Origin of the sequence: Propionispora vibrioides (assembly GCF_900110485.1) — a bacterium.
Lineage (GTDB): Bacteria > Bacillota > Negativicutes > Propionisporales > Propionisporaceae > Propionispora > Propionispora vibrioides.
In genome coordinates this window covers 173,015-230,685 of record NZ_FODY01000001.1, presented here as the reverse complement: position 1 = coordinate 230,685, position 57,671 = coordinate 173,015, and the positions used below count along the sequence as shown (strand labels likewise).

Sequence of the window (57,671 nt, the reverse complement as noted above, 5' to 3'; positions counted from 1 at the left end):
AAAACCAGACAATCCTTGGCGTTGGCCCGGCGGCAACGACCAAAGCGGTGCAGCCCCTTACCGGCCAAATTAAAAATTGCTATCATCCCAAGGATGTCCATACATATATGAAAAATCTTACAACCTACCTTGCGGAGCGAAATGCGGTTATTGCAGGGTTGTTTGAATAACGAGGAGGAATTTTTTACATGTTGACAACAGGTCCGCGCGGAACAAAGGATATATTACCGGATTCCAGCGGGTATTGGCAATATATCGAAAAAACAGCGCGTGATGTATGCCGTTCTTTTGCGTATCAGGAAATCCGTACGCCGGTTTTTGAGCATACGGAACTTTTTCTTCGCGGGATTGGTGAAACTACGGATATCGTGGAAAAGGAAATGTACACCTTTACTGACCGGGGGGGACGGAGCCTGACCTTACGTCCCGAGAATACGGCAGCGACAGTCCGTTCTTTTCTGGAAAACAAGCTGTATGCCGGGCCTTTGCCGGCTAAGTTGTTTTATATGGGGCCCATGTTTAGGTATGACCGGCCGCAGGCAGGTCGTTACCGCCAGTTTCATCAGTTTGGCATAGAGGCGTTGGGGGCCAAGGGACCGGCGGTGGATGCGGAAATTATCATCCTGGCCGTAACCTTCTTTCAACGGCTGGGTCTCAATGATTTAAAACTGTATATTAACTCGGTAGGTTGTCCGGAATGCCGTCCTGTCTATCGTAAAAGACTGCAGGACTTTTTAGCGGATAAATTGCCGGAATTGTGTTCCGACTGTCAGTCGCGGTTTGACCGTAATCCGATGCGAATACTGGATTGTAAGAAGGAGACTTGCACTAACCTGTCGGCCGGTGCGCCGGAAGTGATTGATTGCTTATGCGATGAATGCCGGGAACATTTTTCTCAGCTAAAAGTGCTGCTTACCGCAGCCGGTATTGATTATCAATTAAATCCGAGACTGGTGCGGGGTCTTGACTATTATACAAAAACCGCCTTTGAGATTCAGTATGCGCCGCTGGGAGCACAGAGCGCCGTATGTGGCGGTGGCCGTTATGACGGTCTGGTTGCCGAGTGCGGCGGACAGCCGACGCCGGGCATTGGCCTGGCTATTGGCCTGGAACGGGTTATGCTGGCTTTGGAAAAGCAAAAACTATTACCCGATACAACCGGCGATATCGATGTTTTTGTAGCCCCCATGGGCAAAGACATGCAAAGTTATGCCTTTCGCCTGTTGTGCGACTTGCGGCAGACCGGTCTCCGGGCCGATATGGACTATATGGACAGAAGCATCAAGGCACAACTGAAACATGCTAATAAGTATCCGGCCCGATATGTTGCGATTGTTGGCGAAGCAGAAATGGCTGATGGCAAGGTAATGTTAAAGAACATGCACAGCGGCGAGCAGGAATTGGTTGCTGTGGCTGACGTTACAGGCAAGATTCAAAGAGAGACGGAGGAATAGTGAAATGGATACGATGGTAGGACTGAAAAGGACTCATTCCTGTAATGATTTGAATAAGGCGATGAATGGCGAAACGGTTGTATTGTGTGGCTGGGTTGCCCGCCGGCGTGACCATGGCGGTTTAATTTTCATTGATTTAAGAGACCGTTCCGGTATTGTGCAAATTGTATTCTCTTCGGATGTATATGCCGATATTTTCAAAAAGGCGGAAACGGTGCGCAGCGAATACGTACTTTGTGTAAAGGGGAAAGTGGGCTTGCGGTCGGCGGAAACAGTTAACGTCAACGTGGCTACCGGTGAAATCGAGATATATGGAGAGGAACTGCGGATTTTAAATGCCGCTAAGACACCTCCCTTCTATATTCAGGACAATGTGGATGTTGATGAGTTATTGCGCCTCAAGTACCGGTATTTGGACTTGCGCCGTCCGGAAATGCAACGTAACTTGATGCTCCGTCATCATGTCACCAAAGCCATGCGCGACTTTTTCGATCATAATGGTTTTGTGGAAATTGAAACACCGATGCTGATGAAAAGCTCGCCGGAAGGTGCCCGCGACTATTTGGTGCCCAGCCGGGTGAATCCTGGAAAGTTTTTTGCCTTGCCGCAATCTCCGCAGATTTTCAAACAAATTTTGATGGTGGCCGGTATGGAGCGGTATTTCCAGATTGTCCGCTGCTTCCGTGACGAAGATTTGCGGGCTGACCGTCAGCCTGAATTTACCCAGCTGGATATTGAAATGTCCTTCCTGGACCGCGAGGAAATTCTGGTCATGATGGAAAACATGATTGCCTATTTGTTCAAGGAAACCATGAATATGGACATCCCGACACCCTTTTTGCGGTTGAGCTATGAAGATGCGATGGCCCGGTATGGTTCCGATAAACCGGATCTCCGGTTTGGCATGGAACTGATGGATATTTCTGACGCGGTACGCGGTTCGGACTTCAAAGTGTTTGAGACTGTCCTGGCTAACGGCGGTCAGGTAAAGGCAATCAATGTTAAAGGTTATTCCCAAATACCCAGACGTGAATTGGACGGTCTGGTTGAATATGTGAATATCTATGGTGCCAAAGGGCTGGCTTGGATTTGTTACACGGCGGAAGGAATTAAATCGCCGATCACCAAGTTCTTTAGTGAAGAGAAAGTCCAGCAGATATTGTCTGCCACCAACGCTCAGGAAGGTGATTTGCTTCTGATTATTGCCGATAAGCCGGCAGTAGTAGCAGCCGCTTTGGGCCAACTGCGTCTGGAAATGGCGCGGCGGCTTAATTTGATTGACCCCGATGCGTTGGCGTTCCTGTGGGTTGTCGATTTCCCCATGTTTGAGTATGATGAGGAAGAAAAACGCTGGACTGCTATGCATCACCCGTTTACCGCTCCCCGCGATGAGGATGCTGCTCTGATCGACACCAATCCGGGGCAGATGAAAGCAAAAGCCTATGATATGATCTTGAACGGCACCGAAATTGGCGGCGGCAGTATCCGGATATACAACCGCGATTTACAAGAAAAGGTGTTTAAAGCAATCGGACTGAGCAAAGAAGAAGCTATGGAAAAATTCGGTTACCTGCTGGAAGCCTTTGAATATGGTACGCCTCCTCATGGCGGTATCGCCTTTGGTTTGGACCGGATGATCATGTTGATGGCCAAGCGTTCTTCGATTCGCGATGTCATTGCCTTCCCCAAAACGCAAAGCGCCACCGACGTAATGACCCAGGCGCCTTCGGAGGTATCGCCGGCGCAGCTTAAGGAACTGTCGATTAAGACGGATATTGTACTTAAGAAACCGGTCAGCAAATAAATGAGACTTGTTTCAGGAGGGATTTTGACACCCCCTGAAGCTTAGTCGGAAGTACCCGGGAAGTTAGTTGCTCGACTGTGCCTATGAGGGTATAACGCCCGCTTGCAGAGGACGGTAATCTTAGCACCGCTTGGCTGCCGGATAAACCGCCTGGAATAATGTTCCACGACGGAAAACTTGCAATTGGCGAAATTTTTTGATAATATAAAAGCATAAACATTGCCTTTCTCACCCTGCTATGTACGTGGGTGCCAATGTTTTGAGCCAACACCGTAAATAAGGGAACCTGACTCTGTTTATCGCATGCATGCCTTTCGCGAGGACACATAAAGTAAGCAGGAGGGTGCCCACCTGCTTAGGGCAGGTTCAAAACAGCGGCGATATACGGCATGGTGGGGAAGAAGGCAAGAAAAAGCAACCTAAGCGTCGGCAAGAGGCTTAGGTTTTTTCTATTTGACAGGATAAATAACGATTTGGAGAGAATGTTAACTTATATGAGAGATGCTCTCGCCTATCCCGGGGCTGGCCGGAAAAACAGCGTGGGATACGGTGGTATTGCCGGGAGCAAGGGGAGAAAGGAGTACAACCGGAAATGGATTTGTTTTCATACAGCCTGCAGCAGGAAACAGGGAGGAAGAATGAACCGTTGGCCGCGCGTATGCGGCCTCGGAGCCTGGAGGAGTTTGTCGGACAGGATAAGGTGGTCGGCCAGGGGAGTTTTCTACGAAAAATGATCGAATCCGATAATATTCCTTCGATGATTTTATTCGGTCCGCCAGGTACGGGAAAAACAACACTGGCCAATGTCATTGCCAATCAGACAGGCAGCCATTACGAACAGTTAAATGCCGTGGCGGCGGGGATTGCCGATGTCCGTAAAGTAACGGAAGGGGCTAAGGAGCGCCTTATTTTGCACAGGCAGCGCACGTTACTGTTTATTGACGAAATCCATCGGTTTAATAAGGGCCAGCAAGATGTGTTGCTGCCTTTTGTGGAGGATGGACGGGTTATTTTGATCGGTGCGACAACCGAGAATCCCTATTTTGAAGTGAATTCCCCGCTCTTATCCCGCATGCGGGTGGTACGGTTACAGCCTCTTAATAAAGAAGCCGTCCTGCGGATTATCAGGCAGGCAACGGCTGATGCAGAGCGGGGACTGGGCCAGCTGGCAATCGAATATGATGAGCTGGCCCTGGCGACGATAGCCGATATTTCCGGCGGTGATGCCCGGGTGGCTCTGAATATATTGGAGCAAGCCGTCGGTTTATTGGAAGTGTCGCAAGAAAAACGGCTGACTGTGGACTTTGTACATGCTGTGGCCGGTGAAAAAATACAAATATACGATAAAAATGGCGATAACCATTATGATGTAGCTTCGGCGTTGATTAAAAGCATGCGCGGTTCCGATCCTGATGCGGCGCTGCATTATCTGGCCCGGATGCTGGCGGCTGGTGAAGATGTAAAATTTATTGCCCGCAGAATTGTGATCTGTGCTGCAGAAGACGTCGGAAATGCCGATCCTCAGGCGCTCAGTCTGGCGATGGCGGCGGCGCAGGCCGTGCAGTTTATTGGCCTGCCGGAGGCGCGGATTCCTTTGGCACAGGCTGTCACCTACATTGCGGCGGCGCCTAAGAGCAACGCGGCGTATCTGGGCATCAACGATGCTCTGCAGGATGTAAAACAAAGGGATTGCGGCACTGTGCCGCTGCATTTGCGCGACAGCAGCTATAAAGGAGCTAAAGCTTTTGGCCACGGGAAAGAGTACCGGTATCCGCACGATTATCCAGGGCATTATGTTGAACAGCAGTATTTGCCCGATGCGTTGGCAGGCACTGTTTATTACCGGCCCGGTGATCAGGGCTATGAAGCGGTTGTCCGGGAGCGGCTTGCTAAGCGACAGAATCAAGATAAGAATAATGGCAAAGAAAAAGGGTAGCCCGCTATATTGAGCAGGCTGCCCGTTTCTTTACCGCAGAGGATTATCTTTTGTTTGTTTTTTTTGACTCCTGAATCGGTGTGCCGTATTTGCCCACCCAAATAAATAGGCAGATTCCGGCTAGAATCACTGCTAAACTGGTAAGCTGTGCCGATTTTAACCCCAATAGTAAGGTGCCGTAATCACCACGCAAATATTCCAGGAAAAAACGGGCCGTGGAATAAAGCACCGCATACAGGATGAATACCTGACCCTTGGCGTGATTGGTCGTACGGAAAAGCAGCAGCAGCACAAAGATAACGATATCCAACTGACTTTCCCATATTTCGGCCGGCCATAAGGGCTGTGTGCCATATACCTGATGAGCCAGTGTGGTAGAGGGATAGAGAATGCCGAAGTTGCCGCCTGTAGGATGTCCGAAGGCATCGCCGTTCAACAGATTGGCGGCCCGGCCCAGCGCCTGACCGAGGATAATGGCCGGAGCGGCGACGATGTCGGCAAAAGCCCAGGTGTCAATCTGATGACGCTTGGTATAAAGGTACCCGACTATGGCACCAAGAAAAACGCCGCCTTGGATAGCCATGCCTCCCTGCCAGACGAATGGAATTTCCAGCAAATGATTGTGATAGTACCCCCAGTCAAAGAAAAACACATCCCATAAGCGAGCGCCGATAATGCCGGCGATGCCGCAATAAATTCCCATATCAGGAACGTGCTGATGCCAACGTCCGTCCTGCTTGGCAAAATAGTAAGCTGTACCGGTTGCCAATATGATGCTAAGACTCAGGATCAGACCATAGGCCCGGATGGGAAAATCGCCGATAAAAAACAAATACTGATGCATAGAATCCTCCTTGTTAATGCAGACAGGGGCGGTACAGACGTGACCTGTACAACAAAATCTGTATTCATTATAGGTGATTTATCTGTAATGTGCAATTATTTGCCAATTTATGCTGTTCAGGAGAAGCCGGACGGTAGAGGGAATCGCATAGACAAAAGAAAAAAGAAATGCTATTCTTTAATCATTCGAGTAAGAATAGCATTTCAGGAGAACATCATGACAGAAAAAGATACGCAAGCCAAACTGATTGAGTCTGCCACTTCCTTGTTTGCCCAAAGGGGTTATGCTGCCGTATCCATCCGGGAGCTGGCTGATGCCGCCCAGGTAAACAGTGCGCTCATATCCTATCATTTCGGCAGTAAGGAAGGCTTGTACCTGGCGGTCTTGGAAAATCAGTTCCGGCCGATTACCGGTCTGCTGCAACAGGCTGCTCAAACAACGATGAGCCCGGAAGAGCGGATTGTGTACTACGCCAAGGGCGTGTATGATATACACAAAAGCAGGCCTTTTCTGATCCGCTTTTTACACAGTGAACTGACAAACCCCACAACCGGTCTGGACAGTGTCGTAAAGCGCTATATTGGACAAATTTACCCCTTTTTATATCAAGCCTTTGCCGAAGGAGTGGCGTCCCGCCAGTTTAATGCGGCGCTGAATCCAGGTTATGCCGTACTGTCATTGGTGGGAATTATGAATTTCTACTTTATTGCTAAACCGATAGCCCGGGAGTTTTTGACGGTTGATAATGAGCATGATAAGAATTACCTGCTGCAGGCTGTGCAAATCTATTTACATGGCATCAAGGATAACAATTATAATTCCTGAGACCATTTTTCCAATTGTAGCAACAGCTCGCCGCGGGTGGAATCAACTTCGGCGCCTCGCCATTCCTGCCCTGTGTCGCTGTCGAACCAGACATCTTTACTGGTAAAAGCTGCTGTGGGAATCAGTTTTTCCCTGGCTGCATTCAATATGCCGTCCAGCATGCTTTGTTTGATAGTTTTACGGGCAAGCCGGTTGCCGGTTTTTTCCGTCGTTTGTACGTCAATGCCGTCAGCGGTGGTCCGCAATTCGATCAGGCTCAGCAATTTTCCCTGCTGGCCGGAAGTATGAATGGCCTGTTTGGCGGCGTCGGCAGCTGCCTGCCGGGTAATATCATCATCATGGACGGTGATTCTTACATTGCCGATGATCAGTTTATACATGATAAGCCTCCTTAACCATAGCTGGATGGTTAAATTTATGAACTGTCATCGCTAAATATGAGTATATAGAGAAGACTAATTTTGGAGGTAAATTAAGAATTTGTAGTCAACTATTAGAAAACACTGTATGGGCAGCGGTTTTTTCGCTATACTTCGTTAAGTTTCCTTGTCATAACCTCATTATGTCCACTAAAATTGCCTTGTCTGGCGAAAAAATCGCTCGCCGCTCCAGCATTTCTATGACTAAATACAAGTTCTAAAATTTGACTTTATATAAGAACTACTATATAATGTAATCTGATAATCCGTGGATGCAGAGTAGTAGGTGAGATGACCGGTACAGAAAGTTGGCGGACGATGCAAGCCAAACCGGGAAGGCGCCGAACTCGCTGCAGAGGAGCAGCCGTGAAATGTAATGGCTGACGCAGGATCGGCGTTAGCGATCTAGGAGAGGACGGCAATTCGCCGTCAATCAGGGTGGTATCGCGGGAATGTCTCGTCCCTGGCTTTTATAGCCAGGGACGTTTTTGGTTCTTGGGCACCGAAAGGATTGTTTTATACATTAGGGAGGTTATTAAGTAATGGACGAAAAATATCTTCCGTCTGAAATCGAAGCAAAGTGGCAAAAAGAATGGCTGGCAACGAATGCATTCAGTACGGAAATCAACCGTCAGCGGCCGGAATATTATGTTTTGGAAATGTTTCCGTATCCTTCGGGAAATTTACATATGGGACATGTGCGCAATTACTCTATTGGCGATGTGGTGGCCCGGTTTAAAGTGATGCAAGGCTATAATGTGCTCCATCCCATGGGATGGGATGCCTTTGGCATGCCGGCGGAAAATGCGGCGATCAAGCATGGCGTACAGCCTTCCAAGTGGACTTGGAACAATATTGCCAACATGCGGCGCCAACAGCAGGAACTGGGGCTTTCCTATGACTGGAACCGTGAGGTGGCCACCTGCCACCCGGAATATTATCGCTGGACCCAGTGGCTATTCCTGTTGTTTTACAAGCGTGGCCTGGCGTATAAGAAAAAGGCAACGGTTAACTGGTGTAACGACTGCAATACCGTATTGGCTAACGAACAGGTCATTGACGGACATTGCTGGCGTTGCGATGCCGTTGTGGTCAAGAAAGAGCTGGAACAGTGGTTCCTTAAGATAACCGATTACGCCGAACGGCTGCTGGAGGATTTGAAGGATCTTAAAGGCTGGCCGGAGCGGGTCAAAACGATGCAGGATAACTGGATCGGCCGCAGCGAAGGGGCTGAATTCAGTTTCCCTGTCCCTGAATATGAGGAGAAAATTGCCGTCTATACAACCCGGCAGGATACGGTTTTCGGTGTATCCTATCTGGTGTTGGCGGCGGAACATCCCCTGGTAGATAAATTTATCACCGGCAAACCGAATGAAACAGCTATTCGTGACTTTATCAAACGGGTGCGCAATCTAAGTGAAATCAGCCGTACTTCCAGTGAGATGGAAAAAGAAGGGATGTTTACCGGTGTTTATGCCGTTAATCCGTTCAATGGCGCTCAAGTGCCGATCTGGATTGCCAATTATGTATTGGTCGAATATGGTACCGGTGCGGTCATGGGAGTACCAGCCCATGATGAACGGGATTGGCAGTTTGCTACCAAATATAATTTGGCAAAACAGCTGGTTATCCAGCCGCAGGGCCAGGAGTTAACTATTGAAACTATGACAGGTGCTTACGACGGTACCGGTACTATGGTTAATTCCGGACAGTTTACCGGGCTGGATAATGAGCAGGGCAAGACGGAAATCGCCAAATGGCTGGAAGTGCATGGCCTAGGGAAAAAACGGGTGAACTACCGTTTGCGTGACTGGCTGATTTCCCGGCAAAGATATTGGGGAGCGCCGATTCCGATTATTTATTGCCCGCAGTGCGGCACCGTGCCGGTGCCGGAGAAGGATTTGCCTGTCATGCTGCCTGACGAGGTCCGGTTTGATACAGGATCGGTGTCGCCGCTGGCTACCACTGAGTCCTTTGTACATTGTTCCTGCCCGGTATGTGGCGGTGAGGCCAGACGTGAAACCGATACGATGGATACCTTTATTTGTTCTTCCTGGTATTATATGCGTTATACCGATCCGCGCAATACTATGACGCCTTTTGACCCGTCGAAGGTGAATTACTGGATGCCTGTTGATCAGTATATCGGCGGCATTGAACATGCCATTTTGCACTTACTTTACTCGCGCTTCTTTACCAAAGTACTGAAAGATGCCGGACTTACCAACTTCGATGAACCGTTTAAAAATTTACTGACCCAGGGTATGGTTATCAAAGACGGTGCCAAGATGTCTAAATCCAAAGGCAATGTGGTTTCGCCGGAGGAAATTATCAGCAAGTACGGCGCCGATACGGCCCGCCTGTTCATCTTGTTTGCGGCTCCGCCGGAACGCGATCTGGAGTGGAGCGAGCAGGGGGTGGAAGGAGCCTATCGCTTCCTCGGCCGGTTCTGGCGCATTATCCATTACTATCATTCCTTCCTTACCGCAGAGGTAGCAGAAGTGGCTGCTGCGTCCTTGTCCAAGGAAGAGCAGCATGTAAGACGGATTTTGCATTTAACCATTAAAAAGGTAACGGAGGATGTGGGTGAACGTTTCACTTTCAATACTGCTATCAGTGCCATAATGGAACTGGTCAATGCCATGTATGTATTGAAAGATCAGAATGTTGCCGTCCAGCCGGCTTTTGCCCGGGAACTGGTCGCCGCCCTGGTTCGTTTGCTGGCTCCTTTCGCGCCGCACATTACGGAAGAATTATGGCATGCCATTGCGGGCAGCGAGGCCGGCAGCGTTCACAAGGAAAGCTGGCCTGCCTTTGATCCGGAAGCGGTTAAGCTGGATGAAGTGGAAATTGTTTTACAGGTTAACGGGAAAGTAAGAGATAAAATTGTCGTTCCCGTAGGTCTTGACAATAAAGCATTGCAGGATAAAGCCATGGAACAGCAGAAAGTTCAGGAATTGATTGCAGGCAAGCAAGTTGTAAAAGTAATATGCGTACCGCAAAAGCTGGTCAATATTGTAGTGAAATAAATGGAGACTCGTTTCCAGAAGGGATTTTTCCCAACAGGGAAGCTTAGTCGGTATTATTCAGGGGCTTAGCCATCGGATAAAAAAGTACAGCCGTTCTACCTGCTGGTAGGACGGCTGCTTTTTTTGGTGCATTTGGAGGATTTTGGATATATTTGGCGAATTCGGTGAACCAGATATTCTTTTGCGGAGGGGAACGGATGGATGTTCACCAGAGAACGGATTATCGTAATTATGCTTGTTGCCGCCATTTTGTTAACAGCCAGTTTCTACAGTTTCTGGCAAAAGCAGGCGGTTAGCGAGCGGATTTCCGTCCAGTCGGAGGAACAGCGGAAAAGCGCCGATGCGGTAAATCCGACCAAGGTCAATACGGCTAAAACGGCGGAGGACTGTGTTGTTTACATCAGCGGTGCGGTTAATCGGCCGGGGGTATTCCACATACCGGTTAACAGCCGGGTGGTGGATGTGGTGCAGGTGGCTGGTGGATTGACGTCAGCCGCTGATCAGATCAAAATTAACCTGGCGGAAAAAATCAGGGACGGAATGCATATCCATGTGCCGGATAAAAACAGTGCGGCAGTGGCCGGTGGTGGCGGAACGGTAACCCATAGCAGCGATGGGCAGGAAAAAGTAAATATTAACAGCGCCGGCAAGGAAGAACTGGATAAACTTCCCGGAATTGGTCCCGCCATGGCGGAGCGGATTGTGGAGTACCGGGAAACTGCGGGAATGTTTAAGGACATTGCCGACTTAAAGAATGTCCCGGGTATCGGTGAAGCCAAATTTAACCGGCTGGCCGATAAAATAACCATTTAATTGGTGTATGCCGATGTCTGTGATAGTAAGCAATCTTCTAGTGGTGGTGGCCGCGGCCTTTGCAGTCGGTATTTGGTGGGCCGGTTTATGCGCGGTTTATTTGCCGCTGCTTTATTGCCTGGGGCTGATTGCGGCGGGAGCTGTGTTTTGTTTTGCCCGGCGGCGCGATGAGGCGGGCTGGTTGGTTTTTGCTCTGGTGGCGCTCTTTTTTTTCGCCGGTGCTATCCGCTATCTGCAGGCAGTCAGTATTCCCTCCAGTGATGTCAGCCTGTTTGCCGGTCAGGATGTAATTCTTAGCGGTCAGGTTGTTGAAAAGCAGGAGCTTACGGCGAACGGGGAAGAAACTAAGTTCAGATATATAGTGGAAGCCTGGGGACTGACAAAACCGGATAACGAAAAAAAAAGTGCGATACCGGTAACCGGCAAGGTCAGTCTGAGCGTCTCAGCGAACAAAGTACCCGCGGCGATTGACTGTGGTGACAGAATTAGTGCTGCGGGGACGATTGTCGAGCTTCATGGGTATAATAATCCCGGCGCGATCAACACCGTGGCCGCCTTGCAACGGGAGGGGATCAGGGCGCGGTTGCTGCCGGCCGGTCCCTTAAGACTTATTGAGTTGTCCGGAGGGGGCATTTCCTGGCAAGCCTGGCGGGATAACTGGCGCCGTCAGGTTGTTGTTGCTATGGAAAAGGTTATGCCTGCGCCGGAGGCGGCTATTCTGTCCGGTATGATCTTCGGTGGCTATCGGGGAATCAGCCGGGAGGTTATCACCGATTTTCAGACAACCGGACTGATTCATATTCTATCGGTGTCAGGAACTCATGTCGCGTTGGTTGGTGTGGCGATGCTCTGGCTGGGAAGACGGTTTAAACTCCGACCGGGTTTAATCGCCGTCATAACGGCCATCGCGGTTACCGGGTATGCTGTTATCGCCGGGTTGACTGCGCCGGTGCTGCGTTCACTGATTATGGGACTGACCGGCCTGGCGGCTGTCGTCTGGCAACGGGAAAAAGATGTAGCCGCCGCTTTTGGACTGTCCCTGCTGCTTATGCTGGCCTTGCAGCCGGAACTGATCTATGATATCAGTTTTCAGCTTTCTTTTGCTTGCACAGCCGGGCTTATTTTGTTTTATGCCAAGACAGTGCATTTGCTGCAACGTTTGCCGAAACGGCTAGCACAGGTTGTTGCCGCGACTTTTGCCGTTCAATTGGCAGCGCTGCCCTTGACGGCCTGGTATTTCAGCAATTACTCCCTTAGTTCCTTTACCGCTAATTTTATTGTTGTGCCAATGGTGGAGGGGATTGTTATAGCGGGGCTAGTTGGTGTGTTGCTTGTGAGCTGGGCTCCGGCGCTTGCCGGACTCGTGTTTGCAGGCTGCAGCCTTTGCCTGGGTGCGGTGCTTCAGGCTACAGCCTGGCTGGCGGCACTTCCCGCCGCTAGCATCTATTTTCCTCCCCTGGATGGGGCTGTTTGTGTCGTCTACTATCTGCTTTTATTTTGGCTATATGGTTACTTTCCCCAACCGGTTATGTTACCATTAGAGATATGGCGGCGATGGCCGGGCCGGGTTCAGGTCTTCAGCATTGTGGCAGCACTGGTTTGGGCTGCTTGTCTGGTTTACCCCAGACCGGTGATTATTCATTTTATTGATGTTGGTCAAGGCGATGCTGCTGTGATTACGACACCTCATGGCCGGGCGGTGATGGTGGATACGGGCGGGTCCATGGGCAGTACTTCTTTCGACCTGGGCGAGCAGGTTGTTTATCCTTACCTGAGACATTACGGGATAACGGAACTGGACTATCTTTTTTTGACTCACGGACATCAGGATCATGCCGGCGGAGCGGCTGCCATATTGAATCATATTCCGGTCAAGTGTGTATTAATGGCCCGGGAGGCGGAGTATACACAGGCAGAAAAGGCTGTGTTATATCATAGAAACAGGCAAGCAGTGATCCCGCAATATCAAGGGCAACAGATTGAACTGGACGGAGTGACCTTTACGGTAGTGTATGCTCCGGCGGGCAGCCGGAGCGCCAGTGAGGGGAATGAAACGTCCACGGTCATACGGGTGGCGTTCGGTGACCAGAGCATACTGTTTACCGGTGATTTGGAAGCTCCCGGCGAAGCGGAAATACTGGCTGAGAAACTGCCGATTAAAAGTAATTTGCTGAAAGTGGGGCATCATGGCTCACGCACGTCATCTACGGCTGCCTTTTTGCAGGCTGTGGCGCCGCAGGTTGCCGTAATATCCGTCGGTTATCACAATTCTTTCGGCCATCCCCATGCGGAAACGCTGGCACGGCTGGCTGCCGGCAAGACCAGGGTATATCGTACCGACCGGTCCGGTGCCGTACGGGTTGTTACTGATGGACAAACGATGACGGTTAATCCCTACCTTTATGATGAATAAGGAGTCGAGGACAACTATGAACTATAGCCAACTGGAAGAGCGGATCAGACAGGGGGAGGTAAGCCCTGTATATCTGTTATACGGTGAGGAGCATTATATTATCCAGCAACTGGAGCATGCCATTATTGATCAATTGCTGACGCCTGATGAACGGGACTGCAATTTGACCGTGCTGGATGGCGATCCTAAACCCGAGGAGTTAATTGGTCTCTTGGAAACAGTACCGTTCCTGGGCGGAAAGCAGGTTATTGTCATCCATAATACGGCTTTTTTCCGGGCGGCAAAACAGGACAATGCTGAGGTGGACGAATCTGGGAAAAGCGATAAGAGCAGTGGGCGATTGCTGAAGGTGCTCGCCGATATGCCGGACTATACTTGTCTTGTCTTAACGACAATTGAGAAAGTGGATAAGCGAAGGAAGCTGTTTAAACAGATTGAAAAATGCGGAATTGCTTTTGAAGCTATTTCCTTTAAATCCTGGGATACCAAAAATATTTCCCAGTGGGTACAGGCGCAGCTTGGCAAAAGACAAAAAAAAATAGCTGCCAATGCGATGGAAGCCGTGTTAGCTATGGTGGGGAGTATGCCCCGGATTTCTTTGGTTTTTTTGGAAGCGGAGCTGGAAAAGCTATCGCTTTACACCGGCAACCGAACGATAATTACATTGCAGGATTTGGAAGCGGTGCTGGCGTCCGTTCCGGAACTGTCAGTTTTTGCCCTGCTGGAGGCAATCGGGCAAAAGCAGGTTGCCAAGGCCCTGCCATTACTGGGCAGACAACTAGCTTCCGGTGAGCATCCGGCTAAGTTGATTGGCCTGCTGGCCCGGGAGATACGTTTGCTCTGGCGAATCAAGGAAATGGTTGCAACCGGTTTGCCGGCCCGTGAAATAGGAACCCGGACCGGACTAGTCAACTATATTTGTGAGAAAAAGATAAAACAAAGCCAGCAGTTCGGCATCGCGCAATTACGCCAGGCGCTGTTATCACTCGCCCAGGCCGACACTGATTTTAAATCAAGTCAAGCCAATGAGGCTGTTCTGGAAGAAATCGTCATTCGTCTATGTCATAATACTACTATCCCATCAAAACCATGACATCTTTGCGGCCTTTTTTGCCTACCGCTGTACTGCCGTCCTTGGAGTGAACCAAAAATTCTCGAAGATCTTATCACATTTTCAAGAAAATAGTATAAAAAGAAAAACAAAAAAACCCTGTCCATCTTGAATGGATAGGGTTTTTATAACTTATTGAGCCATAGCGTTGACTTTGCGGGCTAAGCGGGATTTTTTACGGGCTGCTGCATTTTTATGGATAACGCCTTTAGAAACAGCTTTATCAATAGTGCTGCTAGCATTGGTCAGGAAGGCTTTCGCCTCATCCGCTTTGCCGGTATGTACAGCTTCAGCTACTTTGCGGAAAGCGCTTTTTACAGTGGATTTAGCTGCAAAGTTTTTTGCGCGTCTTTCGGCATCAGTTTTTACACTACGTTCAGATGATTTAATATTTGGCAAGTGTTTCACCTCCTTTGACCATTTTACCTCCAATATTTTAGCATGAATTATCAGTAAAAGCAAGTGAGAATTCTGCGGTATAGGAAAATATGTTCCAGATCATAATAGGGGTAATTGTTGTTGGTTGAGAGAAAACAAAGCTTAGGAGTGATTGATAGATGGAATACGGACACCGGAATTTGCGGACTGATTTGGCTTTGGAAGCGCAGGAAATGCTGACGCAAGAAGTGGAAGAGAAAATTCCCGGTTTGACGGTGAAAACAGCCAATGACGAGGATGTGGTCATCACCCGTGTGACAATCAGTACGCCGCAGGCGGCTCAGATGATGGGCAAGGTTGAAGGCGAATATGTTACGGTGGAAGCGCAGGGATTGCGTTATAAAAACACATTGTTACAGGAAAAGGTTATGCAAATGCTGGCTAAAGAACTTGCTGCGTTGCTGCCGTTGTCGCAAAACGCCACAGTGCTGGTGGTTGGTTTGGGAAACTGGCAAATTACACCGGATGCCCTGGGCCCACGGGCGGTAGAAAAGATTGTTGTCACGCGGCATTTGCAGGATATGCTATCACCTGAGCTGAAAGGCGGCGTCCGTTCCGTCTGTGCGATTGCGCCGGGCGTATTGGGGGTTACCGGCATGGAAACGGCGGAAATTGTTCACGGCATCGTTAGCCGGATCAAACCGGATGCGGTTATTGCGATTGATGCGCTGGCCGCTGCTGCCAGCCACCGGGTGGTTACCACGGTGCAGCTTTCCAATACGGGTATTCATCCCGGTTCAGGCGTAGGTAATAAGCGGTTTGGCTTAACCCAAGAGTCCCTGCAGGTGCCGGTTATCGCCATTGGTGTGCCGACCGTTGTTCATGCCTCCACCATAGCCATGGATACCATTAATGCCATGCAGGAACAGGCGGCCTTTGCCAGATATTTAAAGAGTATGGAGCGGCTTTCCGAGGCCGACCGTCACACCATCGTAAAGCAGGTATTGCCTAATTCCCTGGGCGACCTTATGGTTACGCCGAAGGAAGTGGACCGTCAGATTGCCGATATCTCTGCGGTAGTGGCCGGAGGAATTAATCAGGCCATGCATCCAAATATTGATTACGCCAATATTCACCGTTACTTGCATTAACTGCCATTATTAAGAATCGGTTGATGTAATAAACCTGTCGCTTTGGTGAGAGATTTTTTCATCTGGCAAGAAAATAAGAATGCAGGAATAGTTGGGTTGCTCAAGGATTTGCTGACGCAGCCAGGTGAAAAAGAGATTCGTAAGGACGCGCATTGTGAATTAAATTTAGTGGTTTCTTAAGTCATATTGAATAGCTGCCGGACATATATATAGGACGTGCTGATAGTTAAGGCTATACGGCACTCTTGTAATGATTGATGACAACCATAGAAAAACCAGGTAACTTCCAGGTGATCCCTACCTAAGTTGCCGGTAGGAGGCAATGATGTTATCAAGGCGGCAGCGGCATCGTACGACGAATAAGCGGCAAATGAAGAAGTCCTATTTTTGGGTCGGCGCAGTTATTTTGCTATTGTGTACGTTGGCAGTAGTACAGGCTTTCAGCCAGGATACGGCTGTGCCTGTAGCAGTAAACAAATTCTACCCTATCGAGCAGGAGACATTTACCGCCTGGCCGCAATGGCAGGAGATCTTGTTTTACGGTGTGCCGGGACTGGAATTGGCGGCAAAGCAACAGAACGGAACAAGTCAGTTTACCCCGGCTAGCCTATTATCCAACTTTTTCATGATGTTAACGTCTGTTGATTTACGCGATATGCGCTCGGTGATCAATTCGGAAATACCTGTCGTGGCAAGCATCAAAAGTTCAAAACCGATGACTGGCGGGGAGCGAGTGGCGCTCTTTTCCAAGGCCGCAGGGAAGACAGAACTGGATAAAAGCAAGCCTTTAGTGGGTATCTATCATACTCACACGGCGGAGTCTTATATCCCCACCTCGGGGGTGGACCATAAGCCGGGCGGACAGACCGGCGATATCATCCAGGTAGGACAGGCATTAGTCAAGCAAATGGAAAAATACAATATTGCCGCCGTCCAAAGCACCACTATTCATGATTATCCCAGTTTTATGAAAGCCTATGGACCTTCGGAAATTACGGCAAAAAAAATGCTGGAGGATAATCCGTCCATACAAATGATTTTTGATATACACCGGGACGCGCAAAAACGGGAATACACAACAGCCATGATCAACGGACAGCCGGCTGCCCGGATTATGATCCTGGTGGCGCAGGGGCAACCGGGTCTGGAGCAGCCCCATTGGCAGGAAAATCACGCTTTTGCCAAACTGATTGATGCTAAGCTGAACCAGCATTACCCCGGATTATCGCGGGGGATCCAGTTAGTCGAGTGGCGCTATAATCAGCATCTCCATCCTCACGCCTTGTTGTTGGAGGTTGGCTGTCAGGAGAACAGTGTGGAAGAGGCTGCACGCAGTATGGAAATGCTGGGTGATGTGCTGGCCGAGATTATTGCGGAAAATAAATTTCAGTAAAATGAGCAATTAGCTTGAGGTGATAACTTGAACGATACTCGTCTGGCGGAAACAACAGTTGTTTTGCGAGGACTGCTGGTATTGGTGCTGTTGATCGTTGCTGGTGTCAATGCGGCGGAGCTGCAGATGAATGGGCTCACCCGGCGCCATGAAACCGTGCAGGCGTTTAATGTCAGGCAGCAGGACCAGGGTTATTACGCTTTTTATTTATTTGGCTCTTCGTATCTGGTTCAATCCGATTACCCGCTGGCCGTGCTCAGCAACACCGATACAGAGATCGTTGTTACGGCCGGGACACGACAATGGGAAATTCCCATCCGTTTATGTATCGATGCGGCACCGGAGTTTGCCCTGCTTGATTTATGGTCCAGGCAGTTTAGCGAGGAAGCGGTGCGCACCAAGGTTCAATTGCACGCATATGTACAGGCGGCAAGCCAGACCTTATTTGAGCTGATCAGGAAGCAAAGGTAACACTTGCGGTATGAAGGCGGCAGATGATATAATTTTAAAAGTATTTACATCAGAGGAGAGGCGCCTTCATGAATTCAGCTAATATTAGAAATTTCTCGATAATTGCCCATATTGATCATGGAAAGTCAACTTTGGCTGACCGGATTTTAGAATATACCGGTGCGCTTTCTGCCCGTGAAATGGAAGACCAGGTATTAGACCAAATGGAACTGGAACGGGAACGGGGCATCACTATTAAAGCGCAGGCGGTGAGGCTGTCGTATACGGCCAAAAATGGTGAAACCTATATGCTCAACTTGATCGACACCCCGGGGCATGTCGATTTTACTTATGAAGTATCCCGCAGCCTGGCTGCCTGCGAGGGAGCGTTGCTTGTAATTGACGCGGCGCAGGGGATTGAGGCTCAGACGTTGGCTAACGTCTATCTGGCCTTGGACCACAATCTGGAAATTGTTCCTGTTATTAATAAGATTGACTTGCCCAGCGCCGAACCGGAACGGGTCAAACAGGAAGTGGAGGATGTAATTGGTCTGGATGCTTCGGAGGCTGTACTGGCAAGTGCCAAAACCGGTATTGGCATTGAAGAAGTGCTGGAGGCGATCGTGGCGAAGATCCCTGCCCCGAAGGGCGATAGGGAAGCCCCTTTGAGCGCGCTTATTTTTGACTCTCATTTTGATCCGTATAAGGGAGTCATCGCCTATGTCCGGGTGATGGATGGTACGGTTAAGCCGGGCATGAAGATCAAAATGATGGCGACGGACAAAAGCTTTGAAGTCACCGAAGTGGGAATTTTCCGGCCCTTTCTTGCCAATGTGGATGTGCTGGAACCCGGACAGGTGGGCTTTGTTGCCGCCAGTATTAAAAATGTTAAGGATGCCCGGGTCGGGGATACGGTTACAGAGGCGGAGCGTCCGGTAAAGTCACCCCTGCCAGGCTATCGGAAAATCACACCCATGGTATATTGCGGCTTATATCCGGTGGACAGTGCCGATTACGACAATTTACGGGATGCGTTGGAAAAACTTCAGCTAAATGATGCGGCGCTGGTATTTGAGCCGGAAACCTCCATTGCCTTGGGCTTTGGTTTTCGTTGCGGTTTCTTAGGTCTCTTGCATATGGATGTGATTCAGGAACGGTTGGAACGGGAATATAATTTGACCTTAATCACTACAGCACCCAGCGTTATTTTCCGAGTGACCAAAACGGACGGTGAAGTTTATGAAATAGACAATCCGTCGCATTTGCCCACCCCCCAGGAGATTGATCATATTGACGAGCCTTATGTTAAGGCAACAGTGATTGTTCCCAATGATCACGTGGGTGCGGTCATGGAGCTTTCACAGGAAAAACGCGGCGAGTTTAAAGATATGAAATATTTGGACGTTGCCCGTGTGATGCTGACTTATCATTTGCCGCTCAGCGAAATTATTTATGATTATTTTGACCGCTTGAAATCTTCTACCAGAGGCTATGCTTCGCTGGATTACGAACTGATCGGCTATCAGACCTCCCAGTTGGTCAAACTGGATATCCTGTTGAACGGTGAGCCGGTGGACGCCCTGTCGATCATCGTGCACCGGGACAAGGCGGCTTACCGCGGCAGACAACTGGCGGAAAAGTTAAAAGAAATCATTCCGAAGCAAATGTTTGAAATCCCGATTCAAGCGGCTATCGGCAACAAAGTGATTGCCCGGGAAACCGTCCGGGCCATGCGAAAAGATGTGCTGGCGAAATGCTATGGCGGGGATATTTCGCGTAAACGAAAACTGCTGGAAAAGCAAAAGGAAGGCAAAAAACGCATGAAACAGGTAGGCAGTGTGGAAGTTCCCCAGGAAGCCTTTATGGCAATTCTTAAGATGGACTAGCGCCGATGAAACTGGGCATTTACGTTCATATACCTTTCTGCCGCCAGAAATGTTTGTATTGTGATTTTCCGTCCTTTACCACTGATAGTCAGCTATATTCCACTTATATTACCGCTTTGTGCCGGGAAGCCACTGGCCGGAGCGGTATTTTCTCCCATGCCGTGGTTGATACCGTTTTTATCGGCGGCGGCACGCCAACCCTGTTGTCGCAGGACCTGCTAAACCAGATTCTTAGCTGCTTAAGGGAAAACTATCGACTGAGCGACGAAGTGGAAATTACGATAGAAGCCAATCCGGGGACGGTGGACAGGGCTAAGCTGCAGACCTTGCAGGCACAGGGTGTCAACCGGATCAGTTTTGGCGTACAGACTTTTGCGGAGCGCTTATTGCCTCAAATCGGCAGGATTCATTCAGCGGCAGAGGCAGCTCGGGCCGTAGAACTGGCACAGGCTGCGGGATTTGACAATATCAATGTTGATCTGATGTACGGCTTGCCGGAACAGACAGTGCAGGATTTACAGGAAAGCATCGACCGTGCTATCGGTATGGGCGTCCGGCATCTTTCGGTATATGGGTTGAAAATCGAAGAGGGGACGCCCTTTGCTTCGCTACATGAGCAGGGGCGGCTCGCTTTGCCCGAGGAAGAGATCGAAGAGGCCATGTATGAGCTGGCTGTGCATTATTTACCGGCTCGAGGCTTTAGACGGTATGAAATATCCAATTATGCCCCGGCGGGCTGGGAATGCCGTCACAATTTAAAATACTGGCATTACCAGCCTTATCTGGGATTAGGCCTGGCGGCCCATTCTTTTTTTGACGGTCAGAGGCTGGCGAATACCGTTGACCTGCAGCGATATATCGACTTCTTTTCCGGTACTGGTGGAGAAAAGCAGGAATTTCCTGTAGCGGTTGTGGAAAAACTGGATAGAGAGACGGCCATGGCTGAATTTGCCTTTTTAGCGCTGCGAACCAGTAACGGCGTACATATCCTTGAGTTTAATACTTGCTTTGCGGCAGATTTCTTTAGTCAATATAATAAGGTTATCACTGCGCTCCGCCGGCAGGAACTGATCGAGGTAACAGAAAAAAACGTACGCCTGACAGAACTGGGGATGAAGTACGGAAATGTGGTTTTTGGCGCTTTTTTACCGGATACTTAGTAGGGGCTTGTTTGTAAATTATCCGAAACGCTCTGACGGTGTTTTTGTGCCGTACTTCGTTACCATGTTTTGAAGTAGGGGCCACTATTCCTGTAACATGTTGTCTTATTTGGCGCAAAAATCACGCACCTAAGATCATTTCGTTAATTTACAAACAAACCCCAGTTGCTATCTTGACAGTTGGCGTAAGGAGTGGTATTTTTTTAATAGATATTAGCACTCTATGAGACTGAGTGCTAACAATGGGGGTGGAGTTATGTTAGATGAGCGTAAACGTAAAATTTTGCAGGCAATCATTGATGATTATATTTCCACCGCTGAACCTATTGGCTCACGAACAATTGCTCGCAAATATGGCTTGGGAATAAGTCCGGCCACTATCCGGAATGAAATGGCCGATCTTGAGCTATTAGGCTACATTGAACAGCCCCATACCTCAGCAGGGCGAATCCCATCGGCTAAGGGATACCGCTTTTATGTAGATTGTTTAATTGAACCGCAGACCATATCGGAACGTGAGATTAGTTTGATTGATAACTGGTATCATGCTAAGGTGCAGCGTATTGAAGAAGTATTTCAGGAAACGGCGAAGATTCTTTCCCGGATGACCCGAAATATTTCCATGGTATTGGCGCCGCAGCTTTCGCAATATGTCTTTAAATATATTCAGTTTCTGCCGCTGGACGAACGTCGCGTGATTTTGGTGGTAGTAACCGATACCGGCTTTGTGGAAAACAAGATTATGAATACGCCGCCGGGAACCTCATTAAAGGATTTGCAAAGAATTGCCGAAGGCATTAACAGTCGTCTGGCAGGATTGCCTTTTGACCGGATTCAGACTTCACTGCTGACTCAAATCAAACAGGAGCTTTTGCCGAGCGAAGAATTTTTGGATACGGCTTTGCTTATGATCAAACAAGCACTCTTTGCCGAGAAAAATGAAAAGGTGTATCTGGGTGGCACTACGCAAATGCTGAATCAGCCGGAGTTTCGTAACCTTGACAAAATCAAAGGTCTGTTGACCATGCTGGAAGAAGAGCGTTTGCTCTGCGATATCTTGCAAAAGAAAGAAGACGACGGTGTTATCATTACTATTGGTCAGGAAAATAAGTATACCGGAATGCAGGATTGCAGTGTTGTGCAGGCCACTTATCGCCTGGACGGTCAGATTGTCGGTACCGTGGCTGTCTTAGGACCGACACGGATGGAATATCGAAAGATTATCAGCATTCTTGATTTTATGCACAGCCATTTAGGTGAAATATTGAAGAAATACAAGGTGTAATTTGTATGATACTGGTCTGTCGTAGACCAGTATGATGGCGGCTGTTCCGCCATATACATAGGAGGACGAACGATGAATGTAAAGCAGGCCGGGAGTGGTTCAGACGTTGATGAACGGTTGACCGCCCTGGTAACTAACTCCAACGCCGTCCGGGCTGTTACGGCGGCTGTCGAGGGAACCATAGGTCCCAAGGGGCTGGATACCATGCTGGTGGACCGGGCAGGCGGTGTGATCATTACCAATGACGGTGTCACCATTTTGGATAAAATGGATGTTAATCATCCGGCGGCTAAAATGCTGATTAATATTGCCAAGGCTCAGCAGGAAGAAGTGGGCGATGGAACGACAACGGCTACGCTGATTGCCGGCGCTTTGGTGGCCGAAGGAGTAAATCAGGTCCTGCGGGGTGTGCCTGTAGCCCGGATTATTGAGGGAATCCGATTTGGCGTCCAATATGCGGTTGAACAATTGGCGCAGCGAAGCTTACCGATAGAAAAACTGGAACAGCCGATTTTGCATAATATTGCCATGGTTGCCGGCCGCGAATACGAAGATATTGCGCGACTGGTAGTTCAGGCGGCCCGTTTAATCGGTTCGCCCAAGCTACAGGATAAACATTTTAGACTGTCGGAAATTATTACGGCAAAGGTTGGAGCCGACAATGAAGTGTTTATGGGGGTTGTCATTGACAAAGAACGGATGAATAAAGAAATGCCGCAAGCCATGGACAATGCGAGAATCCTGATTATTGATGATGCCCTTGAACCGGAAAATATCGGTGACGAGGCTTTGGGGACCGAGGCGGGATTTAGGCGGTACCTTGATTTGCAGAATGAATTTCGTGCCAATATATTAAAAATTGTCGAGCAAAATATTAATGTAGTTCTAGTTGATCGTGGTGTTCACGCCGATGCTGAAGAAATACTGACCGACGCAGGGGTTTTGGTGGTGCAGCGGATTGCGGCAAAAGAACTGCGTCGGGCGGCCGATCATACCGGAGCTAAAATGATTAAGCGGACCGGTTTGAAAAAAGAAGCGGGTGAGCTTGTTAAATATATTGGATATGCCGAGAAGGTTTATGAAGATGAAAAACTGGAGCAGCTACGCGTTGTTGGCGGCCAGGGGAAACCGATGGCAACAATTTTGGTCGGCGCATCAACCCAGGAGGTTGCGGGAGAAAGGGAGCGAATTGCCAAGGATGCGGCCTCCAGTGTGCAGGCGGCAATAATCGGTGGGTATGTTCCCGGCGGTGGTGCGATTGAAGTGGCTGTAGCCCGCGCTGTGGAACAGGCGCGTACCCGGGTCAAGGGGATGGCTGTTTATGGTGTGGATTGTGTAGTAAATGCACTGAAGCACCCACTGGCCCAAATTGTGGAGAATGCCGGCTATAATCCACTGGAAAAGGTGGAGGAAGTAGTGGCCGCGCAGGCCGGAACCAGCCAGAACTGCCTGGCTGTTGATTGTGAAACAGGCCTGATTGCCGATATGCTGTCATTAGGTGTTGTAGACCCCGTGCCCGTAAAGATTCATGCCGTTAAGGCGGCCGGTGAAGTGGCTATAGCTATTTTGCGGATTGATACCATTATCAAGAAGCGGGAGGATAACGCCGCCTCTAAAGATCAGGGACCATCCGATTTTTGAGTAGGCTACTATATAGGTGAGGTGAAATCATACATGTCGGAAAATAAGGAAGCCAATAGCTGCGAGCAGGAACTGGTTTTGGATGCAGAAGAAAAGGAAGCTGCCGTTGACGGTGCTGAAGCTGCCGGGGCTGGCGCAGCCAGTGAAACGGAAGTGGAGCGCCTTTTGGCTCTGGTGGAAGAAAAGAATCAATTGGTCAATGAACAAATCGATCGTTTTAAACGTTTGCAGGCGGATTTTGAAAATTTTAAGCGCCGAACCCGTCAGGAGAAAGAGGAATTATCCAATATTGTTGCCCAGAATATACTGGTAGAGATTCTACCGGTCATCGATAACTTCGAGCGGGCCCTGCAAAGTGCTGCCGCGCAGGATGCGGCAAGCGTACTGGCTGGTGTTCAAATGATTTACCGTCAGTTTGCCGGTGTAATGGATAAAGTTGGATTGACTGCTATTGAGGCGGTTGGCAAGCCATTCGACCCGCAGCAGCATGAAGCAGTTATGCGGGTAGAAGATCCGGAGCAGCCGGACGGGACAATTGCCGAGGAATTGCAAAAAGGTTACAGCGTCCGGGGCAAAGTGATTCGTCCCAGCATGGTAAAAGTGGTAAGCAATTAAAAATTTTTACATACAAAACTTAGGAGGTATTTGCAATGGGAAAAGTTATTGGAATAGACCTTGGTACTACAAACTCAGTGGTTGCCGTGATGGAAGGCGGCGAACCGGTGGTTATCGCTAATGCGGAAGGCAGCCGGATTACTCCCTCGGTTGTCGGCTTTTCGAAAACCGGAGAGCGTTTGGTCGGTCAGTTGGCAAAACGTCAGGCCGTATCCAACCCTGATCGCACGATTAGCTCCATTAAACGCCACATGGGAACGGCGCATAAAGTCCGTATTGACGATAAAGATTATACTCCCCAGGAAATCTCGGCCATGGTGCTGCAAAAACTTAAAGGGGATGCCGAGGCGTATCTGGGAGAAACGGTAACGCAGGCTGTTATTACCGTGCCGGCTTATTTTAGCGACAGCCAGCGCCAGGCTACGAAAGATGCCGGAACCATTGCCGGTTTGGAAGTGCTCCGGATTATCAACGAACCGACGGCGGCGGCATTAGCTTATGGGCTAGACAAAGGCGAAGATCACACGATTTTGGTATTCGACTTGGGCGGCGGTACTTTTGACGTGTCCATACTCGAATTAGGCGACGGTGTGTTTGAGGTAAAGGCTACTAACGGTAATAACCGTTTAGGCGGCGATGACTTTGATGAACGAATCATGAACTGGCTGGTTAGTGAATTCAAGAAAGAATCCGGTGTGGATTTATCGCAGGACCGGATGGCTGCCCAGCGGCTCAGAGAAGCTGCAGAAAAAGCAAAAATTGAACTTTCCGGCGTGTTGACGACCAATATCAATCTGCCGTTTATTACAGCGGACCAAACCGGCCCTAAACATCTGGACATCAATTTAACTAGAGCTAAATTTGATGAATTAACTGCCGATCTGGTGGAAGCTACCATGGGACCAACCCGTCAGGCTATGTCTGATGCCGGTTTGCAGCCGAGCGATATTAATAAGGTCATTTTGGTAGGCGGCTCCAGCCGTATCCCGGCTGTGCAGGAAGCGATCAAACGCTTTTTGGGCAAAGAACCACACCGTGGTGTAAACCCTGACGAGTGTGTGGCTGTTGGCGCCGCTATCCAGGCCGGTGTCTTAGTCGGTGATGTAAAAGACGTCCTGCTCCTCGATGTTACGCCGCTGTCTTTGGGCATTGAGACGCTAGGCGGTGTGTTTACTAAAATTATTGACCGCAATACTACTATTCCGACCAGAAAAAGTCAGGTCTTCTCTACGGCAGCCGACAATCAGCCTTCTGTAGACATTCATGTGCTACAGGGTGAGCGGGAAATGGCCGCATACAATAAAACACTGGGCCGTTTTGAACTCTCAGATATTCCGCCGGCACCGCGTGGGGTGCCTCGCATTGAAGTTGCTTTTGATATTGACGCCAACGGTATTGTCCATGTTTCGGCGAAAGATATGGGAACCGGTAAGGAACAGAAAATCACGATCACTGCTTCCGGCGGTATGAGCAAGGACGATATTGAACGCATGGTCAACGAGGCTGAAGCGCATGCGGCAGAAGACAAAAAGCGCAAAGAAGAAGTGGAAGTGCGCAATAATGCTGATTCCTTAGTATATCAAGCCGAAAAAACGATTAAGGATATGGGCGATAAAGCTGATAAGGCTTTGGTTGAAAAAGTGCAAAAAGCAGCCGACAAATTAAAAGAAACGCTGAAAGGTACTGATATTGAACAAATTAAAGCTGACACGGAAGAGTTGACCAAACCGTTGTATGAGATGACATCAGCTGCCTACAGCCAGGCCGATGCAGCTGAGGCTGGCACTCAAGCTCCGGGAGCCGGTGCGGCAGGTGGTGCCGGACAGGATGAAAAGATTGTGGATGCCGAATACAAAGTAGTGGACGAAGATAAAAAATAATTACTTTTTGAGTAAATTAGTGTAGGATGGTGTGCCGTGAGTAAACAAGACTATTATGAATTGCTGGGTGTGCCTAGAACGGCATCGGATGACGAAATAAAAAAGGCTTTTCGTAAACTGGCCCGCAAATACCATCCTGACGTCAATCGTGATAATCCACAAGAAGCGGAAGCTAAATTTAAAGAAATTAATGAAGCTTATGAAGTGTTATCTGACCCCCAACGCAAAGCGCAGTATGACCAGTTTGGTCATGCTGCGTTTGATGGCGCCCGGGGAGGGAATGCTGGCGGGGATTTCGGGTTTGGCGGCAGTGGTGGCTTCTCAGATATTTTTGATATGTTTTTTGGCGGCCAGTCTGGGTTTGGCGGACGCCAGCCCGGTCCGGAAAAAGGTGCCGACCTGCGGTATGATTTAGAAATATCCTTTGAAGAAGCAGCGTTTGGCGTGGAGCGAGAAGTACAGATTCCGCGGACTGAGGATTGTGATACCTGTAAGGGTTCCGGGGCGGCGCCAGGAACACAGGCGGAAGTTTGCCCGCAGTGTAAAGGAACCGGGCAAGTTCAGGTGATGCAGAACACGCCCTTTGGTCGGATGGTCAATGTGCGGACCTGTGACCGTTGCAACGGTGAGGGTAGAATCGTTCAGACGCCTTGCCGGGATTGCCATGGCCGTGGTAAAGTGCGCAACAAACGAAAGATTAAAATCAAAGTTCCGTCCGGCGTAGACAACGGCTCCCGGCTGCGGATCGCCCGCGAGGGTGAAGCCGGTGTTCGCAAGGGACCGCCGGGTGATTTATATGTGTATATTTTCGTAAAACCGCATAAATTGTTTGCCCGTGAAGGCAGTGAGGTAATTTGTGAAGTGCCGATCAGCTTTGTGCAAGCTTCACTGGGTGATGAAATTGATGTGCCTACCCTGGACGGCAAGGTAAAACTGCGTATTCCTGAAGGAACTCAGTCGGGAACGATATTCCGTCTAAAGGAAAAGGGGATTCCCCACTTGCGTGGCAATGGCCGTGGCGATCAGCATGTCCGGGTTAAAGTTCTGACCCCGCAGAAGCTGAATGAGCGCCAGCGTACTTTATTGCAGGAGTTTGCCAAGTTGGGCGGCGAGAATATAAACCCGGAGCAGAAAAACTTTTTTAAAAAAGTAAAAGATGTGTTTGGCGTATGAAGGCAGTCTGTTAAAGTGCACACTGTATTTTACACGGTACTAACAGCATACGGACATAAGGAGCGATTGATTGTATGAAGTGGGCTGAAATCAGTATCCAGACGACACATGAGGCTACCGAGGCGGTAGCTAATATTTTTCATGATTTAGGAGCCAGCGGGGTTGTCATTGAAGACCCTGAGCTGGTTAATGCTTACCGGCGCGCGGGAGCCTGGGATTATTGCGATATTCCCGAGGAAACTGATGTGGAAACCGTTACTGTGAAAGCCTACTTGCCGATGAATGAAGAATTGGACGATAAGCTGGCCTCATTTGAACAGCGGGTTAATGAACTGGTAAACCATAACCTTGATAAGGGCAAAGGTGCCATTGCCTGCAAAGAAGTTCAGGAAGAGGACTGGGAGTCTTCCTGGAAAGAATATTTTCATCCCACGCGGATCAGCCCGCAGATTATTATCAAGCCCTCCTGGGAAGAATACGTGGCTATCCCCAATGATATTGTCATTGAACTTGATCCGGGCATGGCTTTTGGCACAGGAACGCACCACACTACGATGATGTGCGCCCAATGCCTGGAGGAAGTGGTGCGTGAGGGTTCGGTGGTCTTTGATGTAGGGACCGGTTCAGGAATCTTAGCGGTAGCGGCTGCTAAGCTGGGCGCCAAAAGTGTTAAAGCTGTGGACCTTGATCCGGTTGCCGTACGAGTAGCTCAGGAAAATGTAACAATCAATCAGGTCGAGCACCTGATATCTGTTGCACGCGGCGACTTGTTAACCGGGGTCGAAGGTCAGGCAGATGTCATTGTAGCAAACATTATTGCCGATATCATTATTCATTTATTAAAAGACATCCCGGCTAAGCTTAAGAAGGATGGCTGCTTTATTGCCAGCGGGATTATTGTCGAGCGATTGAGTGATGTAACGGCGGCAGCTATTGAACAGAACTTTATTGTGGAAAAGGTTGTCGAAAATGGCGGCTGGGTTGCCATGGTGATGAGAAAGAGGGGCGTCTAACATGCGCCGCTTTTTTCTTAAGGGGCAACTAGGGCCGACGGTAACCATTACCGGACCGGATGCCTATCATATAAACCGTGTTTTGCGTATGAAACCGGGTGAACGGGTTACGCTAATTGCTGAGGATGGACAGGCCGCGATTGCGGTGATTCAACAGGTGGAGGAAAACTGCATTCAGCTTTGTCCGGAAGAAATGATCAAGGAAGAAAGAGAATCGCCGGTGAAGGTCTCGCTGGCGCAATGCCTGCCGAAAAGCGATAAGATGGATTATATTGTGCAAAAAGCAGTGGAGCTTGGTGTGGACAGCATTATTCCGGTTATTTCGCAGAATATCGTTGTTCGCTATGATGCCAAGAAAAAAGCGGAACGGGTCAGTAGATGGCAGAAAATTGCCGGCGAGGCGGCAAAACAATCGGGGCGGCTGCAGGTTCCCGTTGTAGCGGCTGTGCAGGATTTAGCCAAACTGTTTCAGCATATCGATAAAGAGAGCAAAGTCCTTCTGTTATATGAAGGACAGGTTGACAGCACATTAAAGCAGGTTTTACGCAATGGAGACAGCCGGCATTATACAATCATTGTCGGACCGGAGGGCGGCTTTAGTCCCGATGAGGTTCAATTATGCCGGAGTATGGGCGCTTTGGTTGTTACACTGGGACCGCGCATTTTACGTACGGAAACGGCACCGGTTGCCGCCATTTCGATTGTTATGTATGAATGTGGCGACATGGGGGGTGAGTAGGTGCCGTTGGTTGCATTTACTACGTTAGGCTGCAAAGTGAATCAGTATGAAACAGAGCTTATGGAAAGTCTGTTTAAGCTGGAAGGCTATGACGTTGTTGACTTCCATGATTTTTCCGATGTATATGTCATCAATACCTGTTCTGTCACTCATCTGGGAGAAAAAAAGTCCAGGCAGCTAATTCGTAAGGCAATGAAAAATAATCCGGCAGCCATTATTGCTGTAACAGGCTGCTATGCACAGGTTTCACCGGAACAGGTAGAGGCTATAGAAGGTGTGGATGTCATTATCGGCACCAAGGATCGGCGGCGTGTGGTAGAACTGGTCAGCGAGGCCGCACAATCTAAGAAACGGATTAATATTGTCGGTAATGTCATGACGTCGACAGAATTCGAAGATGTGCCACTGTTGCAAGCTCCCGGACGGACACGGGCGTTTTTAAAAATACAGGATGGTTGCACTAATTTTTGTACTTATTGCATTATTCCCTACGCCAGAGGCGCTCTGAAATCAAGGCCGCTCGCCAGCATCCGGCAGGAGGCTGAACGGTTGATTCAGGCCGGTTTCAAGGAAATTGTATTAACAGGCATTCACTTGGGGGCCTATGGCCGTGATAATAACCATAGTTTGGTTGATGCTGTCAAAACGATTCTTGATTTGGACGGACTTGTCCGCTTGCGGTTAGGATCGCTGGAATCCATCGAAGTAGAGGATGAGTTGATTGCGATTATGAAGCAGGATGAACGGCTCTGCCATCATTTGCATCTGCCGCTCCAGTCGGGAAGCGATACCATTTTGCGGGCAATGAACCGCCATTATCGAGCGGCAGAGTATCGCGCGCTCCTTGCCAATATTCGTGAAGCAATACCGGATGTTGCTATTTCAACGGATATCATTGTCGGTTTCCCGGGTGAGACGGACGCTTTATTTGCCGAAACGCTGGATTTTGCCGGCAGCATGGGATTTGCCAGAGTTCATACTTTTCCCTACTCCAAGCGACAGGGGACACCAGCCGCGAATTATCCTGACCAGGTCGGCGAAGATATAAAAAAACAGCGTGTTCAGGCCCTCCAGGAGTTAGCGGCGGCTCAGGCTGCTCACTTTAATAAGCAGTATATCGGGCAGGAGGTAAGAGTACTGTTTGAAAATAAAAAGACAGATATCGCGGAAGGCTTGACGGATCATTATGTTCGCGTATATGCCAAAGGATCGCAGGAAGTAAGGGGAAAGATCAGCCAAGTCCGAATCGAAGCAGCCTATCGTGATGGCCTGTGGGGTGTTATTGTACAGAATTAGCTATGGTGTTTTATTTTTTTGCAGGATATTGCTATAAGCCTACAGAAGTAATAAAGGTATGACTGTTAAAATCGCCGGAGGGGAGGTGCTGTATGCAGACAGAATGCATTTTTTGTAAAATAGCGGCAAAACAAATTCCCGTCGAACCTATTTATGAGGATGAGCAGGTAATTGCCTTTAAGGATATCAATCCGGCTGCTCCGGTTCATGTTTTGCTCATACCGAAGAAGCATCTGGAACACCTCCTGGCGGCAGGTCCGGAAGATATAGGTTTATTGGGGCATCTTACTGCTACCGCCGGACTTTTGGCCAACCAGCTTGGCTTAGCCGAAGATGGGTTCCGCATTGTTGTCAATACCAAGGAACATGGCGGACAAACGGTCCATCATTTACATTACCATATTCTTGGCGGCAGGCTTATGAAATGGCCCCCAGGTTAATATTGACAATCTGCAAATTGCTAGTGTATAATATTTAGGTGTATATGAACGTAATACACTTCCCCGTAATGGTCAAGTGGAGGGAGGGAGATCAGATGTCAGAAGTCAAGGTAGGAAAAAATGAAACAATTGATAGTGCACTCCGCAGATTTAAGCGTACTTGTCAAAAGGCGGGAACTCTTGCCGAAGTTAGAAAACGCGAGCATTATGAAAAACCTAGCGTAAAACGCAAGAAAAAATCCGAAGCGGCACGGAAACGTAAATTTAAAGCTTAATAGCAGTGTTTCGGAGGTATCTACATGTATCTTAAGGATAGGTTAGCAGAAGATATGAAGCAGGCCATGAAAGACCGGGAAGCGGGCAAGACGCGCCTTTCGGTAATTCGTATGGTGCGTGCTAATATAAAAAATGTTGAGATTGATCAAAAGAAAGAGCTTTCCGAAAGTGAAGTTCTGGATGTTTTATCGAAAGAAGTAAAAATGCGCCGGGACGCAATTGAAGAGTTCCAGAAAGGCAACCGACAAGATTTAGTTGATAACCTGGAACAGGAAGTTGCCGTGTTGATGCAATATCTTCCTCAACAATTAAATGAAGCTGAAGTTCGTGCAGTGGTAACTGAAACGATTGCTGAAACGAATGCTGCTAGTCCGAAGGATATGGGGAAAGTTATGTCTGCGCTCATGCCTAAGATTAAGGGGCGCGCGGATGGAAAGTTAGTAAATTCTATAGTACGAGAGCTGTTAAATCAGTAAAATGAATCCGGTACAACCATTGTGCCGGATTTTAATTTACCCGATAGGACAGCAGGTGGCTGCAGTTGGGAAGAAAAGTGTTGACGAGTGCGTTTATTAAAGAAAATGACCTAACCAAGACTTTCTTCCTTAAAGATCTGCGTAGGGAGTGAGTCTGGGGAAAGGACTGTAAGATGATGCGAACAGTATGGTTGATCTTGTTTATGCTTTGTCTGGCGATATTTGTTCCAGTGAGTGCTCAGGAGGAACAGCCTTCCGTCGTCGTTGTTGTCATGCAGGGAGAGATTAATGAAACCCAGGTAGCACTTTTACATAGAGCTTATACGGAAGCCCGCGCTAAGAATGCGGCAGCGGTTATTTTGGAATTGGATACTTTCGGCGGTTTGGTTGACTCGGCGGTTAAAATGCGGGATATGATTGACAGCATGCCGGTACGCACCATTTGTTTTGTAAAAAATCGCGCCTGGTCGGCCGGCGCGCTGATTAGCCTGGCCCATCAACATATTGTGATGGCCCAAGGCAGCAGTATCGGTGCTGCCGAGCCGATTCCCGCCACAGAAAAAAATATTTCGGCACTAAAGGCCGAATTTGCCGCCACAGCGGGAAAACATGGACGTAATCCGCGGATTGCTGAAGCTATGGTGGATAAAACTATGGGGTATCCGGGGTATGCCGGACAAGGGCAAATTCTTTCGCTGACCGATTCTCAGGCAGTGGCAGTGGGCTATGCTGAACTGATCGCCGCTGACCGTACGGCAGTACTGGCCCACTATGGCCTGCAGAACAGTCCCTTACGGGAGTATACCGCCAATTGGCAGGATTATGCCGCCGGATGGTTGTCAATGGCTGCCGTGAAGTTTGTTTTGCTGACGGTTATGTTTTTGGCCATTCTCGTTGAGTTCAAGACAGCCGGTACCGGTGCGGCCGGTCTGCTTGCCGTGGCGGCGGCTTCTCTTTTGTTCACCGGTCAATGGCTGCTGGGCTATGCCGGCTGGCTGGAGGCTTTATTGCTGCTTATGGGTCTGCTGCTGCTGGGCGCGGAGTTTTTTGTAGCCGGTACCGGTATTTTTGCAGCTGCCGGTACGCTCAGCCTGTTTACTGGCGTGTATTTGCTTGCTGGCGCCGGTAATACGGCTGTTTATAGCATTCTTATCAGTATGCTGCTGGCTATAGGTTTGTTCCTGCTCATCGTCAGGAGGCTGCCGTCCAGCCGGCTGTGGATGAAGCTGGTGCTGCGGGAAGCGGAAACCGGGCAGGCCGGCTTTGTAAGCGGCAATGACCATTCGGCATATCAGGGGAAAACCGGAAAGACCCTGACCGCTTTACGCCCGGCCGGGAGAATTGAAATTGACGGAACTGTGCTGGATGTAGTCTCGGAGGGAGAGTTTATTCAGCCGGGACTGGAAGTGACGGTCATCGATACCACGGGCAACCGTATGGTGGTCCGTTTAACCAAACATTAATGTAGAGGAGATGAATGCATGACATCTTTAATCGGTCCTTTGTTTTTTCTGGCGCTAATCATTATGGGGATTGGCATATTCTTGCATTTTGTGCCGCTGGGTTTATGGATATCGGCTTTGGCGGCCGGCGTACGGGTCGGGATATTTACCTTAATCGGCATGCGGCTGCGCCGGGTGCCGCCGTCTCAGATCGTTTTGCCGCTAATCAAGGCGAATAAGGCTGGTTTGGACATCCAGGTAAATCAACTGGAGGCTCACTATCTGGCCGGTGGTGATGTGGATAAAGTCGTCGATGCTCTGATTGCCGCTCACCGGGCGCAGATTCCCCTGCCGTTTGAAAGATCGGCAGCCATTGACCTGGCTGGACGCAATGTGCTGGAAGCCGTCCAAATGAGTGTTAATCCCAAAGTCATTGAGACGCCTATTGTGTCGGCGGTAGCAAAAAACGGCATTGAGTTGAAGGTAAAGGCAAGGGTTACCGTGAGAGCGAATATTGACAGACTGGTCGGCGGTGCCGGCGAAGCTACGATTATTGCCCGGGTTGGCGAGGGGATTGTTACAACCGTCGGCTCTTCGGTAGATCACAAGGACGTTTTAGAAAATCCCGATCATATCTCAAGGACGGTTTTATCCAAAGGACTGGATGCCGGTACGGCGTTTGAAATATTATCCATCGATATTGCCGATGTGGATGTTGGCCGGAATATCGGAGCCGAGCTAATGACCGATCAGGCAGAGGCGGAAAAAAGGATTGCCCAGGCCAAAGCCGAAGAACGACGGGCTATGGCAGTTGCCAAAGAACAGGAAATGCGTGCCTATACGCAACAAATGCAGGCTAAGGTCGTGGAAGCCCAGGCTGAAGTTCCTCATGCTTTGGCAGCGGCTCTTCAGGAGGGACGGATGGGCGTCATGGATTATTATAATATGAACAACATCATTGCCGATACGCAGATGCGTGAGACGATTGGCAAGGTCGAACCGCTGCAGACTCCGGTAAAAGGCAATGAGCCTAGGAAAGAGTAGTTATGGATATCATTATACCCATTCTGCTTATGCTGGTTCTCTATCTGGTTCCGGAACTTTTGCGCCGGGGAAAACCAAAGAAATATGAATATCCGGAAATTCCCGAACCGCCTGCCGATATGCCATCCATACCTCCTGCCAAAGTCAGCAAGCCGGCGGTATTACCCATGTATCCTGAGGTTGTTATACCACAGGCGGCCGTTTCTCCGGCCAGTGTTGACAAGGCAGGTGTTGCGCCTGGCTTGTCGGTTGAAAGGAATATGCTGCTGCAGGCGGTTATCTACTCCGAGATATTGCAAAAGCCCCGCGCCTATAGACCAATCTATCAAAAAAGAAAATAGATTTTTAAAAATAACAGGGAAAATTAAACCTGTTATTTTTTTTTATATTTTATGCACAATAGAAGCTAAGAATCTGTACTCAACTGTTAGAAAACGTTGTATCGGTGGCGCTTTTTCCGCCATACTTTTGTTACATTTCCTTGCCATAACCCCATTATGCCTGCAGAAATGTTCCTCATCTGGCAAAAAAACGCTCACTGCTCCAGTATTTCCATGCTTGAATACAGGTTCTAAATCGGCAATTTTTTTACGAAGGGAGATAAGTCCATGGCACAATACAAGGGAAGGCTCACTTATGCCAAAGGTACCTATGTGGAGTTTGTCGTGGCTCCTAACCAAGATGTGGATTTTGGGGACATACTGGTCGTGGAGGGACAAAACCAGGACCGTTTTTACATTAGAGCTTATGATTTTAAAGTCAAGTCACGTTGGTCGGGGTTAAACGGAGTCGGTTACTTGATGAGTAAACTGGATGAGAACGGCCAGGTTGCCAATCAGGAAGAATTGGATTTTTATTTAGGCGGCAATCATACGGTAAAAATAGCTATGGCGGAGCAGTTGTGTTATGTGGATCAGCAGGGGCAACTATTAAATCCGAAAACCTGCCCCAATTTTTTTTGTGAAGTACATTCGCTAAGCGGTGAGGATAGCGCCTTGCTTGATGAAATGAAGGGTGATTTGGAAATCGGTTTACTGAAATCCGGACGAAGTGTGATGGACCTGCCTGTCGGGATTTATGGCAACAAAGCTATTACCGAGCATATCGGCATTTTCGGGACCACCGGTTCCGGCAAGAGCAATCTGGTAAAGGTTTTAGCCAGCTCGGTCATGCAAAGCGATCATTACGGACTGTTGATCTTTGATGTCCATAATGAATATTATAAAGACCTGGCTCTCCATCCGCTGGTTAAGGACAGACTGGCGATTTACAATACTAACCCGGTAAATGAAACGGCAACAAAATTCAAAATTGCCTATGAAGAGATAGAACCTGATGACATATTGGCCTGCGGCAGTTTCACTGAGGCGCAGTTGGATGCACTCTACAAGATGCATGCCATCTGGCAGGAAAATTGGATGAAATATATTCTCAACTATGATACGGCCGATATTGTGGAAGAATTGTCAGGCAGCACCGGACAAAAATTTAATTCCCGGACAATCAACAAAATAAAAAGCCTTTGCTGGAATTTGGAAAAGGAACTGAATATTGCTGAACAGCAGGAACGGACCTTGCCACAGATATTGCAAGAACTGGAGTTGGGGAAGGTCGTGCTGGTGGAGCTTAAAAATATTTCTCCCGTTGGTGAGCAAGCGTTATCAACCTTTCTTTCCAAGAAACTGCTGCAACATTATTCCGGTAAGGATGAGCAGGCCAAAATGAGCGCAAAACCGGTTTTAGTTGTTTTAGAAGAAGCTCATCGCTTTCTGGGGAAAAAGGAAGTGGCAAACAATAATGTATTTGCCAGATTAGTAAGCGAAGCCAGAAAGTTTAATCTGGGGATGTGCGTAGTTGATCAGCAGCCGAGACTATTGGCGGATAAGGTATTATCCCAGTTAAATACCTTGTTTATCTTAGGCTTGGCCTCCAAAGCCGACCGGGGCAAGCTGGAGGCCATGTGCCGGAAAGATATCCTGCAGCAACGAAATGAAATTAAGAACCTGGATTGCGGTGAAATGATCCTGGCAACCAATTACATGCGGTTCGCTGCTCCGGTAAAAATTCATAAATTTGAAAACTTTATGGAGCGGTTTCAATTGCCCGCGGTTAATCCGTTAACTGGAGTGTTGCCACTTTCTTAAGGAATCACCGGTTAATTTACACTGCGCGCCCTGACGGCTCTTTTTCCGTCTGGCTGTGCCAGGGCAATCTTAAAATAGCTTAACTATTTCTGCGGTTTTGCTCCTTTCCAGAGGGAAAATCTCTCGCCAGTCCGGCAAGACCCATTAAATCAGCAATTTCTTAAAAGGCGTGATTTGTTTCACGCTTTTTATTTATGTCCGCTATGCGGGCCTTCCTCAGAATGAAACGTAAGGGATACGCATACATTTTATAGGGGTGGAAGGAGGGAGAATATTGCGCAATAAGCGGGGACATTTACAAAAGCTAGCCGGTCTGCTGGATATTCCGCAAGATATCGTCATGGATCTGCCCCGTATTACCATGTTGGGTAATAAACAACTTTTGGTTGAAAACCACCGGGGAATTATACAATATACCCCTTCGTTAGTGAGAATAAAATTGAATCAGGGAGAACTGGTAGTAACAGGAGCGGATATGGTACTGGGAAACTTGCAGGTTGAACAAATCTTGCTGGAAGGTATCGTGGAGGTCATTCGGTATGACACTTAGTTTCTTAAAATACCTTAATGGTCATGTCATCATTCGCATTAATGGACCGATGCCGGAGAAGTTCATAAATTTGTGTATAACCGAAGGTATTCTTTTATGGAATATCAAAAGCGATGAGTCCAGCATGTATGCCTATTTGCAGCTGGCCGACTTTTTACGTATTCGCAGGCTGGTAAGGAAAACCCGTAATCACATTAAGGTGGTTGGCTGCCACGGGTTTCCTTTTGTCGCAAAAAAAATAAAGCGGCGCAAAATGATTGCTCTGGGAGCGCTGCTTTTTTTTATTACCCTGAACTTTTTGACGGTCCATATCTGGTTTGTCGATGTTAAGGGAGTCAAAACAATACCGTTAGAACGGATCACGGACATTGCTCGCCAGCAGGGACTAAGCCCCGGCAACATAAAGGATAAAGAGCGGTTGCAGGAGATTGAAAACCGGCTTATGCTGGAGGTTCCTGAAATTGCCTGGGTCGGGATTAACTATACCGGTACACGGGCTGTGATTGAAATCGTAGAAAAAACTATGCCGCAGCAGGAAGATAAATCACCGGCTGATATTGTTGCGGCAAAAGATGCAGTGATTACTGAAATTATTGTCTTAAACGGACAACCTAAGGTGAAAAAGGATGATACGGTAAAACCGGGCGATGTACTTATCCGGGGCATTGTGCCGCCGCCGGAAAACAAAGAAGAAGGTATAGTAAGTTCGGAGGAGTTGGATCATACTATACAATTGACGAAAGCGAAAGGCATTGTTAAAGGGCGAGTCTGGTATGAAAGTTACGGTGAGGCAGATATGGCGAAGGACCTATATACCCGCACCGGGCAAAAGGATATCGGCGTTTACCTGAAAATCGGCGATACCCAGTTTACTGTACGGGAGCCGCACCCGGAGAAATATTCGTCCTTTGAAGAACAGACGATCTATAAAAAGCTGCCTGGATGGAGGAATAGCGACTTTGTTGTCGAATCTACCATAAAGGTGTATCATGAACTGCAGGTTTCCCACAGAGAATATACCTTTGAAGAAGCCCGTGACCGTGCCAAGAGCAAAGCGCTGTCGGCTATACAGACGGTTATTCCCGAGTCGGCGCAGATTTTATCCCGTGATATTGCTGTAATCAATATACCGGATACGGCAATTGTACGAGTTAAGGTAAGCGTGGAAGCCATTGAGGATATCGGGCAGGACGTAAATATTGCACAATAATCAAGGAGGAACATTATCTTTGCAGTCAGTACATGAAACAGGAGTAACGGAAAAACGTTTTCAATTTACGGATATTACGGAGGCGCTTGCCATATTAGGACGGCATGATGAAAATCTTCGTATTATCAATTCCTACTTTCCGGATAAAATTACTGCCCGTGGTGACGAAGTGGTCATCCGGGGCGATGAACAGGAAACCGGGCTTATTTTCAATTTGTTCGAAGAACTAAGGTATCTTTGCCGTTTAGGCAATACCCTGTCCGCTCATGATATAAAATATACCATCCGTATGCTGAAGGATAAAAAGCTGGAATCTTTGCACAGGATGTTTGGCGACACGATTATGACTACGGCGAGGGGACGGCAAATCAGGCCGAAAACCATCGGACAGCATACTTATATCGAGGCGATAAGAAGCAATTATATAACATTTGGAATAGGACCTGCCGGAACCGGGAAAACTTATCTTGCTGTTGCTCTGGCAGTATTTTCCTTAAAACATAAAGAGGTGGAAAGAATTATTTTGACCCGTCCCGCCATTGAGGCCGGTGAGAAACTTGGCTTTTTGCCGGGAGACTTGCAAGAAAAGATCGACCCTTATTTAAGGCCTTTGTATGATGCCTTGCAGGATATTTTAGGTTACGAAACCTTTCAAAAATACATGGCGAAAAATATCATTGAGGTGGCACCGCTGGCGTATATGCGCGGCCGTACGCTAAATGATTCTTTTATTATATTGGATGAGGCGCAAAATACGACGCCGCAGCAAATGAAAATGTTTTTAACCAGAATGGGCTTTGGCTCTAAGATTGTTGTAACAGGCGATATCACGCAGATTGATTTGCCGCATAACTCGGTTTCCGGTCTTAAGCAGGCGCAAGAAATATTCCGCAATGTTGACGGAATTACGTTGGTGAACCTGACGGAAGGTGATGTTGTCCGTCATGAGATAGTAAGCCGGATTGTGAAAGCGTATGACAGGTATGAGATGGGAGAGGGCAAAACCTGATATTGGAGTGAAACACATGCTGTCACTTAATAATAGCAAGTTACGGGATTTTTTTCTTCAACCAACGAGTACATATGCAAAACCCATCATTCGTCGTATGGTACTTGGATTGGCGTTTTTTTTCGTATTTACCGTCGTTTTATCTGCCGATTTTGTTTCCGATAAAGTTTCTTTCCAAATTGGACAAGTTAGTGACCGCGATATTCTTGCTCCCCGTACCGTTTCTTATGTGGATACGGTAAAAACCAAGCATTTGGAAGAAGAGGTACTTTCCAGTATTGCCAACGTGTATGATCTGGACGTTTCGATCATGGCCAAGGCGGATGAGAGTGTAGCGGCCATCTTCCTGATAGCCCGTTCGACACTGGCTGATGCCTCGTTAAAAACGGATGAAGGGAAGATGGGGAAGATTTCCGCCAATATGCCGGTCAGCCTGCCACAAACGGCGGTGGCCGGGTTGGTTCAACTTAATGAGGCGGATTTGGTAAAAGCGGAGGAACAGGTCAAATTGTTGCTGCACAAATATTTTCAGCGTGGAATCCGCGATGATGATATTGACCTTGCCAGAAAGCATATTGTAATCGAAACAGAGGAATTGGGGCTTAACAAGCATATGGAGGCGGCCGTTGCCGGCATCACGCAGCAACTGTTAAAGCCTAATTTTATTTTGAACATACGGGAAACCGACAAGCGTAAACAGTCGGCGTTAAATAGTATTGAACCAGTGCGGGAGACGGTAAAGCAAGGACAAATTCTAGTCAGAAAGGGCGATGTGGTTACGGCCGACCAGATCCAGGCGATGGAAGAGCTTGGCTTATACAAAGGACAGGTTGGTGAGATCAGGGTTTTCGGTCTGACTGTGTTTGTGCTGCTGGTCATGCTGCTGGTCATGGGGTATTTGTATAAATTTTCGCGCGGGGTATATGAAAATGATTTGCAGTTGACCTTACTGGGGCTGATCATTCTGTTAACCTTGCTGTTAGGTAAGACGGCCCATTATTACTCTGATTTCGTAGCTCCTGTGGCGGCAGGTGCTCTCTTGGCGTCTATTCTTATTGATGCCAGGGTCGGGTTGCTCACCGGGGTGACGGCAGCCATGCTGTTTGGTGTGATTGTAGACCAGGATTTGCGTGCCGTATCGGTTGCTCTAATTGGCAGCATGGTTGGCGTATATAGCGTGTCTAAGGTGACTCACGGCTATAGTTTGACTAAAACGGGTGTTTGGATTGCGGCGGTTAATTTCATTGTCATTCTGGCTACCGGTTTTATCAAACAGGTTAATCCCTCGCAGGTCTTGTTTCAAGGCTTGCAGGGAGTAGTCAGCGGGATTGTATCGGCCGTCATTACTATTGGGTTATTGCCTTACCTGGAGCATGCCTTTAATATCACTACCAGCATCAAGCTGCTGGACCTGACCAGGCCTAACCATCCGCTGTTGCAACGGTTGCTGCTGGATGCTCCCGGGACCTATCACCACAGTGTTTTAGTCGGTAATCTGGCGGAAACGGCTGCTGACAGTATTGGTGCCGATCCGGTGGTCGTCAGGGTTGGTGCTTATTTCCACGATATCGGCAAAATCAAACGTCCTTACTTTTTTGTTGAAAATCAAGTGGGAATTGATAATCCCCATGAAAAAATTGCCCCCTCTTTAAGCACTTTAATTGTAACCTCCCATATTAAAGACGGAATTGATTTATGCCGGGACTATAAAATACCGCAAATGATCACTGATATTGTCCAGCAGCACCACGGGACAACGTTGGTATCATACTTTTATAACAGGGCTACCGAAACGGATCATAGTGAATGCATCGTGGAAGCTGACTTTCGTTATGAGGGGCCGCGACCGCAGACGAAGGAGGCGGCGCTTATCATGCTGGCTGATTGCTGCGAAGCCGCGGTTCGTTCCATAGCCAAACCCAACTTGAACCGGATTGAGGCTATGGTTAGAAAGATCATCAGGGAAAGGCTGCACGACGGACAATTGGACGAGTGCAGTTTGACCTTAAAGGATTTGAATATCATCGGTGATGTGTTTATCCGGGTCTTATCCAGTATGTTTCACACCCGAATCGAATATCCGGATACGCTAAAAGAATTAGAGAAGAGGAAGTATAAGAATGGAAGTAACAATAAGCAATCTCCAGCAAAAGATGAAAGTAACGGACCAACTGGAGAGCATCGTGACGGCTGTGCTGCAAAAAGCAGCTGAAATACATGCCCTGGCGCCACAAACCGAAGTGAGTGTTGTTCTGGCCGATGATCCTTATATCAGAGAACTCAACCGGGATTATCGCGGGAAAGACCGGGCTACGGATGTGCTTTCCTTTGCCTTGAATGAAGGCGATGAACCGGATATTATTGATGGTCCGGAGGAACTGCTGCTGGGTGACATCATCATCTCCTTGGAAACGGCCGAGCGACAAGCCGGTGATTTCGGGCATACTCTGGAACGTGAGCTGGCTTATCTGGCTGTCCATGGCATGTTACATTTACTAGGCTTTGATCATGAGGACGAACTGGAGCGCCAGACTATGCGGCTGGAGGAAGAAAAGGTGTTGGCGGCACTTAATATTACCAGAAGTCCAAACGATGTGTGAAGGCCGCCGACCAACAAGTAAAAGTATTCAGAAGAAGCAAGAACTGTAACAAGTTCTTCAAAAGGGGAATTCGGAATGAGTGAAGTAGCTGAAAAACAAGAATATAAATCGGGGTTCGTCGCCATCATCGGACGTCCCAATGTGGGGAAATCCACTTTGATGAATAGTCTGATTGGACAAAAGGTGGCGATTATGTCTGATAAGCCACAAACCACCCGTAATAAAATTTTGTGTGTGTTAACGTTGGCGGACGCTCAGATTCTGTTTATTGACACGCCGGGCATCCATAAGCCTAAGCATAAACTGGGCGAGTATATGGTCAAAACGGCGGAAAATACCTTGCATGAGGTAGATGTTGTTGCCTTTGTTGTCGATGCCACCGAAGAACTGGGTGCCGGGGAACAGTATATCCTGGAGAGACTTAAAACGGTTAAAACGCCGGTGCTTCTGGTAATCAACAAGATTGACCAAATCAGCAAAAACAATATTTTGCCGATTATTACCCAGTATACAAATTGCTTTGATTTTTCGGCGGTCGTACCGATTTCCGCTTTGGAACATACTAATCTTGATCATTTGACTGACGAGATAAAAAAACATTTAAAGCCGGGTCCGCAGTATTACCCTGAAGATATGCTGACCGATCAACCGGAACGGCTGGTCATTGCCGAGTTGATCAGAGAGAAGATTCTTCACGTCACCAGAGAGGAAATTCCTCATGCCATAGCCGTGGATATTGAGGAAATTACCACACGGCCCAATGACGATTTGTATATCCGGGCCGTGGTATATGTGGAACGGGAGTCGCAAAAAGGCATTGTGATTGGTGCTGGCGGCAAACTGCTAAAAGAGATTGGTCATGCGGCCAGGAAAGATATTGAGAACCTGCTTGGCTCGAAAAGTTTTCTGGATTTATGGGTTAAAGTGAAAAAGGATTGGCGTAACCGGGACAGTTCATTGCGGAATTTTGGCTATGAATAACCGGCCGGCATAGGAAGTTTCGGATGACTACCTGATAGGTAGTCATTTCTCTTTATTGACCGCAATCAGGATAGATGGTATCATTTGTAAAGAGGAGTATTTTTTATGAATCGAATTTCCAAATATTTTATTAATGGCTTGATTGTGATTGTTCCAATTGCCATTACCGCTTTTGTTGTTGTACAGATTTTTTCCATGGCCGAAGATCTGCTGGGACGACATATGCCGGTACATTTTCCCGGTATCGGGATTGTTGCGGTTGTCATCCTGCTGATTGTGACAGGCTGGCTATCTTCGTATTGGATATTGAAACGTCTTTTGGAATTTGGTGAGCGTCTGCTGGATTCCATTCCCATAGTAAAGTTTATTTACAAAAGCATCAAACAATTATCTACGGCTGTGTTTGAGTCACAGCATCTATTTAAACAGGCTGTTTTGGTGCCTTATCCCCATCCGGGGGCAAAGTCAATCGGCTTTATTATGTCGGAGCTTTCCGAGCCGCTGGCGGAAGCTATGGACGAAGAACATGTCTGTGTCTATGTTCCGATGAGTTTTAATTTAACCAACGGCTTTAATATTCTGGTACCTAAGAAGGATATAATAGCTTTAGACATTACCAGTGAAAGTGCGCTGCAGTATATTTTTACAGCAGGAACCATCATGCCGGTCAGGCATGATGTGCAAAAATAGGGAGAGGATGCGCTATCGATTCGCCTTTATATAGTACGGTAAAAATAATATTGGCTCTGTTATTGGTTTTTCTAAATGGTTTTTTTGTTATTGCCGAATTTTCGCTGGTAAAGGTAAGAAAGACCCGCTTGGAAGAACTGGCTCATCAGGGCAACAGCCGGGCTGTTTTGGCTCTGAAGGTAGTGTCGGGCTTTGATACCTACCTGGGAGCTACTCAACTGGGAATTACTCTGGCCTCGCTGGCTCTAGGCTGGCTGGGAGAACCTGCCGTGGCGTCACTGCTGGTGTCTTTGTTTAACGACATTCTGCCTGACAATTATTATTGGCTGGCGTCCACCATCAGTGTGGCTCTTGGTTTTATACTTATAACCTTTCTGCATATTGTATTGGGAGAATTGGTGCCCAAATCACTGGCTATTCAAAAGACGGAGGAAGTCGCTTTATTTTCCGTATGGCCCTTATATATTTTTCATAAAATCGGGTATCCCGTTATTTTGCTGTTCAATCAGGCGGCGCAGGCATTTTTGGCTATCCTGGGGATTAAGGCCGCTAAAGAGGCTGAGCTGACCCATTCGGAAGAGGAATTACGCATGCTGGTAAGCGCCAGCCACCGTGGCGGTGTGCTGGATCAAATGGAAAGCGAACTGATTGACAATGTGTTTGATTTTGCCGACCGTCTGGCCCGGGAAGTTATGATTCCGCGGCAGGATATGGTTTGCCTGTTTGTTGATGATTCTTATGAAGAAAATCTGCGGGTGGTCCGGGAAGCCAGCCATACGCGGTTTCCGCTTTGCATTGAGGATAAAGACCATGTGATCGGTATGGTTCATTTAAGAGATTTGATGGATTTTGATTTATGTAATTCTGAAAATAAAGATTTAAAAACCATTATGCGGGAGATTCTGGTCGTTCCGGAGGGAATGTCGGTAGCAAAACTTTTGCAGGTCATGCGGCGGAAACGCATTCATCTTGCGGTGGTAGCCGATGAGTATGGCGGGACGGCAGGCTTGGTGGCACTGGAAGATGTCATTGAAGAAATTGTCGGCGATATCCAGGATGAACACGATGAAATTGTCGATGTGGAAATTCAACGGTTGGAAGAAGGCAGCTACGAGTTTGACGGTCGGGTGCTCCTTGATGATGTTACGGACATTTTGCATATCGAATTGGAAGACCACGAGGAAGATACGATCGGCGGGTATATTTTCGGCCTGTTAGGCCGCAAGCCGGAAATTGGTGATACAGTAAATATTGGTGCTTATGTCTTTGAAGTATTAAAAGTTAATGGATTTCGCATAGTAAGAGTGAAGGCAAAACAATTGCCGGAGCCTTCGGTGGATGACGATGAGTTAATAAACCAATAACTATATACGAAGGGATGATAGTACATGTTATTACGAGAAGTCATGTGGGAAATCTTTTTAACTACCGGACATATCGGAGCATATCTAGCTTACCGTTCGTGTAAGGAGTGCGATTCTTTCGCCGGTCAGCCCTTTTTAAAAGAAGCAATTCATACTAATAGAGTGGAAGTAGTTTAAAGCATATGATCTATCCAGTGGAAGCCGTCTTACTGGCAGTACGCGATTGGCGGGATGCTGACAGACTGGTTACGTTATTTTCAAAAGAACAGGGAAAGCTGACAGCTGTCGCTTATGGCGCCAGGCGGCCTAGCAATCGTCTGGCCGGAAGCATCCAGCCTTTTGCTTATCTGGATCTGCAGCTCCAATCGGGCACCGGCATGGAAGTGATTAAGCAATGTGAAGTGAAAGATCATTTCCGTTCGGTTCGTGAAGAGCTTACTTCCATGTCCTATGCATCCTTTCTAACGGAACTGGTCATTGAACTTTGCCCGGAACGTCAGCCGGAACCTTTGCTTTTTGATATTCTGCTGGATGCGTTTTCATTGATGAAAACCAGAAATCCAAGAATTGTGGCATTGGCCGCAGCCTGGAAGATAGTAGAGATCAGTGGCTATGTACCGGAATGGCAGGTATGTGTTGTTTGTGGACAAGTTCTTCAATATCCGGCCTTTTTTGATGCCGCCGGTGGCGGAGCAGCATGCCCTGTCTGCTCTTCCCGGGAGCTTCGCCTTGATAAACCGGCGGTTGAACTGATTAATACCTTACTGGAACTGGATTTTAAACAACCTGAAGACTTTTCGGTTACTGGGGCTGCTTTAGTGCAGGCTGAGGCGGTGCTGGTCAAATATTTACTGTACTGTCTGGATAAGCCGCTGAAATCCCTGGGCTTTATCCAACAATTACACGCCGTTAACCGTTCTCGTGCATCTGGTCTGGTATAGGTTTCGCGGCGTCGGGCATTATAAAAATAAAAAATCTGGAGGATTACATGATGGAAGAAATTACTCTGGAAAAGATTGATGCTATACGGAGCAGAACCGGTGTTTCTTATCGTGAGGCCAAGGAAGCGCTGGAACAGACGCAGGGCAATGTCGTTGAGGCCTTGATTGCGCTGGAAAGCGAAAAACAGACAAACTGGACGGAGGAGTTTTCTGTCCGTTCTTCAGAAGTGATTGATAAGGTGAAAGAACTGATTCATGAAGGAAATGTCAATAGCATTCGGGTAAAGCATGATGACAAGACCTTGGTGGATATTCCTGTCGGTTTAGGTGCGCTTGGCGCTGTTTTTCTGCCTCAACTGGCCGCGTTAGGTGTTTTGGTTGCCGTGTTTAAGCGTTGCACTATTGAAGTTATTCGCAACGATAAGAACGATCACGAAGAATAAGTGTTTGTTGTTTAAGATTAAATTGACATTGCCTGGCTTATTTGGTATATTGTATAGTAAAATACGGCAATGAAGAAAAAGAGTAGCCTGCGTTTTAGCGAACCGGGGATGGTGCAAGCCCGGAATATGGTCAGGTGAAGGCGTTTTGGAGCTGCGGACGGAAATACTGCGATGGTTTTTTATAGCGGTAGAGTAGAAGCCGTAATATTTTAAAGTGGGCATTTGCCAAGCAGGGTGGAACCGCGGGATGATAAAAATCTCGTCCCTGGTAACGGATTGTTACTGGGGGCGCGGATTTTTTTTATTTTTGTCTTTTATTTAAGGAAAAATTACAGGAGGGGAATATATGACATTTCAGGAGATTATCTTAACTTTACAGAATTTCTGGGCGGAGCAGAAATGTATTTTGCAACAGCCTTATGATGTGGAAAAAGGAGCGGGCACAATGAACCCGGCAACTTTTTTGCGGGCTTTAGGGCCGGAGCCTTGGAACGTTGCTTACGTGGAGCCGTCCAGACGGCCTACTGACGGCCGGTATGGCGATAATCCCAACCGCTTGTTTCAACATCATCAATTCCAGGTGATTATGAAGCCGTCACCCGACAATATACAGGAACTTTATTTGGAAAGTCTGTCCCGTCTGGGCATTGACCCGGCTAAGCATGACATCCGCTTTGTGGAGGACAATTGGGAATCGCCTACGCTGGGCGCCTGGGGGTTAGGCTGGGAAGTATGGCTGGATGGCATGGAAATTACTCAGTTCACTTATTTTCAACAGGTGGGAAGTATTGATGTTAAGCCTGTATCGGTTGAAATTACGTATGGTTTAGAACGGCTGTCCATGTACATTCAGGGAAAAGAAAATGTATTTGATATTGAGTGGGTGGATGGTATTACCTATGGCGATGTGTTTCATCGGAATGAAGTGGAGCATTCCCATTACAACTTTGAACTGGCTGATACCAACCTCTTGTTCCAATTGTTTGATTTATACGAAAAAGAGGCTTTGCGCGTATTAGACAGCGGTTTTGTTCTTCCGGCCTACGATTACGTCTTGAAGTGTTCTCACACCTTTAATTTGCTGGATGCGAGAGGAGCGATCAGCGTAAGTGAACGTACCGGCTTCATTGGCCGGGTGCGCAACATGGCCCGGCTCTGTGCGCAGGCTTATTTGAATCAAAGGGGAAAATTGGGGTATCCGCTGCTTAAGGGAGGAAAGAATAATGCCTAAAGATTTATTATTGGAAATTGGAACTGAAGAAATCCCAGCCAGATTTATGCCGGATATTTTAGCGCAATTTGCGAAAATTACCAAAGATAGACTGGAAAAATTACGCATCGGTTATAGCGAAGTACGGACCTTCGGCACACCGCGCAGAATAGTGCTGGTCATTCGTGAACTGGCAGAGCAGCAGAAAGATTGGCAAACGGAAAATAAGGGACCTTCGCTGAAAATTGCTTTTGATGCGGAGGGGGCACCTACCAAGGCTGCGCAGGGATTTGCCCGTGGACAGGGGGTTGATGTGAATAGTTTAGTTACCAAGGAAGGCTATGTATATGCGGTGATTAATGAAAAAGGCCGGCCGGTAGCTGAATTGATACCAGAAATGTTGCTTTCGCTGATTCAGAGCCTGAACTTTCCCAAGACTATGCGCTGGGGCGATCATGATATCCGTTTTGTCCGGCCGATTCGCTGGTTGTTGGCACTCTGCGGTACGGAGTGTATCCCGTTGACTATTACGGATGTAGTGAGCAGCAATTATACTTTTGGACATCGTTTCCTGAGTTCCGGGGCAATAACAGTTGATTCGGTTGATGATTATTTTAAAAAGCTGGCTGATCACTTTGTTATGGTTGATCAGGAGGAACGCCGTAAGGTCATTCGGGAACAGGTGGAAAAACTGGCTGTAAGTCACGGCGGAACGGCTGAAATTGATGAAGAATTATTGGAAGAAGTTGTGTTCTTGGTAGAGTATCCTACCGCTCTTTGCGGTACCTTCGATGAAGCCTATCTGACTTTGCCGGCAGAAGCCATCGTAACACCGATGCGGGAACATCAACGCTATTTTCCGGTAAGGGCCGAGGATAAATCGTTGCTGCCGGTCTTTATTACGATACGCAACGGCAACGCAGATCATCTCGAGATTGTTCAACATGGCAATGAACGGGTACTAAGGGCTAGACTGGATGATGCCAAGTTCTTCTTTGAAGAGGATCAGAAAGTGACATTAGCCAACCGGGTAGACCGATTGAAAACGATCGTGTTTCAGGATGGTTTGGGAACGTTATATGATAAGACCTTACGGGTTCAACGTTTAGCTGGTCAAATTGCCGGTAAGCTTGCTCAAGACAGTGATACCTGTGCGATTGTGGAAAGGAGTGCGTTGCTGGCCAAGGCTGATTTAGTCACAGGGATGGTGTATGAGTTTACCGAGCTGCAGGGCATCATGGGACGGCAGTACGCTCTTTTAAATGGTGAGAAACCGCCCGTAGCTCAAGCGATTTATGAACATTATCTTCCCCGATTTTCCGGTGATGAACTGCCGCAAAGTGATGCCGGTCGCATTGTCAGTATTGCCGATAAATTGGATAATATCGTGGCCACTTTCAGCCGCGGCTTGATTCCGACCGGCTCGCAAGATCCGTATGCTTTGCGCCGCCAGTCACTGGGGATTGTCCATATTCTGATTGACGGGACTTATCACTTGTCACTGCAGGAGCTCTTGGAAGATACGCTGAACTTATTACAAATCACCGACGGAGCCAAGCGGGAAAAATTGACTGCCGAGGTGCAGGATTTCTTCCGTCTGCGTATTAAAAACGTGTTGGCTGATGCTGGTATCCGTTATGATTTGATTGATTCAGTATTGACTAGTGGTACGGATGATATTTATAATACCTGGCTTAAAGCAAATGCGGTTGCTGCTAACGCCGGTGCCGGTGAGCTGCAGCTTGCAGCCCAGGCGTTTACCCGTATTGCAAATTTAACTAAAAATATCACGGATACCAATTTAACGATAAGCCCGTCCTTGTTTGCCAATCAGGCGGAACAAGCCCTGTACCAAACCTATGGCGCAGTCCGGGAGAAGGTATTGGCTGCCGCCGGCACTAAGCGGTATGACGAAGCCTTGACCTCATTATTTAACTTAATTGCACCGATAGATGCCTTTTTTAGCGAAGTTATGGTTATGGTAGACGATCTGCCAGTGAGAAACAACCGTCTTGCCTTATTAAAGGCTGTGCTGGAACTTACACACACAGTGGCTGATTTTAGCAAAATTACTTTATGAGTAAATGAATAAAATAAATAAAAAAACCTGTACAACTGTACAGGTTTTTCTTACCTCATAAATAATTCTTTATAAGAAGCTGTTGGTTATTACATTGTAACTTGCCGTATCTGCCGACCAACTGTTGCCGTCCTGGGTAACCTGGACATTGCCGCTGAAGTCAGCCACTTTGGTCTTCCAATTGAAATCGACCTGATTAGCCGTAATCTGCAGCCCGGAACGGGAGAAGCTGATGCCGCCGCTTATTTGGGCTAAATTTTTGGGAAAAGAGACATATACGGTGCTGCCGGTAAAATATATGTCGTCCTGGGTAAAGGTTACTCCACCGGAAGCCCAGACTTCTACATAGTTTGTTCTGGCTTCGCCGGCCGTTACCACACGGTTTTTATGTTCAATATAAACATTGCCGCTCAATACCTGCAAGCCTGAAGTAATATCAAAATATTGATGGTCTGCCCGTATTGTCGGCATGGCAGCAAAGACAGTGCTGGTAAATAGGAGAGTAAGTAAGAGAAATACGATGGAAATCTTTTTTTTCACTAATGATCCCGCCTTTCTTCACTATTTATTATAACAGATTTTTGAATGTAGCGGAGTTGCTTTGTCATTTTTCCACAGTCAAATGATGGGAAAACCGATTGATAGTTATATTTTGGTGAGGAGGATTTTTATGAATATACGTGAACGGATAGAAGAACAGGAGTATATCTACTTGGCAGTGGCGGCCAGCAAAAGTAAAACGGCTGTGCGGCAAAGAGAAGAAGAGCCATGCCCGTTTCGCACGGCATTTCAACGTGATCGTGACAGGATTATACACAGCAAGGCGTTTCGGCGCCTAAAACATAAGACCCAGGTGTATTTTTCGCCGGGCGATCACTATCGTATGCGTATGACCCATAGTTTGGAGGTTTCCCAAATTTCAAGGACCATCGCCCGTGGGCTGCGCCTTAATGAAGATTTAATCGAGGCTATTGCTTTAGGTCATGATGTAGGGCATACGCCGTTTGGTCATGCCGGTGAATATGCGTTAAGAGATCTGATCGGACATTATAATCATAATGAACAAAGTTTGCGGGTAGTAGAGTATCTGGAGAAGAATGGAAAAGGTTTGAATTTAACGGCGGCGGTAAAAGATGGAATTCTCAATCATACCGGTGAGAATAAGCCGTTTACCTTGGAGGGAAGTATCGTCCGGAAGGGAGATCGCATTGCCTATCTCTGTCACGATTATGATGACGGCATCCGGGCTGGAATGATTAAAAAGACAGATCTTCCGGCTCGGGTGGAAAAATGTCTGGGGACACATCCATCCGATATGATTACTGTTATGGTTGCCGATATGCTTGAGGCTTCTGCCGATTTGACAGAAATCCGCCTGTCGCCGGCTATTGAAGCGGCTATGAATGAATTACGCGAGTTTATGTTTGAGAAGATATATCATTCGGCTGAGTTGGAACCGGACCGTAAAAAAGCCCGTTATGTGATCCAGAAATTATATGAGTACTTTGTTGCTAAACCGTCCGCATTACCGGATGAATATTTGCAGCGACGGGATCGCTGGGGTTTGGAGACAACCGTTACTGACTATATTGCCGGATTAACCGACGTATACGCTATTCATTTGTTTGAGGAATTATTTATTCCAGCCAACTGGCAAATTCGTTAGTAGTCCGCCTGCTTTGAAAGCGTAAAAGAATTCGGGGGATTTTGAGGCGACGGCGGTGCGCCTATCAGACATAGGTAAACCGACGGCAACGACGCATTGCGGGAAAAGGACTATGAAGTCATTATGATTTTATAGTAAACAGATGACCAGGACGCATTTTGTAAACTAACGTTCCATAGTGAAAACAGTGCCGTCAAGGACCGTTCCGGATAGTTAGCAAACATGCCCCGGGAGAAACTTTAATTTTAACATACTTTTGTACTTGATTGAGAGGATATTTAAATTATTTATTGAATACTATAAAAAATAAGCTAAGCTGTCAGAAGTATTTGCTCCATAGCAGGACTGTAGCAAATTATGTAGAATAAACTCAGAGTATGTCTACTTATGCTTTATACAATGGATTGATTAAGCAGGAAAATTAGATAAAGTCGCGAATGTATACATCTATTGGCAAGGTTGCCGGAGTATATACCTTAATCAGGGCTTTTGGTGTATAAATAATTGTCTAATGTATATACTTAATGCCAAGAATTGTATAAGTAAAGCAGGCAACCCAAAGGTGATTGGATTAGTATGAAAGATAAGGATTATGAGGATTTTGTTGAGAGGCTGCGTGCGGAGAGCGATATTGTCAGTATTATCTCCCAATATGTCCCCTTGAAAAAGAAAGGGAAAAATTATTGGGGATGCTGTCCGTTTCATAATGAAAAGTCTCCGTCTTTTTCTGTCACTCCTGATAAAGGCTTTTTCTATTGTTTTGGCTGTCAATCAGGTGGTAATGTCTTTACCTTCTTAATGAAGATGGAAAACATGGTTTTCCCGGAAGCGGTAAAACTGCTGGCTAATAAACTTAATATTCCGGTGCCGGAGAGGGAAAAGACAGAAAAGGAGCGCCAGATTGAGCGGGAAAGAGTTACTTTGTTCCGTGCCAATGAATTAGCCAGGGATTTTTTTTATGCCTGTCTTACGAAAACAAATTTTGCTGGAGGAGCAAGGAAATATCTGGAGCACCGGGGAATTACACAAGAAGCGGTCAAGCAATTTGGTCTAGGATTCGCTCCGCCGGCGTGGGATAAGCTGGTGAACGGGCTTTCTACAAGAGGCATTCAGCTTGAGACCATGATTAAGGCTGGCTTGGCTGCTGAGAGAAATTCCGGCGAAGGCGCTTATGACAGGTTTCGCAACCGGATTATGTTTCCTATTTGTGACTTACGTGGTCGTGTTGTCGGTTTTGGCGGAAGAGTGCTTGATGATAGCCAGCCTAAATATCTTAATTCACCGGAGACGCTAGTCTTTAATAAGCGGCATATTTTATTCGGGCTTAATCTGGCAGATAAATTTATCCGGGAGACAGGACAGGCCATCGTTGTAGAAGGTTACATGGATGTTATTGCGGCTCATTCGGCCGGTGTAAGAAACACGGTGGCGTCGTTAGGGACGGCGTTTACCCTGGAACAGGCAAAAAGCCTGCGATCGGTTCATGAAATTGTGTTTGCCTATGACAGTGATGCAGCCGGGCAGAATGCTACGCTCAGAGCGTTGGAAATCGCTAAAAAATTGGGCATAACTATTAAAGTGATAGCAATTCCCGATGGCAAAGATCCTGATGAATATATCAGAAAACATGGGGCTGATGCTTTTAAGCTGCTCGTTACCGAGAGCCTGTCGCTTGTGGAGTATAGTTTGCGCAGCTCATTACAAACCATAGATTATTCTACGCTGGAAGGCAAGGTGGCAGTGGTCAGTAAAATGATTCCTGTTTTAGCCTCGCTTGACAATGCGGTTGAGATTAATGAGTACATTACGCAAACTTCTGAGGCGTTGTCCATTGATGAAAGTTCTATTCGCAGTGAACTGCGTAAATATTTAAATATTGAAAAAAAGGATAGAATTGTAAATGTGGGAAAGGATAGTAGTGCGGTTTATTTGAAAAATCGGCAGGTCAGTCCCACGGAGCAGGCTGAAAAAACTATTATACGCTTTATGTGTGAGGATATGTCGATTATACCATATATTGAAGTACAATTGACACTGGAAGATATTCAGGATGAACGAAGAAAAAAAATAATGAAATCAATATGCAATGCGTATAATATGGAGAAAAATATTACAGATATCAGTTTTCAGGAAACTCTCGGAGAAGAGGCGGCCCTGGAATTTTCTCACATTATGCTAATGGATATACAACTAACCAATATGACACAAATGGTTGATGACTGCATAAAGAAGATTCGTCTGTTCAGTCTGAAAAAATTATATGAAGAACATCGGCTGCGTGCTGATGAATTACATCGTATGGGGGATAGTAGCTTTCTGCAGGAATTGGCGGAAAGTCAGCGAATTAATGATGAAATTACTAAATTGCACCAGTCATAGTAAGTGCTTGCCTAATTGTATTGTCAATGGAGGGGGGGAGTAAGAATGACAGAGAAAAAGAATGTACCTAATGTATCTAATGAGCATGTTAATGAATTATTGCATAAAGGAAAACAACGTGGCGGTGTTCTGACCTATGCTGAAATAATGGACACTCTCCAAGGCGATGATCTATCTCCCGACGAAATTGATGATATGTATGAAGTTTTTTCCAGCAAGGGTATTGAGATTGTCGATGAAATTCCAGATGTAGAAAGCATAGGGGAACCGGATATTTCAGAGATGGAAGAGGTAACGCCGGAAGAGGTGGACATTGACCTCAGTATCCCGGAAGGAATCAGTATTGATGATCCTGTGCGAATGTATCTCAAAGAAATCGGCCGTGTCCCGCTCTTAAATGCTGATGAAGAAATTAAACTGGCCCAACGGATGGAGAACGGTGATGAGGAAGCTAAGCGCCGTCTGGCTGAAGCCAATTTGCGTTTGGTTGTCAGTATTGCCAAGCGCTATGTGGGTAGGGGGATGCTTTTCCTGGATTTAATTCAGGAGGGGAATCTGGGGCTTATTAAAGCGGTTGAGAAATTTGATTATAATAAAGGCTATAAATTCAGTACCTACGCAACTTGGTGGATTCGACAGGCAATTACCAGAGCGATAGCGGATCAGGCCCGGACTATCCGGATTCCGGTCCACATGGTGGAAACAATTAATAAACTGATCCGGGTATCCCGCCAGCTTTTGCAGGAATTGGGACGTGAACCGTTGCCCGAGGAAATTGCCCGTGAAATGGAAATCAGTGTTGACCGGGTTCGGGAAATTATGAAAATTGCCCAGGAACCGGTATCTTTGGAAACCCCGATTGGGGAAGAAGAAGACTCTCACTTAGGGGATTTTATTGAGGATCAGGATGCGCCAGCGCCGGCGGAGGCCGCCTCGTTCATGCTTTTAAAAGAACAGTTGGAAGAAGTCCTGGAGACATTAACCCCGCGGGAGGAAAAAGTCTTGCGATTGAGATTCGGCCTAGACGATGGCCGGGCGCGTACTCTGGAAGAAGTAGGACAACATTTCGGTGTTACCAGGGAACGTATCCGTCAGATTGAGGCCAAAGCGCTCCGCAAGCTGCGGCATCCGAGCCGGAGTAAGAAGCTAAAAGACTTTTTAGAATAATATGAGCTTTTAAAGAAAAATATTGACCAACTTATAATACTGGTATATAATATATTTCGTTGGTGACATTCCTCGATAGCTCAGTTGGTAGAGCAATCGGCTGTTAACCGATCGGTCGTAGGTTCGAGTCCTACTCGAGGAGCCATTTTTGTTACAGCAAACAGGATTTCTTTGGAAATCCTGTTTTTATGGGCCTATAGCTCAGCGGTAGAGCAGCCGGCTCATAACCGGCTGGTCCCTGGTTCGATCCCAGGTGGGCCCACCAACTAAATTTATATAGTATATGGCCCGTTGGTCAAGCGGTTAAGACACCGCCCTTTCACGGCGGTATCGGGGGTTCGATTCCCCCACGGGTCACCATAAGCAGAGAACCGGATTTTTAGGAGCGAAGCCAAAACTAAGTGAATCGTTTAGTTCCGGACGTAGTGAAGAACTTTCTAAATATCTGTTAATCGGGCGATTAGCTCAGCTGGGAGAGCGCCTGCCTTACAAGCAGGATGTCGGCAGTTCGATCCTGTCATCGCCCACCACACGAACTTACATGCAAAGCACAGGCTTTGCATTTTTTAATTTAGGATAAAAGCCAATTATGCAAAGCGGGATTTTGTTATATACTAAAAAGGAGAGGTGATGGGATATGCCGTTAAGTAAGAGGCTCTCCGCCATCGCGCAGTTGGTTATACCGGGAGCCGGGGTAGCCGATATCGGTACAGACCATGCTTATTTGCCCATTTATCTTGTTGAGCATGGTGTGGTTACTCATGCCATAGCCGGCGAGGTGAATCAGGGGCCTTATCTGGCTGCTCAAGAAACGATTCAACGGGCTTCGCTGCAGTCGAGTGTTTCCTTGCGTCTGGGTGATGGTTTAACTGTTTTACAGCCTGGCGAAGTGGAAACCATAGTGATTGCTGGCATGGGGGCAACCACCATGACCGATATTCTTAATGCCTGTCCGGCGGTTGTGCAAGCGGCTAAACGTCTGGTGGTGCAGCCGATGATCGGCGCTGCGCTAATGCGTCAATGGCTGGCGAAGCATCAGTGGGCCATCTGCGAGGAAGAGCTGATCGTAGAAGATGATATTCTTTATGAAATTATTGCGGCTGAGCCGGGTGAGATGCCTGCCATGAATCCTCTTTTGTATGAGATCGGGCCGGTTTTGTGGCGGCAAAAGCATCCGCTGCTGGAATATCATATGACGCAGAGTATAAAACAATATAAAAAAATAGTTGAAAATCTGAAATTAAGTAAAACAACGGAGGCCGCCGAGCGCTGTCAGCGGCTTGTTAAAAAAATAGAAGAGTTGGAGGCGTGGCGTACATGTCTGTGAAGTGTCAGGCGATTATGGATACTCTTTATAGTCTTGCTCCCGCTCAATTGGCTGAGAAGTGGGACAATGTAGGTTTACTGGTAGGTAGCCCCTCCCAAAAGATAAAAAAGATATTGGTTGTTTTGGATGTGACGTTGTCAGTCATTGATTATGCGGTAACCAATCAAATCGATATGATTATTGCTCACCATCCGCTCATTTTTCATTCCCTGAAAAGTATCCGTACCGATAAACCGGAAGGAGTCATGCTAGCCAAACTGCTGCAAAACGAAATCGCGGTATTTGCGGCACATACCAATCTGGACATTGCTGCAGGCGGTGTAAATGACAGTCTGGCAAAAAAAATAGCGCTCCAAAACATAAAACCGCTTGCTGTTCAGCAAACCGGGCAACTTTTAAAACTAGTGGTCTACGTACCGCAGAATCATGTGGAAGAAGTGCGAACCGCCATTGCCGATGCCGGAGCCGGCCATATAGGACAATACAGTCATTGTTCCTTTCAAACAACAGGAACAGGTACCTTTTTGCCATTAGCGGGAACAGATCCTTATATTGGTAAAGCCGGTCAACTGGAAAAGGTGGACGAAGTCCGCCTGGAAACCGTTTTGCCCGAGGAAATCAAGAACCGGGTGCTTGCGGCGATGTTTCGGGCTCACCCTTATGAAGAAGTAGCTTATGATCTGTATGAGCTGCTCAATCCGGGCGTGCCGCAGGGACTGGGACGCATCGGCGATTTGCCCCACAAGGTCAGTATGATGGAATTTATTTGCTTGCTTAAGCAGGCATTGGAGGTTTCTTTTGTGAAAGTGGCCGGTCAACATGACGACATGGTCGGCAAAGTGGCTGTTTGCGGCGGCAGTGGGGCCGGACTGATTGCCCAGGCAGTTGCTGCCGGAGCGGATGTATTGGTAACCGGCGATGTAAAATATCATGAAGCTCAGGCGGCAATTGCGGCAGGACTGACAGTTATTGATGCTGGTCATTTTGCGACGGAACAGCCTGTAGTTGCTGATTTAGCCGCCTATTTAACGCAATGGGCCACAGAAAATAAATGGTTCGTCGAGATTGAGGCAGGGACTGGTTGTTCTAAAGATGTGTTTGATTTTTATTGAGGCTTGACATAAACAAAAATAACTGGTAACATAATAATCCGGTTGTTATGAGTCAAAAAGACGATTGCGAATGCGCTAGTGTTCCGCCAATTTTAAAACTGCAAATTAAATTTACGGAAAAAGATCTGTGAAGAAATTGTAGTTTCAGAGTTGGTGGAGCACTAGGGCGTATTTGAGGAAAGTCCGAGCTCCGTAGGGCAGGGTGCTGGATAACGTCCAGCGAGGGTGACCTCAGGGAAAGTGCCACAGAAATGTAGACCGCCTGGTATTTGCCAGGTAAGGATGGAACGGTGCGGTAAGAGCGCACCAGCAATCAGGTGACTGATTGGCTAGGTAAACCCCACTTGGAGCAAGACCGAATAGGGAAGGGATGAAGCTGCCCGCTGAGCCTTCCGGGTTGCGTCGCTTGAGC

General features: G+C 47.6%; 50 protein-coding genes, 4 tRNA genes, 2 other RNA genes and 1 other annotated feature (2 of these 57 running past the window's edge). Of the genes, 52 read left to right on the top strand and 4 right to left on the bottom strand.

All coding sequences use genetic code 11. The features are described from left to right. The 5 genes from hemZ to BMW43_RS01190 form a co-directional block, all read left to right on the top strand. A protein-coding gene (gene hemZ, locus BMW43_RS01210) for a coproporphyrinogen dehydrogenase HemZ (protein ID WP_245732172.1) crosses the window boundary here: on the top strand, positions 1-170 show its end. It extends 1,348 nt beyond the left edge of the window; 170 of the gene's 1,518 nt are visible here — the last part of the coding sequence; the start codon falls outside the window, past its left edge; its stop codon occupies positions 168-170. Between the two features lie 18 nt (positions 171-188). Then, positions 189-1,454: a histidine--tRNA ligase gene (gene hisS / locus BMW43_RS01205; RefSeq protein WP_091743561.1), complete on the top strand. Its 1,266-nt coding sequence runs from the start codon at positions 189-191 to the stop codon at positions 1,452-1,454. 4 nt (positions 1,455-1,458) lie between these two features. Then, entirely contained in the window at positions 1,459-3,258 is a 1,800-nt protein-coding gene (gene aspS, locus BMW43_RS01200; RefSeq protein WP_091743560.1) for an aspartate--tRNA ligase, read from the top strand. Between the two features lie 227 nt (positions 3,259-3,485). Beyond that, a non-coding RNA gene (gene ssrS, locus BMW43_RS01195) (6S RNA) lies at positions 3,486-3,661 on the top strand. A 189-nt stretch (positions 3,662-3,850) separates the two neighbouring features. After that, positions 3,851-5,194, top strand: a complete 1,344-nt coding sequence (locus tag BMW43_RS01190; protein ID WP_091743559.1) for a replication-associated recombination protein A — start codon at positions 3,851-3,853, stop codon at positions 5,192-5,194. Between the two features lie 43 nt (positions 5,195-5,237). On the opposite strand, the gene lgt is transcribed toward BMW43_RS01190, so the two are convergent. Then, positions 5,238-6,038, bottom strand: coding sequence for a prolipoprotein diacylglyceryl transferase (gene lgt / locus BMW43_RS01185; RefSeq protein WP_091743558.1), 801 nt, complete (start codon positions 6,036-6,038; stop codon positions 5,238-5,240). A 216-nt stretch (positions 6,039-6,254) separates the two neighbouring features. Between lgt and BMW43_RS01180 the strand changes: the two genes are divergently transcribed. Next, on the top strand, positions 6,255-6,863 hold the full coding sequence (locus tag BMW43_RS01180) for a TetR/AcrR family transcriptional regulator (RefSeq protein WP_091743557.1): 609 nt from the start codon (positions 6,255-6,257) through the stop codon (positions 6,861-6,863). Here the strand turns inward: BMW43_RS01180 and BMW43_RS01175 are convergent. Next, positions 6,851-7,243 carry a hypothetical protein gene (locus BMW43_RS01175; protein WP_091743556.1) on the bottom strand — a complete coding sequence of 131 codons (393 nt, stop codon included), beginning with the start codon at positions 7,241-7,243 and terminating at the stop codon, positions 6,851-6,853. The two genes, BMW43_RS01180 and BMW43_RS01175, sit on opposite strands and share 13 nt — an antisense overlap. A gap of 299 nt (positions 7,244-7,542) precedes the next feature. Further along, positions 7,543-7,750: a binding site (T-box leader), on the top strand. Between the two features lie 74 nt (positions 7,751-7,824). Here BMW43_RS01175 and leuS point away from each other — a divergent pair. The 4 genes from leuS to holA all read left to right on the top strand — a co-directional run bounded on the left by leuS (position 7,825) and on the right by holA (position 14,630). Beyond that, positions 7,825-10,311, top strand: a complete 2,487-nt coding sequence (leuS, locus tag BMW43_RS01170) for a leucine--tRNA ligase (RefSeq protein ID WP_091743555.1) — start codon at positions 7,825-7,827, stop codon at positions 10,309-10,311. 201 nt (positions 10,312-10,512) lie between these two features. Beyond that, on the top strand, positions 10,513-11,124 hold the full coding sequence (locus BMW43_RS01165) for a helix-hairpin-helix domain-containing protein (protein WP_091743554.1): 612 nt from the start codon (positions 10,513-10,515) through the stop codon (positions 11,122-11,124). Positions 11,125-11,137: 13 nt separating this feature from the next. Beyond that, the gene (locus BMW43_RS01160; protein WP_177173421.1) at positions 11,138-13,537 is read left to right on the top strand and encodes a DNA internalization-related competence protein ComEC/Rec2; all 2,400 of its coding nucleotides are present in this window, start codon (positions 11,138-11,140) and stop codon (positions 13,535-13,537) included. A 16-nt stretch (positions 13,538-13,553) separates the two neighbouring features. After that, complete coding sequence (gene holA, locus BMW43_RS01155; protein ID WP_091743552.1) at positions 13,554-14,630, top strand: DNA polymerase III subunit delta; 1,077 nt, start codon at positions 13,554-13,556, stop codon at positions 14,628-14,630. Between the two features lie 150 nt (positions 14,631-14,780). Here the strand turns inward: holA and rpsT are convergent, their stop codons facing one another. Next, entirely contained in the window at positions 14,781-15,047 is a 267-nt protein-coding gene (rpsT, locus tag BMW43_RS01150; protein WP_091743551.1) for a 30S ribosomal protein S20, read from the bottom strand. 158 nt (positions 15,048-15,205) lie between these two features. Between rpsT and gpr the strand changes: the two genes are divergently transcribed. The 32 genes from gpr to glyS all read left to right on the top strand — a co-directional run bounded on the left by gpr (position 15,206) and on the right by glyS (position 49,608). Then, a complete protein-coding gene (gene gpr, locus BMW43_RS01145; protein ID WP_091743550.1) occupies positions 15,206-16,177 on the top strand; it encodes a GPR endopeptidase in 972 nt (323 codons plus the stop codon). A gap of 322 nt (positions 16,178-16,499) precedes the next feature. Next, the gene (gene spoIIP / locus BMW43_RS01140; protein WP_245732171.1) at positions 16,500-17,570 is read left to right on the top strand and encodes a stage II sporulation protein P; all 1,071 of its coding nucleotides are present in this window, start codon (positions 16,500-16,502) and stop codon (positions 17,568-17,570) included. Positions 17,571-17,597: 27 nt separating this feature from the next. After that, on the top strand, positions 17,598-18,041 hold the full coding sequence (locus BMW43_RS01135; protein ID WP_091743549.1) for a hypothetical protein: 444 nt from the start codon (positions 17,598-17,600) through the stop codon (positions 18,039-18,041). 68 nt (positions 18,042-18,109) lie between these two features. Next, positions 18,110-19,906 (top strand): translation elongation factor 4, encoded by a 1,797-nt coding sequence (lepA, locus tag BMW43_RS01130; protein WP_091743548.1) that lies wholly within the window; start codon positions 18,110-18,112, stop codon positions 19,904-19,906. 5 nt (positions 19,907-19,911) lie between these two features. Beyond that, positions 19,912-21,066 carry a radical SAM family heme chaperone HemW gene (hemW, locus tag BMW43_RS01125; protein WP_091743547.1) on the top strand — a complete coding sequence of 385 codons (1,155 nt, stop codon included), beginning with the start codon at positions 19,912-19,914 and terminating at the stop codon, positions 21,064-21,066. Between the two features lie 256 nt (positions 21,067-21,322). Beyond that, entirely contained in the window at positions 21,323-22,351 is a 1,029-nt protein-coding gene (hrcA, locus tag BMW43_RS01120) for a heat-inducible transcriptional repressor HrcA (protein ID WP_091743546.1), read from the top strand. 72 nt (positions 22,352-22,423) lie between these two features. Further along, the gene (locus BMW43_RS01115) at positions 22,424-23,992 is read left to right on the top strand and encodes a TCP-1/cpn60 chaperonin family protein (RefSeq protein WP_091743545.1); all 1,569 of its coding nucleotides are present in this window, start codon (positions 22,424-22,426) and stop codon (positions 23,990-23,992) included. 33 nt (positions 23,993-24,025) lie between these two features. Then, on the top strand, positions 24,026-24,607 hold the full coding sequence (grpE, locus tag BMW43_RS01110; RefSeq protein ID WP_091743544.1) for a nucleotide exchange factor GrpE: 582 nt from the start codon (positions 24,026-24,028) through the stop codon (positions 24,605-24,607). A 35-nt stretch (positions 24,608-24,642) separates the two neighbouring features. Further along, a complete protein-coding gene (gene dnaK, locus BMW43_RS01105; protein ID WP_091743543.1) occupies positions 24,643-26,487 on the top strand; it encodes a molecular chaperone DnaK in 1,845 nt (614 codons plus the stop codon). Positions 26,488-26,523: 36 nt separating this feature from the next. Further along, positions 26,524-27,660, top strand: a complete 1,137-nt coding sequence (dnaJ, locus tag BMW43_RS01100) for a molecular chaperone DnaJ (RefSeq protein ID WP_091743542.1) — start codon at positions 26,524-26,526, stop codon at positions 27,658-27,660. 74 nt (positions 27,661-27,734) lie between these two features. Further along, positions 27,735-28,673 carry a 50S ribosomal protein L11 methyltransferase gene (gene prmA, locus BMW43_RS01095; protein ID WP_091743541.1) on the top strand — a complete coding sequence of 313 codons (939 nt, stop codon included), beginning with the start codon at positions 27,735-27,737 and terminating at the stop codon, positions 28,671-28,673. Between the two features lies 1 nt (position 28,674). Then, on the top strand, positions 28,675-29,412 hold the full coding sequence (locus tag BMW43_RS01090) for a 16S rRNA (uracil(1498)-N(3))-methyltransferase (RefSeq protein ID WP_091743540.1): 738 nt from the start codon (positions 28,675-28,677) through the stop codon (positions 29,410-29,412). Further along, on the top strand, positions 29,413-30,708 hold the full coding sequence (mtaB, locus tag BMW43_RS01085) for a tRNA (N(6)-L-threonylcarbamoyladenosine(37)-C(2))-methylthiotransferase MtaB (RefSeq protein ID WP_091743539.1): 1,296 nt from the start codon (positions 29,413-29,415) through the stop codon (positions 30,706-30,708). A gap of 92 nt (positions 30,709-30,800) precedes the next feature. Beyond that, a complete protein-coding gene (locus BMW43_RS01080) occupies positions 30,801-31,148 on the top strand; it encodes a histidine triad nucleotide-binding protein (protein ID WP_091743538.1) in 348 nt (115 codons plus the stop codon). Between the two features lie 95 nt (positions 31,149-31,243). Next, entirely contained in the window at positions 31,244-31,423 is a 180-nt protein-coding gene (gene rpsU / locus BMW43_RS01075) for a 30S ribosomal protein S21 (protein ID WP_019553266.1), read from the top strand. Between the two features lie 24 nt (positions 31,424-31,447). Next, a complete protein-coding gene (locus BMW43_RS01070; RefSeq protein WP_091743537.1) occupies positions 31,448-31,900 on the top strand; it encodes a GatB/YqeY domain-containing protein in 453 nt (150 codons plus the stop codon). A 173-nt stretch (positions 31,901-32,073) separates the two neighbouring features. Beyond that, a complete protein-coding gene (locus tag BMW43_RS01065) occupies positions 32,074-33,363 on the top strand; it encodes an NfeD family protein (protein WP_091743536.1) in 1,290 nt (429 codons plus the stop codon). A gap of 18 nt (positions 33,364-33,381) precedes the next feature. Next, positions 33,382-34,386 (top strand): flotillin-like protein FloA, encoded by a 1,005-nt coding sequence (gene floA, locus BMW43_RS01060; protein ID WP_091743535.1) that lies wholly within the window; start codon positions 33,382-33,384, stop codon positions 34,384-34,386. Between the two features lie 2 nt (positions 34,387-34,388). Next, positions 34,389-34,727 (top strand): hypothetical protein, encoded by a 339-nt coding sequence (locus BMW43_RS01055; RefSeq protein WP_091743534.1) that lies wholly within the window; start codon positions 34,389-34,391, stop codon positions 34,725-34,727. A 267-nt stretch (positions 34,728-34,994) separates the two neighbouring features. Beyond that, positions 34,995-36,530: an ATP-binding protein gene (locus tag BMW43_RS01050; protein ID WP_091743533.1), complete on the top strand. Its 1,536-nt coding sequence runs from the start codon at positions 34,995-34,997 to the stop codon at positions 36,528-36,530. A 274-nt stretch (positions 36,531-36,804) separates the two neighbouring features. Beyond that, complete coding sequence (yqfC, locus tag BMW43_RS01045) at positions 36,805-37,080, top strand: sporulation protein YqfC (protein ID WP_091743532.1); 276 nt, start codon at positions 36,805-36,807, stop codon at positions 37,078-37,080. Continuing rightward, positions 37,070-38,290, top strand: coding sequence for a sporulation protein YqfD (gene yqfD, locus BMW43_RS01040; protein ID WP_091743531.1), 1,221 nt, complete (start codon positions 37,070-37,072; stop codon positions 38,288-38,290). Before yqfC ends, yqfD begins: the two co-directional genes overlap by 11 nt. A 19-nt stretch (positions 38,291-38,309) precedes the next feature. Further along, on the top strand, positions 38,310-39,299 hold the full coding sequence (locus BMW43_RS01035; protein ID WP_091743530.1) for a PhoH family protein: 990 nt from the start codon (positions 38,310-38,312) through the stop codon (positions 39,297-39,299). Between the two features lie 16 nt (positions 39,300-39,315). Next, a complete protein-coding gene (locus BMW43_RS01030) occupies positions 39,316-41,511 on the top strand; it encodes an HD family phosphohydrolase (RefSeq protein ID WP_091743529.1) in 2,196 nt (731 codons plus the stop codon). Next, the gene (ybeY, locus tag BMW43_RS01025) at positions 41,453-41,899 is read left to right on the top strand and encodes an rRNA maturation RNase YbeY (RefSeq protein ID WP_218140579.1); all 447 of its coding nucleotides are present in this window, start codon (positions 41,453-41,455) and stop codon (positions 41,897-41,899) included. The genes BMW43_RS01030 and ybeY overlap by 59 nt, the downstream gene beginning before the upstream one ends. A 75-nt stretch (positions 41,900-41,974) precedes the next feature. Further along, complete coding sequence (gene era / locus BMW43_RS01020) at positions 41,975-42,880, top strand: GTPase Era (protein ID WP_091743527.1); 906 nt, start codon at positions 41,975-41,977, stop codon at positions 42,878-42,880. Positions 42,881-42,985: 105 nt separating this feature from the next. Continuing rightward, on the top strand, positions 42,986-43,570 hold the full coding sequence (locus BMW43_RS01015) for a DUF502 domain-containing protein (RefSeq protein ID WP_091743526.1): 585 nt from the start codon (positions 42,986-42,988) through the stop codon (positions 43,568-43,570). A gap of 50 nt (positions 43,571-43,620) precedes the next feature. Further along, positions 43,621-44,934, top strand: a complete 1,314-nt coding sequence (locus tag BMW43_RS01010) for a hemolysin family protein (protein WP_245732170.1) — start codon at positions 43,621-43,623, stop codon at positions 44,932-44,934. A 182-nt stretch (positions 44,935-45,116) separates the two neighbouring features. Beyond that, on the top strand, positions 45,117-45,875 hold the full coding sequence (gene recO / locus BMW43_RS01005; RefSeq protein ID WP_091743524.1) for a DNA repair protein RecO: 759 nt from the start codon (positions 45,117-45,119) through the stop codon (positions 45,873-45,875). Between the two features lie 47 nt (positions 45,876-45,922). Next, positions 45,923-46,318: a DUF4342 domain-containing protein gene (locus BMW43_RS01000; protein ID WP_245732169.1), complete on the top strand. Its 396-nt coding sequence runs from the start codon at positions 45,923-45,925 to the stop codon at positions 46,316-46,318. Between the two features lie 346 nt (positions 46,319-46,664). After that, positions 46,665-47,549 (top strand): glycine--tRNA ligase subunit alpha, encoded by an 885-nt coding sequence (glyQ, locus tag BMW43_RS00995; RefSeq protein ID WP_091743522.1) that lies wholly within the window; start codon positions 46,665-46,667, stop codon positions 47,547-47,549. Next, complete coding sequence (gene glyS / locus BMW43_RS00990; protein WP_091743521.1) at positions 47,542-49,608, top strand: glycine--tRNA ligase subunit beta; 2,067 nt, start codon at positions 47,542-47,544, stop codon at positions 49,606-49,608. Before glyQ ends, glyS begins: the two co-directional genes overlap by 8 nt. Before the next feature lie 69 nt (positions 49,609-49,677). Here glyS and BMW43_RS00985 read toward each other — a convergent pair whose 3' ends face one another. Further along, positions 49,678-50,148 (bottom strand): organic solvent tolerance protein OstA, encoded by a 471-nt coding sequence (locus BMW43_RS00985; protein ID WP_091743520.1) that lies wholly within the window; start codon positions 50,146-50,148, stop codon positions 49,678-49,680. 130 nt (positions 50,149-50,278) lie between these two features. On the opposite strand from BMW43_RS00985, the gene BMW43_RS00980 reads away from it, so the two are divergent. The 10 genes from BMW43_RS00980 to rnpB form a co-directional block, all read left to right on the top strand. After that, the gene (locus tag BMW43_RS00980; RefSeq protein WP_091743519.1) at positions 50,279-51,274 is read left to right on the top strand and encodes a deoxyguanosinetriphosphate triphosphohydrolase; all 996 of its coding nucleotides are present in this window, start codon (positions 50,279-50,281) and stop codon (positions 51,272-51,274) included. Between the two features lie 576 nt (positions 51,275-51,850). After that, positions 51,851-53,653 carry a DNA primase gene (gene dnaG / locus BMW43_RS00975; protein ID WP_091743518.1) on the top strand — a complete coding sequence of 601 codons (1,803 nt, stop codon included), beginning with the start codon at positions 51,851-51,853 and terminating at the stop codon, positions 53,651-53,653. 45 nt (positions 53,654-53,698) lie between these two features. Then, positions 53,699-54,820 carry an RNA polymerase sigma factor RpoD gene (gene rpoD / locus BMW43_RS00970; RefSeq protein ID WP_091743517.1) on the top strand — a complete coding sequence of 374 codons (1,122 nt, stop codon included), beginning with the start codon at positions 53,699-53,701 and terminating at the stop codon, positions 54,818-54,820. 69 nt (positions 54,821-54,889) lie between these two features. Next, positions 54,890-54,965 (top strand) — tRNA-Asn (locus BMW43_RS00965). Between the two features lie 45 nt (positions 54,966-55,010). Continuing rightward, a tRNA-Ile gene (locus tag BMW43_RS00960) sits at positions 55,011-55,085 on the top strand. Between the two features lie 20 nt (positions 55,086-55,105). Continuing rightward, positions 55,106-55,180 (top strand) — tRNA-Glu (locus BMW43_RS00955). A 94-nt stretch (positions 55,181-55,274) separates the two neighbouring features. Beyond that, positions 55,275-55,350 (top strand) — tRNA-Val (locus tag BMW43_RS00950). A gap of 107 nt (positions 55,351-55,457) precedes the next feature. After that, positions 55,458-56,147, top strand: coding sequence for a tRNA (adenine(22)-N(1))-methyltransferase (locus BMW43_RS00945; protein ID WP_091743516.1), 690 nt, complete (start codon positions 55,458-55,460; stop codon positions 56,145-56,147). Beyond that, positions 56,138-57,259, top strand: coding sequence for a Nif3-like dinuclear metal center hexameric protein (locus BMW43_RS00940; protein WP_091743515.1), 1,122 nt, complete (start codon positions 56,138-56,140; stop codon positions 57,257-57,259). The genes BMW43_RS00945 and BMW43_RS00940 overlap by 10 nt, the downstream gene beginning before the upstream one ends. A 128-nt stretch (positions 57,260-57,387) precedes the next feature. Next, an RNA gene (rnpB, locus tag BMW43_RS00935) (RNase P RNA component class A) lies at positions 57,388-57,671 on the top strand (it continues 79 nt past the right edge of the window).

Bases quoted from the DNA above. Each gene is read 5' to 3' on its own strand.
- hisS (WP_091743561.1), top strand. From the start codon at position 189: ATGTTGACAACAGGTCCGCGCGGAACAAAGGATATATTACCGGATTCC.
- aspS (WP_091743560.1), top strand. From the start codon at position 1,459: ATGGATACGATGGTAGGACTGAAAAGGACTCATTCCTGTAATGATTTG.
- BMW43_RS01190 (WP_091743559.1), top strand. From the start codon at position 3,851: ATGGATTTGTTTTCATACAGCCTGCAGCAGGAAACAGGGAGGAAGAAT.
- lgt (WP_091743558.1), bottom strand. From the start codon at position 6,038: ATGCATCAGTATTTGTTTTTTATCGGCGATTTTCCCATCCGGGCCTAT.
- BMW43_RS01180 (WP_091743557.1), top strand. From the start codon at position 6,255: ATGACAGAAAAAGATACGCAAGCCAAACTGATTGAGTCTGCCACTTCC.
- BMW43_RS01175 (WP_091743556.1), bottom strand. From the start codon at position 7,243: ATGTATAAACTGATCATCGGCAATGTAAGAATCACCGTCCATGATGAT.
- leuS (WP_091743555.1), top strand. From the start codon at position 7,825: ATGGACGAAAAATATCTTCCGTCTGAAATCGAAGCAAAGTGGCAAAAA.
- BMW43_RS01165 (WP_091743554.1), top strand. From the start codon at position 10,513: ATGTTCACCAGAGAACGGATTATCGTAATTATGCTTGTTGCCGCCATT.
- BMW43_RS01160 (WP_177173421.1), top strand. From the start codon at position 11,138: ATGTCTGTGATAGTAAGCAATCTTCTAGTGGTGGTGGCCGCGGCCTTT.
- holA (WP_091743552.1), top strand. From the start codon at position 13,554: ATGAACTATAGCCAACTGGAAGAGCGGATCAGACAGGGGGAGGTAAGC.
- gpr (WP_091743550.1), top strand. From the start codon at position 15,206: ATGGAATACGGACACCGGAATTTGCGGACTGATTTGGCTTTGGAAGCG.
- spoIIP (WP_245732171.1), top strand. From the start codon at position 16,500: ATGATGTTATCAAGGCGGCAGCGGCATCGTACGACGAATAAGCGGCAA.
- lepA (WP_091743548.1), top strand. From the start codon at position 18,110: ATGAATTCAGCTAATATTAGAAATTTCTCGATAATTGCCCATATTGAT.
- hemW (WP_091743547.1), top strand. From the start codon at position 19,912: ATGAAACTGGGCATTTACGTTCATATACCTTTCTGCCGCCAGAAATGT.
- hrcA (WP_091743546.1), top strand. From the start codon at position 21,323: ATGTTAGATGAGCGTAAACGTAAAATTTTGCAGGCAATCATTGATGAT.
- BMW43_RS01115 (WP_091743545.1), top strand. From the start codon at position 22,424: ATGAATGTAAAGCAGGCCGGGAGTGGTTCAGACGTTGATGAACGGTTG.
- grpE (WP_091743544.1), top strand. From the start codon at position 24,026: ATGTCGGAAAATAAGGAAGCCAATAGCTGCGAGCAGGAACTGGTTTTG.
- dnaK (WP_091743543.1), top strand. From the start codon at position 24,643: ATGGGAAAAGTTATTGGAATAGACCTTGGTACTACAAACTCAGTGGTT.
- prmA (WP_091743541.1), top strand. From the start codon at position 27,735: ATGAAGTGGGCTGAAATCAGTATCCAGACGACACATGAGGCTACCGAG.
- BMW43_RS01090 (WP_091743540.1), top strand. From the start codon at position 28,675: ATGCGCCGCTTTTTTCTTAAGGGGCAACTAGGGCCGACGGTAACCATT.
- BMW43_RS01080 (WP_091743538.1), top strand. From the start codon at position 30,801: ATGCAGACAGAATGCATTTTTTGTAAAATAGCGGCAAAACAAATTCCC.
- rpsU (WP_019553266.1), top strand. From the start codon at position 31,244: ATGTCAGAAGTCAAGGTAGGAAAAAATGAAACAATTGATAGTGCACTC.
- BMW43_RS01070 (WP_091743537.1), top strand. From the start codon at position 31,448: ATGTATCTTAAGGATAGGTTAGCAGAAGATATGAAGCAGGCCATGAAA.
- BMW43_RS01065 (WP_091743536.1), top strand. From the start codon at position 32,074: ATGATGCGAACAGTATGGTTGATCTTGTTTATGCTTTGTCTGGCGATA.
- floA (WP_091743535.1), top strand. From the start codon at position 33,382: ATGACATCTTTAATCGGTCCTTTGTTTTTTCTGGCGCTAATCATTATG.
- BMW43_RS01055 (WP_091743534.1), top strand. From the start codon at position 34,389: ATGGATATCATTATACCCATTCTGCTTATGCTGGTTCTCTATCTGGTT.
- BMW43_RS01050 (WP_091743533.1), top strand. From the start codon at position 34,995: ATGGCACAATACAAGGGAAGGCTCACTTATGCCAAAGGTACCTATGTG.
- yqfD (WP_091743531.1), top strand. From the start codon at position 37,070: ATGACACTTAGTTTCTTAAAATACCTTAATGGTCATGTCATCATTCGC.
- BMW43_RS01030 (WP_091743529.1), top strand. From the start codon at position 39,316: ATGCTGTCACTTAATAATAGCAAGTTACGGGATTTTTTTCTTCAACCA.
- ybeY (WP_218140579.1), top strand. From the start codon at position 41,453: ATGAAAGTAACGGACCAACTGGAGAGCATCGTGACGGCTGTGCTGCAA.
- era (WP_091743527.1), top strand. From the start codon at position 41,975: ATGAGTGAAGTAGCTGAAAAACAAGAATATAAATCGGGGTTCGTCGCC.
- BMW43_RS01015 (WP_091743526.1), top strand. From the start codon at position 42,986: ATGAATCGAATTTCCAAATATTTTATTAATGGCTTGATTGTGATTGTT.
- recO (WP_091743524.1), top strand. From the start codon at position 45,117: ATGATCTATCCAGTGGAAGCCGTCTTACTGGCAGTACGCGATTGGCGG.
- BMW43_RS01000 (WP_245732169.1), top strand. From the start codon at position 45,923: ATGATGGAAGAAATTACTCTGGAAAAGATTGATGCTATACGGAGCAGA.
- glyQ (WP_091743522.1), top strand. From the start codon at position 46,665: ATGACATTTCAGGAGATTATCTTAACTTTACAGAATTTCTGGGCGGAG.
- glyS (WP_091743521.1), top strand. From the start codon at position 47,542: ATGCCTAAAGATTTATTATTGGAAATTGGAACTGAAGAAATCCCAGCC.
- BMW43_RS00980 (WP_091743519.1), top strand. From the start codon at position 50,279: ATGAATATACGTGAACGGATAGAAGAACAGGAGTATATCTACTTGGCA.
- dnaG (WP_091743518.1), top strand. From the start codon at position 51,851: ATGAAAGATAAGGATTATGAGGATTTTGTTGAGAGGCTGCGTGCGGAG.
- rpoD (WP_091743517.1), top strand. From the start codon at position 53,699: ATGACAGAGAAAAAGAATGTACCTAATGTATCTAATGAGCATGTTAAT.
- BMW43_RS00945 (WP_091743516.1), top strand. From the start codon at position 55,458: ATGCCGTTAAGTAAGAGGCTCTCCGCCATCGCGCAGTTGGTTATACCG.
- BMW43_RS00940 (WP_091743515.1), top strand. From the start codon at position 56,138: ATGTCTGTGAAGTGTCAGGCGATTATGGATACTCTTTATAGTCTTGCT.